Origin of the sequence: Bacteroides sp. AF39-11AC, from assembly GCF_003474285.1 — a bacterium.
Lineage (GTDB): Bacteria > Bacteroidota > Bacteroidia > Bacteroidales > Bacteroidaceae > Bacteroides.
Window position 1 is genome coordinate 62,486 of the sequence record NZ_QROH01000002.1, and the last position, 57,671, is coordinate 120,156.

General features: G+C 43.6%; 51 protein-coding genes and 1 tRNA gene (2 of these 52 running past the window's edge). 23 read left to right on the forward strand and 29 right to left on the reverse strand.

The window, feature by feature from the left end:
• From DW036_RS03070 to DW036_RS03080, 3 genes are all read left to right on the forward strand, one after another.
• Positions 1-963: the 3' portion of a fimbrillin family protein gene (locus DW036_RS03070; protein ID WP_118461204.1), read on the forward strand. 321 nt of this gene lie to the left of the window's left edge; the window shows 963 of its 1,284 coding nt (coding positions 322-1,284); the start codon falls outside the window, past its left edge; it ends in the stop codon at positions 961-963.
• A 114-nt stretch (positions 964-1,077) separates the two neighbouring features.
• Positions 1,078-2,145 carry a fimbrillin family protein gene (locus DW036_RS03075; RefSeq protein ID WP_118461206.1) on the forward strand — a complete coding sequence of 356 codons (1,068 nt, stop codon included), beginning with the start codon at positions 1,078-1,080 and terminating at the stop codon, positions 2,143-2,145.
• A gap of 76 nt (positions 2,146-2,221) precedes the next feature.
• Positions 2,222-3,946 (forward strand): fimbrillin family protein, encoded by a 1,725-nt coding sequence (locus DW036_RS03080; RefSeq protein ID WP_118461208.1) that lies wholly within the window; start codon positions 2,222-2,224, stop codon positions 3,944-3,946.
• A gap of 191 nt (positions 3,947-4,137) precedes the next feature.
• Here DW036_RS03080 and DW036_RS03085 read toward each other — a convergent pair whose 3' ends face one another.
• On the reverse strand, positions 4,138-4,311 hold the full coding sequence (locus tag DW036_RS03085) for a histone H1 (RefSeq protein WP_007213067.1): 174 nt from the start codon (positions 4,309-4,311) through the stop codon (positions 4,138-4,140).
• Between the two features lie 155 nt (positions 4,312-4,466).
• Between DW036_RS03085 and DW036_RS03090 the strand changes: the two genes are divergently transcribed.
• The 6 genes from DW036_RS03090 to DW036_RS03115 all read left to right on the forward strand — a co-directional run bounded on the left by DW036_RS03090 (position 4,467) and on the right by DW036_RS03115 (position 11,205).
• On the forward strand, positions 4,467-5,108 hold the full coding sequence (locus DW036_RS03090; protein WP_118461210.1) for a helix-turn-helix domain-containing protein: 642 nt from the start codon (positions 4,467-4,469) through the stop codon (positions 5,106-5,108).
• A gap of 310 nt (positions 5,109-5,418) precedes the next feature.
• Entirely contained in the window at positions 5,419-6,810 is a 1,392-nt protein-coding gene (locus DW036_RS03095; RefSeq protein ID WP_118461212.1) for a sodium:alanine symporter family protein, read from the forward strand.
• Between the two features lie 462 nt (positions 6,811-7,272).
• Positions 7,273-7,899, forward strand: coding sequence for a hypothetical protein (locus DW036_RS03100; RefSeq protein ID WP_118461214.1), 627 nt, complete (start codon positions 7,273-7,275; stop codon positions 7,897-7,899).
• Between the two features lie 380 nt (positions 7,900-8,279).
• Positions 8,280-10,373 carry a KamA family radical SAM protein gene (locus DW036_RS03105; RefSeq protein ID WP_118461216.1) on the forward strand — a complete coding sequence of 698 codons (2,094 nt, stop codon included), beginning with the start codon at positions 8,280-8,282 and terminating at the stop codon, positions 10,371-10,373.
• Between the two features lie 108 nt (positions 10,374-10,481).
• The gene (locus tag DW036_RS03110) at positions 10,482-11,057 is read left to right on the forward strand and encodes a uracil-DNA glycosylase family protein (protein WP_118461218.1); all 576 of its coding nucleotides are present in this window, start codon (positions 10,482-10,484) and stop codon (positions 11,055-11,057) included.
• Between the two features lie 75 nt (positions 11,058-11,132).
• Positions 11,133-11,205 (forward strand) — tRNA-Trp (locus DW036_RS03115).
• A gap of 79 nt (positions 11,206-11,284) precedes the next feature.
• Here the strand turns inward: DW036_RS03115 and DW036_RS03120 are convergent.
• From DW036_RS03120 to DW036_RS03135, 4 genes are all read right to left on the reverse strand, one after another.
• Entirely contained in the window at positions 11,285-12,733 is a 1,449-nt protein-coding gene (locus tag DW036_RS03120; protein ID WP_118461220.1) for a calcineurin-like phosphoesterase family protein, read from the reverse strand.
• A 102-nt stretch (positions 12,734-12,835) separates the two neighbouring features.
• Positions 12,836-13,381: a radical SAM protein gene (locus tag DW036_RS03125; protein WP_118461221.1), complete on the reverse strand. Its 546-nt coding sequence runs from the start codon at positions 13,379-13,381 to the stop codon at positions 12,836-12,838.
• Positions 13,382-13,411: 30 nt separating this feature from the next.
• Entirely contained in the window at positions 13,412-13,744 is a 333-nt protein-coding gene (gene queD / locus DW036_RS03130; protein WP_118461223.1) for a 6-carboxytetrahydropterin synthase QueD, read from the reverse strand.
• Positions 13,745-13,859: 115 nt separating this feature from the next.
• Entirely contained in the window at positions 13,860-14,717 is an 858-nt protein-coding gene (locus DW036_RS03135) for a phosphodiester glycosidase family protein (RefSeq protein WP_118461225.1), read from the reverse strand.
• Between the two features lie 109 nt (positions 14,718-14,826).
• On the opposite strand from DW036_RS03135, the gene DW036_RS03140 reads away from it, so the two are divergent.
• Entirely contained in the window at positions 14,827-15,186 is a 360-nt protein-coding gene (locus tag DW036_RS03140) for a YbaN family protein (RefSeq protein WP_118461227.1), read from the forward strand.
• A 4-nt stretch (positions 15,187-15,190) separates the two neighbouring features.
• Here the strand turns inward: DW036_RS03140 and DW036_RS03145 are convergent, their stop codons facing one another.
• The 11 genes from DW036_RS03145 to DW036_RS03195 all read right to left on the reverse strand — a co-directional run bounded on the left by DW036_RS03145 (position 15,191) and on the right by DW036_RS03195 (position 21,696).
• A complete protein-coding gene (locus tag DW036_RS03145; protein ID WP_118461228.1) occupies positions 15,191-15,775 on the reverse strand; it encodes a nucleosidase in 585 nt (194 codons plus the stop codon).
• 50 nt (positions 15,776-15,825) lie between these two features.
• The gene (locus DW036_RS03150) at positions 15,826-16,419 is read right to left on the reverse strand and encodes a hypothetical protein (protein WP_118461230.1); all 594 of its coding nucleotides are present in this window, start codon (positions 16,417-16,419) and stop codon (positions 15,826-15,828) included.
• The gene (locus tag DW036_RS03155; RefSeq protein ID WP_118461232.1) at positions 16,409-16,879 is read right to left on the reverse strand and encodes an RNA polymerase sigma factor; all 471 of its coding nucleotides are present in this window, start codon (positions 16,877-16,879) and stop codon (positions 16,409-16,411) included. The genes DW036_RS03150 and DW036_RS03155 overlap by 11 nt, the downstream gene beginning before the upstream one ends.
• On the reverse strand, positions 16,880-17,722 hold the full coding sequence (locus DW036_RS03160) for an alpha/beta fold hydrolase (RefSeq protein ID WP_118462001.1): 843 nt from the start codon (positions 17,720-17,722) through the stop codon (positions 16,880-16,882).
• Positions 17,723-17,818: 96 nt separating this feature from the next.
• On the reverse strand, positions 17,819-18,313 hold the full coding sequence (locus DW036_RS03165) for a GNAT family N-acetyltransferase (RefSeq protein ID WP_118461234.1): 495 nt from the start codon (positions 18,311-18,313) through the stop codon (positions 17,819-17,821).
• A complete protein-coding gene (locus DW036_RS03170; RefSeq protein WP_118461236.1) occupies positions 18,313-18,597 on the reverse strand; it encodes a transcriptional regulator in 285 nt (94 codons plus the stop codon). The genes DW036_RS03165 and DW036_RS03170 overlap by 1 nt, the downstream gene beginning before the upstream one ends.
• Before the next feature lie 35 nt (positions 18,598-18,632).
• On the reverse strand, positions 18,633-19,214 hold the full coding sequence (locus tag DW036_RS03175; RefSeq protein WP_118461237.1) for a hypothetical protein: 582 nt from the start codon (positions 19,212-19,214) through the stop codon (positions 18,633-18,635).
• A 21-nt stretch (positions 19,215-19,235) separates the two neighbouring features.
• Positions 19,236-20,021 carry a hypothetical protein gene (locus tag DW036_RS03180; RefSeq protein WP_118461239.1) on the reverse strand — a complete coding sequence of 262 codons (786 nt, stop codon included), beginning with the start codon at positions 20,019-20,021 and terminating at the stop codon, positions 19,236-19,238.
• A gap of 115 nt (positions 20,022-20,136) precedes the next feature.
• Entirely contained in the window at positions 20,137-20,694 is a 558-nt protein-coding gene (locus DW036_RS03185) for a hypothetical protein (RefSeq protein WP_118461240.1), read from the reverse strand.
• Positions 20,691-21,317 (reverse strand): hypothetical protein, encoded by a 627-nt coding sequence (locus tag DW036_RS03190; protein ID WP_007213046.1) that lies wholly within the window; start codon positions 21,315-21,317, stop codon positions 20,691-20,693. Before DW036_RS03190 ends, DW036_RS03185 begins: the two co-directional genes overlap by 4 nt.
• A gap of 4 nt (positions 21,318-21,321) precedes the next feature.
• The gene (locus DW036_RS03195; protein WP_118462003.1) at positions 21,322-21,696 is read right to left on the reverse strand and encodes a DUF2141 domain-containing protein; all 375 of its coding nucleotides are present in this window, start codon (positions 21,694-21,696) and stop codon (positions 21,322-21,324) included.
• A 504-nt stretch (positions 21,697-22,200) separates the two neighbouring features.
• Here DW036_RS03195 and DW036_RS03200 point away from each other — a divergent pair.
• The 5 genes from DW036_RS03200 (at position 22,201) to DW036_RS03220 (ending at position 26,354) form a co-directional block, all read left to right on the forward strand.
• Positions 22,201-22,494, forward strand: coding sequence for a hypothetical protein (locus DW036_RS03200; protein ID WP_007213044.1), 294 nt, complete (start codon positions 22,201-22,203; stop codon positions 22,492-22,494).
• 8 nt (positions 22,495-22,502) lie between these two features.
• Complete coding sequence (locus DW036_RS03205; protein WP_007213043.1) at positions 22,503-22,793, forward strand: cell division protein ZapA; 291 nt, start codon at positions 22,503-22,505, stop codon at positions 22,791-22,793.
• A gap of 144 nt (positions 22,794-22,937) precedes the next feature.
• Positions 22,938-24,473, forward strand: coding sequence for a ribonuclease Y (gene rny / locus DW036_RS03210; protein WP_007215675.1), 1,536 nt, complete (start codon positions 22,938-22,940; stop codon positions 24,471-24,473).
• 132 nt (positions 24,474-24,605) lie between these two features.
• The gene (locus DW036_RS03215; RefSeq protein ID WP_118461242.1) at positions 24,606-25,367 is read left to right on the forward strand and encodes a copper homeostasis protein CutC; all 762 of its coding nucleotides are present in this window, start codon (positions 24,606-24,608) and stop codon (positions 25,365-25,367) included.
• 15 nt (positions 25,368-25,382) lie between these two features.
• Positions 25,383-26,354 carry a hypothetical protein gene (locus DW036_RS03220; RefSeq protein WP_118461244.1) on the forward strand — a complete coding sequence of 324 codons (972 nt, stop codon included), beginning with the start codon at positions 25,383-25,385 and terminating at the stop codon, positions 26,352-26,354.
• A gap of 27 nt (positions 26,355-26,381) precedes the next feature.
• Here the strand turns inward: DW036_RS03220 and DW036_RS03225 are convergent, their stop codons facing one another.
• The 4 genes from DW036_RS03225 to DW036_RS03240 all read right to left on the reverse strand — a co-directional run bounded on the left by DW036_RS03225 (position 26,382) and on the right by DW036_RS03240 (position 32,684).
• The gene (locus DW036_RS03225; protein WP_118461245.1) at positions 26,382-29,045 is read right to left on the reverse strand and encodes a transglutaminase family protein; all 2,664 of its coding nucleotides are present in this window, start codon (positions 29,043-29,045) and stop codon (positions 26,382-26,384) included.
• A gap of 51 nt (positions 29,046-29,096) precedes the next feature.
• Positions 29,097-29,510, reverse strand: coding sequence for a DUF2141 domain-containing protein (locus DW036_RS03230; protein ID WP_118461247.1), 414 nt, complete (start codon positions 29,508-29,510; stop codon positions 29,097-29,099).
• A 139-nt stretch (positions 29,511-29,649) separates the two neighbouring features.
• Positions 29,650-31,590, reverse strand: a complete 1,941-nt coding sequence (locus DW036_RS03235) for a TonB-dependent siderophore receptor (RefSeq protein WP_118461249.1) — start codon at positions 31,588-31,590, stop codon at positions 29,650-29,652.
• Positions 31,591-31,739: 149 nt separating this feature from the next.
• Entirely contained in the window at positions 31,740-32,684 is a 945-nt protein-coding gene (locus DW036_RS03240; protein ID WP_118461251.1) for a LytTR family DNA-binding domain-containing protein, read from the reverse strand.
• A 286-nt stretch (positions 32,685-32,970) separates the two neighbouring features.
• On the opposite strand from DW036_RS03240, the gene DW036_RS26170 reads away from it, so the two are divergent.
• Positions 32,971-33,105, forward strand: a complete 135-nt coding sequence (locus DW036_RS26170; RefSeq protein WP_007215668.1) for a hypothetical protein — start codon at positions 32,971-32,973, stop codon at positions 33,103-33,105.
• A 64-nt stretch (positions 33,106-33,169) separates the two neighbouring features.
• Here DW036_RS26170 and DW036_RS03245 read toward each other — a convergent pair whose 3' ends face one another.
• The 4 genes from DW036_RS03245 to DW036_RS03260 all read right to left on the reverse strand — a co-directional run bounded on the left by DW036_RS03245 (position 33,170) and on the right by DW036_RS03260 (position 37,237).
• Complete coding sequence (locus DW036_RS03245; protein WP_118461253.1) at positions 33,170-33,544, reverse strand: YccF domain-containing protein; 375 nt, start codon at positions 33,542-33,544, stop codon at positions 33,170-33,172.
• A gap of 42 nt (positions 33,545-33,586) precedes the next feature.
• Entirely contained in the window at positions 33,587-35,464 is a 1,878-nt protein-coding gene (locus DW036_RS03250) for a heparinase II/III family protein (protein WP_118461255.1), read from the reverse strand.
• Positions 35,465-35,777: 313 nt separating this feature from the next.
• Positions 35,778-36,881, reverse strand: coding sequence for a DNA polymerase IV (dinB, locus tag DW036_RS03255; RefSeq protein ID WP_118461257.1), 1,104 nt, complete (start codon positions 36,879-36,881; stop codon positions 35,778-35,780).
• A 26-nt stretch (positions 36,882-36,907) separates the two neighbouring features.
• The gene (locus DW036_RS03260; protein WP_118461259.1) at positions 36,908-37,237 is read right to left on the reverse strand and encodes a PAS domain-containing protein; all 330 of its coding nucleotides are present in this window, start codon (positions 37,235-37,237) and stop codon (positions 36,908-36,910) included.
• Positions 37,238-37,464: 227 nt separating this feature from the next.
• Between DW036_RS03260 and DW036_RS03265 the strand changes: the two genes are divergently transcribed.
• The 7 genes from DW036_RS03265 (at position 37,465) to DW036_RS03295 (ending at position 49,256) form a co-directional block, all read left to right on the forward strand.
• A complete protein-coding gene (locus DW036_RS03265; RefSeq protein WP_233560269.1) occupies positions 37,465-39,060 on the forward strand; it encodes a DUF6377 domain-containing protein in 1,596 nt (531 codons plus the stop codon).
• Between the two features lie 203 nt (positions 39,061-39,263).
• Positions 39,264-42,278, forward strand: a complete 3,015-nt coding sequence (locus tag DW036_RS03270; protein WP_118461261.1) for a SusC/RagA family TonB-linked outer membrane protein — start codon at positions 39,264-39,266, stop codon at positions 42,276-42,278.
• Positions 42,279-42,305: 27 nt separating this feature from the next.
• Positions 42,306-44,036: a RagB/SusD family nutrient uptake outer membrane protein gene (locus tag DW036_RS03275; RefSeq protein ID WP_118461263.1), complete on the forward strand. Its 1,731-nt coding sequence runs from the start codon at positions 42,306-42,308 to the stop codon at positions 44,034-44,036.
• Positions 44,037-44,259: 223 nt separating this feature from the next.
• Positions 44,260-45,132, forward strand: a complete 873-nt coding sequence (locus DW036_RS03280; protein WP_118461265.1) for a SusF/SusE family outer membrane protein — start codon at positions 44,260-44,262, stop codon at positions 45,130-45,132.
• Positions 45,133-45,150: 18 nt separating this feature from the next.
• Positions 45,151-46,542 (forward strand): hypothetical protein, encoded by a 1,392-nt coding sequence (locus DW036_RS03285; protein WP_233560272.1) that lies wholly within the window; start codon positions 45,151-45,153, stop codon positions 46,540-46,542.
• Between the two features lie 267 nt (positions 46,543-46,809).
• Positions 46,810-47,232 carry a CBM35 domain-containing protein gene (locus tag DW036_RS03290; RefSeq protein ID WP_118461267.1) on the forward strand — a complete coding sequence of 141 codons (423 nt, stop codon included), beginning with the start codon at positions 46,810-46,812 and terminating at the stop codon, positions 47,230-47,232.
• Complete coding sequence (locus DW036_RS03295) at positions 47,229-49,256, forward strand: glycoside hydrolase family 97 protein (RefSeq protein WP_118461269.1); 2,028 nt, start codon at positions 47,229-47,231, stop codon at positions 49,254-49,256. Before DW036_RS03290 ends, DW036_RS03295 begins: the two co-directional genes overlap by 4 nt.
• Here the strand turns inward: DW036_RS03295 and DW036_RS03300 are convergent.
• The 5 genes from DW036_RS03300 to DW036_RS25900 all read right to left on the reverse strand — a co-directional run.
• Complete coding sequence (locus DW036_RS03300) at positions 49,210-50,559, reverse strand: MATE family efflux transporter (RefSeq protein ID WP_118461271.1); 1,350 nt, start codon at positions 50,557-50,559, stop codon at positions 49,210-49,212. The two genes, DW036_RS03295 and DW036_RS03300, sit on opposite strands and share 47 nt — an antisense overlap.
• 98 nt (positions 50,560-50,657) lie before the next feature.
• Complete coding sequence (locus tag DW036_RS03305; RefSeq protein WP_118461272.1) at positions 50,658-51,368, reverse strand: murein L,D-transpeptidase catalytic domain family protein; 711 nt, start codon at positions 51,366-51,368, stop codon at positions 50,658-50,660.
• Between the two features lie 87 nt (positions 51,369-51,455).
• A complete protein-coding gene (locus DW036_RS03310; RefSeq protein ID WP_118461274.1) occupies positions 51,456-52,484 on the reverse strand; it encodes a L,D-transpeptidase in 1,029 nt (342 codons plus the stop codon).
• A gap of 350 nt (positions 52,485-52,834) precedes the next feature.
• On the reverse strand, positions 52,835-53,818 hold the full coding sequence (locus DW036_RS03315; RefSeq protein WP_118461276.1) for a metallophosphoesterase: 984 nt from the start codon (positions 53,816-53,818) through the stop codon (positions 52,835-52,837).
• 31 nt (positions 53,819-53,849) lie between these two features.
• A protein-coding gene (locus DW036_RS25900) for an alpha-L-fucosidase (protein WP_233560274.1) crosses the window boundary here: on the reverse strand, positions 53,850-57,671 show its 3' portion. The gene runs 312 nt beyond the window's last position; 3,822 of the gene's 4,134 nt are visible here — the last part of the coding sequence; the start codon falls outside the window, past its right edge; the stop codon is at positions 53,850-53,852.

A 57,671-nucleotide genomic window follows, 5' to 3' on the forward strand; every position in this document is an offset into this window, starting at 1 on the left:
GGCGGATGGACCTACACTCCAATCAAGTATTGGCCAAACAACCCAAATGACAAAATTTCTTTCTTCGCCTACGCTCCGTATGAAAGTGATTGGGAAAAGGGAACAAAAACAGGTGTGACAGTCTGTGATGCCACAACGGTGGGGATTCCCTATATCAACTTTAAGCTCAAAGAAGAAAAGGATCTGCGCGAAATGGTTGATCTCGTAGTTGCCGATAAGACCGATCAGAAATATGATGCCAATACCGGTGGCAAAATAAGTTTCAACTTCAATCACACACTCTCCCGTGTCTCTTTTAAGGCAAAACTGGGAGACGGAGAATTCAGCGGTATGGACGGCGATGAAAATTTTGTCTATATCACAGAGATGTGGATTGTGGGAAGCAATCATGGTACATCGGCTAAAGACGGTAATATGTCTCTGATCAACTCTTCAGCCCCCAGTAATGAAAATTCCAAGTTCTATACCACCGCCACATGGAAAGACTTGCATTGGGATTACGCTGAAGCTGTTATTCCCGAGAAAGATTTCAGCTTGAAGTCCATACTGAATACAGACAGTGGTATTACGGAATCAAACCCGACAGCAGGGCACAGCAGCACCATATCAGGTGTAAAAATAACCAAAGACTCGCAAACCACCCCTGTTTCCCTGTTCCCTGACAAGCAATACCTTTACCTGATTCCCGTAGGCGATACAAATGTTGATGCAACCAAAGGAACCGGTTGTGGAAAGGAAGAAATCCAGATTGGTTTCCATTACGACATTGTGACCAAAGACGAGACGAATGATAAACAATACATTGCCAGCCATGCTGAATCCGTTATCAAGCTTCCCGCAGGGCACTTGAAACGGCAAAAAACATATCAATACACACTCACCATCAACCTGCATACCATTGTCATTGATGAGGTTACAGTAAACAACTGGGGTACTGAAACAACAGAATCTCCAGTGGAATAACCCCTCCGGCTTCTTAGGAAGATACGGATATAACCCAACAGACCGGACGGGGTTGAATGTCCCTTTCCGGCCACCCAGATAAAGAAGACGTACAACGAAATAGAAAAAAGAAGCATGAATGGAAAAACAGGAAGCATAAGTACAAAGCGGTTGTATGGCATCCTCCTTGCATTGCCCTTGTTGGTAGGAGCTTGCAATGGGGAAGAAAACACATACGAACTTCCACAAGGGAATACCCCTATAGGCTTTTCAGGAGATGTTCCGGAAACAAGGGCTACAAAGGAATATACTGCCACAGACAACCTTGAGAATATCGGTGTTTTTGCATATTTCACACATGGGAATTTCAATGAAAGCACCGCGACACCGAATTTCATGTATAACCAGCTTGTTGCAAAGCAACCGGACGGCAAATGGACTTATAGTCCGGTCAAATTCTGGCCGGACAATTCAACAACAGACAAAATCAGTTTCTTTGCTTACGCCCCCTATGTGAAGGAGGCAGAAAGCTGCAATCCCTCTTTTCAGGATAAAGAAACGACAAGCGGTTTTCCGGTGCTGAGTTATACTGTGCCCACAGCCGAAAACCAACAGATAGATTTTCTTGCCTCAACTCCGGTAATGAACCAAAACAATGGAAATGTAAGTTTCAAACTGCGCCATACACTGACCAAGGTCAATATCTACGTAAAAAGTAATGATAATACGGATGGAAAGTCTGTGACTTCTTTCTCTCTTACAGGAATAAAAAGCGGAATACTAACCTACCATGCTCCTGCAACCGATAGCGACAAAGGGTGGAAGTGGACATATCCATCTTCTGGCGAGAAGGAAGTCTTTACCGCAAGCAAAACAAATTTCTCTGTACCGAATACTATTGCGGAAGGAAAGAGATTGCTTGCCACTTTTTTTCTGCTTCCCGATGGAAAAGAGAGCAAGTTCAGCATTACTTATCAGTATACTACAAAAGACAGCAACAATGCTCTTATCACTCAATCCATTAGCATAAAAGACCAGTCTTTACCTTTGACCGATAATTGGACCTCTGGTGCTACTGTGGGTTATGCCATTGGCATTGCCAAAAAGGCAATTACCGTAATGCCGGATAATAGTCCTTCACCATGGGAAGGAGCCACCGAAGATGAAACGGTAAACGGAACGGAAGATACGACAGAGGGCTGACGGATCTGAGCGGTAAGCATAAACTTCACAAAGAAATATCAACTGATTTGAAACAATAATAATTATTAAAAGAGGTATGAAATCTTTCATCAGCATCATTTTTTTGAGCATACTTTTGATTTGTAGCGCATGCACTGACGAAAATAAAACAAACAATGGGGGAATAACGGGCTGCTATGATGGTGTACCCCTCACCGTCCGGGCTATAGCAACTGATTTTGAAAATCCTTCCGGCTCCGGGCAACCTTCTACACGTGTAGCCGTAAAAGACGGACATCTTAAAACGGAGTTCATCGACGGTGATTCAATCGGCATTTTCGCCGTGAAAGACGGCGAAATAATAGATAATGTAGATAATACCCCTTTGATTTTCGATACATCAAGCGGAAGTTGGAGCCCGGTTAAGGACGGTAAGACGCTTTATTGGTATGATGGCGTGAGCTACGTTGCATACTATCCATACAAAGAAAATATCACGATAAATACCAATGCCTTAAAAAACATAAATGAGGTTATTGCTTCGCTGACAGAGAATGAAAAACTGCAACCGGCAAAAGACCAGTCCACAGCAGAAAAACATACTGCCAGCGACCTGATGATTGCTATCGGCGTGCTTGATATCAGCAATTCTTCGAAGATAATCCTAAGTTTGCAGTTTCAACATCAGTTTACATTGCTGGTATTGCAGCCACAAGCATACGTAGGTTGTTTCCCACCCAAAGATGCGAGTTTTGTTTACCACAAAGAATCGAGAATTTTAGGTACCGACTCAGCGACTACAAATGTGGCTCTAAACGGTATTACTGCTTACCGGATAGACTCTATGAAATACTGTGCCATTGTTACGCCACAACAAGATGCAAAGATTACCGGAAACTATACGACCACTAATGGCAGAGATAATAAGGAAGCAAAGATAAACTATTCCGGCAGTACTACCACTTTTGCTTCCGGAAAGTGCTATACGCTGAAAGTAATCAGTCCTGTACCCGGCAAAGGCAGTACGGAAAGAGGGCTTTATCCCGGAGATTTTATCTTTCAGAATGATAATGAGAAACGGATAGAGGTACATCCCGGAGATGGGCTGTTGGAAGAAAATGGGAAAATCTTTGATTATGAAAATGCTATCGGAATGGTAATCACTTGCAATCCTGACAAGATGACGGACAAAGGGTGCAGTGATAATGGATGGACACATGCCTATGTAATGAAATTGGATAGTATCGGATTGGGAAGATGGGGACAACCAGGTATAGATGAGGAAATTAAGAATGTACCGAAAACCACCCAAATCAAAGAGTATATGGATGGTTATTCTGATACAAAAACAATAATTGAAGCGTATGGAAACGGTAGCAATTTCAAAAGTATATACACTGCTTTTTATATCATCCAGCAACTTCAGGAGAAAGAGCAGGATAAGATACCTCAAAAAGATGGTCTGCCAATTCGTAGTCCGTGGTTTCTTCCGAGTATTGGTCAGTTGATAGACTTGCTGGTAAATATATGCGACTATGACCCGACAGCGTATGGCTGGGATAATTATTATGACGGCTACGGGCAGATAACGCTGGATGCATATAATGCCCAGTTGGCTAAGGTGGATAAGAAGTCAAATCATCTACACGAATCTCGGCGAATTTTGACAAGTAGTACTGAATATAGTAATAATGCCAATTGGATTCTTATTTGGGGATTTTTAAAAGAAGAGGGGGAAGTGCCATGGGATAGAATTGGTATAAAATTCTTTAATAAAGATGCCTACGCCAACTATTTGATCTATCCCTTTTTCGCTTTTTAGCAACGCTTAAAAAAGAAGTTGGTACATAAATGATAATTTATAAGCTTACTCACCGCACTTACTTATGTACCAACTTATTTTTTAAGCGTTACTTAGGTAGAAAGTTTTGTTAGAAAATACAGTTTTGGACAAATACAAAAAAGACCGTTCTCATTGAGACGGTCTTTCAATTCTTTCAGTAAGCGTGCTTATTATTTAGCAGCTTCCAAAGATGCTTTACGGAATGCTTTCATTGATTTTTCGATTTCCAAAGAAGCCTTACGTGCACGAGTACCGGCAGCTTTGTTACCATTTTCAATCTGAGCTTTTGCATCTTTCTCGAATGCTGCATACAATTCAGCAACTTTTTCAACTAATTCTTTCATAATCCTTTTCTTATTAATATTACTTCGTTAATAATGTCTGGCAAAAATACACTCTTTCTTGAAATAAATGCAGAAAAACAATATTTTTTTTGAAATAATCCGCAAAAATTATACAAAAAGGCGTCCTCTGGCGTTTTTTACCTACTTTTGCAGGCATGAAACCCCTTACAGATACGGAATACATACACATGCTCATAGCTGAAGGTGAACACCAAAGGCAGGATTTTAAGTTTGAAATTTCCGATGCCCGTAAGATCGCAAAAACGCTCTCCGCCTTTGCCAATACGGACGGCGGGCGATTGCTGATCGGGGTAAAAGATAACGGAAAGATCGCCGGAGTTCGCTCTGACGAGGAACAATATATGATAGAGGCGGCAGCGCAAATGTACTGTCAGCCGGAAGTGGATTATAACATGCAGACCTTTCAGGCGGAAGGGCGCAGCGTGCTGGTAGTGCAGATTGAAGAAAGTCTGCAAAAACCTGTATATGCCAAGGATGAAACAGGAAAACCATTGGCATATCTGCGCATCAAAGATGAGAATATACTTGCCACACCGGTACATCTGCGTGTATGGCAGCAAAGTGGCAGTCCACGGGGAGAACTGATAACTTATACTGAGCGCGAACAGTTGTTGCTTGACTTGTTGGAAGAAAATGATAGTCTATCGCTGAACAGGTATTGTAGGCTGGCACACCTTTCCCGACGTGCAGCGGAACATTTACTTGCCAAGTTCATCCGGTTTGATATTGTAGAACCGGTATTTGAAGGTCATAAGTTTCACTTCAGGTTAAAGTAAATGGTCATTCTTCAATCCAGACTTTTACTTTTTGGGTATGAGGAAAAAGTTGTTTACAGAAAAACAAAAGCCAAAAACAGTTGTTATTTTAGGGTACCTCAGTATGATACTTAGGGTATCTCAGTATGATACTTAGGGTATCTCAGTATGATACTTAGGGTACCTCAGTTGCAGTCTTAGAACACCCCAACACAACACAATAATATTCAATCAGTTACAAAATATATCTTTTGCGACCTTTATAATCAATAAATTCAGACAGAAGAACCGACAGTTTATCATTAAACAAATAAATATTAAACAATATAGCATGAATATAATCAATTCAATCAACGATATTCTCTGGACCTATATCCTTATCGCTCTGCTTTTGGGGTGTGCCTTTTGGTTCACCCTGAAAACCCGCTTCGTACAGTTCCGCATGATAGGTGAAATGGTACGTTTACTGGGTGATTCGGCAATTACGAACGGAAAGCCGGGTGAAAAGCATATCTCTTCATTTCAGGCATTTGCCATCTCCATTGCCAGCCGCGTAGGTACGGGCAATCTGGCGGGTGTGGCCACCGCCATCGCTGTAGGCGGACCGGGAGCTGTGTTCTGGATGTGGGTCATCGCCCTGTTTGGTGCTGCCAGTTCATTCGTAGAGTCCACACTGGCACAATTATATAAGGTGAGAGGCAAAGACTCTTTCATTGGCGGTCCCGCCTATTATATGCGGAAAGGATTGAAAAAACCGTGGATGGGTACTGTGTTTGCCGTACTCATTACGATAACTTTCGGCTTCGCTTTCAACTCCGTGCAAAGCAATACACTGTGTGCAGCTTTTGAACATGCGTTCGGTTTCGATCACGCCATTGTAGGAGGGCTTATTACCATAGCTACGCTGCTTATTATCTTTGGTGGTGTACAGCGCATTGCTAAAGTGAGCAGTATCATTGTCCCCATCATGGCATTGGGATATATTGCTTTGGCACTGATTATTGTAGCTATTAATATCACTGAACTTCCTGCCGTTATCAAACTCATCGTCAGTCATGCCTTCGGCTGGCAACAGGCATTGGGTGGCGGCGTAGGCATTGCATTGATGCAGGGAATCAAGCGGGGGCTGTTCAGCAATGAAGCCGGTATGGGTTCCGCTCCCAATGTGGCAGCCACCGCACACGTCACACATCCCGTAAAGCAGGGGCTGATACAGACGTTGGGCGTCTTCACCGATACATTGATTATATGTACCTGCACCGCGTTCATTATACTTTTCAGCGGTGCGCCACTGGACGGCTCTACCAACGGGGTACAACTTACGCAACAAGCATTGACGAACGAGATTGGTTCAGCAGGAAGCATTTTTGTTGCTATTGCTTTGTTCTTCTTCGCCTTCAGCAGCATTCTGGGTAATTATTATTATGGAGAAGCCAATGTACGTTATCTTACCCGTAAGAAATGGATATTGAACATTTACCGTATCCTAGTAGGTGGTATGGTGCTGTTTGGTGCACTCGCTGCACTGGATGTGGCCTGGAGTCTGGCAGATGTCACCATGGGATTGATGGCGCTCTGCAACCTGATTGCCATCAGTCTGCTCGGTAAATACGCTTTCAAACTACTGGAAGACTACCGTGCACAGAAACAAGCGGGTATCAAAGACCCTGTTTTCACAAAAGACCACCTCAAAGAGATAGAAAATGATGTGGAGTGCTGGTAGGAAATTTATGATTTATACGAATCAGTAGTTGAAACAGATTCATAACGGCACAATAATGAGCTAAATGATAATTTATCGGGCTGAATTTTAAGCCTGAAAGGCTTGCATTATATAGCGTAGGGCATCGCCCTACGTAATATACATCCCCATTTTTGAGCCCTGAAAGGGCGAGATAAAGCGTGTATGCTTGATTGCGCCCTTTCAGGGCTTAAATAGAGATATACATAATCACGTAGGGCGTTGCCCTACGCTATGTAATCTCAGGCTTTCAGCCTTATAAAATCCGCGTTCGTCCGCCTTGTCCGCGTATCAATTTAGCTCATAACCATATAAGAAGGAGTTAATTTCAACTCCTGATTCACATGATTTATACAATTGTTGGTGTAAATCAACTTATTTCGTACTTTTGCAACCGCAATTGCCCCGGCAATTATAAATCATAAATCATAAAACATAAATCAGATGGGTATATTTGCCAAACTATTTAAAAAGAATTCCGAGGGTACTTCCTCCAAAAACGTGGAAGATTTCGTGTCACTGACACGCGTTTATTTCCAGTCCGTGATTGCCGCTAATCTGGGCATTACGAACATTCGTTTCGTACCGGATGTAGCCAACTTCAAACGCCTGTTCAAAATACCGACTCAAGGCGGACGATTGGGACAAGCCGAAAAGACAGCTTCACGCAAAATGCTGATGCAGGACTATGGGCTGAGTGAAAACTTCTTCAAGGAAATCGATACTTCCGTAAAGAAACATTGCCGCACGCAGAATGATGTGCAGGCATACTTGTTTATGTATCAAGGCTTCTCACAAGACCTGATGATGTTGATGGGCAACTTGATGCAATGGAAGTTCCGCGTGCCCTCTGTTTTTAAAGGTGCACTGCGCAGTATGACCGAAAAGACCGTGCATGACGTCTGCACCAAAACCGTATGGAAAAAGGACGATGTACATAAGACGGCTATGGCGGTCCGCCAATATAAAGAGCGTCTGGGATACTCCGAGCAGTGGATGACAGAATACGTGTACAACGTTGTGCTACTGGCTAAAAAAGAACCGAAAAGCAAAGCCACAGAAGAGAAATAAGCCTGAAATATCTATCAGGTAAAAACTGTTATCAAAAGAAAAAGTTTTCTAAAGAAATAATCAATAGAAAGGGCGAGAAATGATTTCCTCGCCTTTTTTTGTTATTTTTATGCAACTTTTTAGCAGGCTTTGCCCGCTAAGCTACAGGCTACAAGCTACCAGTGACAAGCTGCTGCGCTGTGTAAACTCTAAAACTCTGATCAACAGAACTTTTAAGCTATCGAACTTCCGTACTATCGGAGCAAGCCATCAGGCTCTTCAGTCTATCAGGGCATCCCCCAAAAAGGCACGCGTCCCCTGTAGCTTCTAATTCGTTACTTGTAACTTGCAGCTTGTAACTCGTAGCTATTTCAGTATTAATCATTAAAAAACAACTGCTTATGAAACAAAAGAAAATGCTTGCACTCACTTTATCCCAGTTGAAGCAACTTTATCGAAATGAACTTCCCGAAATTGTACGCATCGCCGAACAGAGCGACGGTACGGAAAGCTTCAAGCAAGGCATTTCGGAATTCATTACTAGTCAGGCCGATACGGAAAGTGAAGTCGTCAGGCAAATTCGACTTCTGATTGAATATGACGGACAGGAAGTCCATGAACTTTCTACCGATGAACAAATAACTGTTTCTACCCTGTCACTTCTATACTCGTTTCTTACCGGGAACCTGGAAGAAGATGTGGAAACAGATGTGTTCCTGGATATTTTCCAGCAATTCAAACGCTTACAGCATCTTGCCACCCCACTCCCGGCCCCCCAACGCGTCAAAGCGTGGACCGAGCGTTGGCCCAGCGGACTGGATGAAGACGTGCAGCTGATCCGCGCCAAAAACAAAGAGCGCATTCTGCATGCATTGATACAAAAGATAGAGCACCGTACCTCCGTTTCCCGCTTCCATTTTGAAGAGGGCATCAGCTACGAAGAGAAATACCGCCTCGTCAGCGAATGGTGGAACGACTTCCGTTTCCATCTGGCCATGGCAGCTAAGACTCCCACGGAACTAAACCGTTTCCTGGGCAATTCACTCTCTGCCGAAACCATGTATCTATTGTCTCGTGCCCGGAAGAAAGGAATGCCTTTCTTCGTTACACCTTACTACCTCCACTTGTTAAATCCCGGCAGCACAGGATACAACGATGAGTCTCTGCGCAGCTACATCCTCTACTCCCCGCAACTGGTGGAAACTTACGGGCAAATCCGCGCCTGGGAACGTGAAGACGTAGTAGAAGCCGGAAAACCCAATGCGGCCGGCTGGCTCCTGCCCGACGGACACAATATCCACCGTCGTTATCCGGAAGTAGCCATCCTCATTCCCGACACCATGGGACGCGCTTGTGGCGGACTTTGTGCTTCCTGCCAGCGCATGTATGACTTCCAGAGCAAACGACTCAATTTCGAGTTTGACTCCCTGCGTCCTAAAGAAACATGGGAAAAGAAATTACGCCGTCTGATGACTTACTTCGAGGAAGATACCCAATTGCGTGACATCCTCATCACAGGTGGAGATGCCCTCATGAGTCAGAACAAGACACTGAACACAATTCTGGAAGCCGTTTACCGCATGGCTACCCGCAAACGGAAAGCCAATCAGGAACGTCCGGAAGGAGAAAAGTATGCCGAATTACAGCGCATCCGTCTCGGATCACGTTTGCCTGCTTATCTGCCAATGCGTATCAACAATGAATTGGTAGAAATTCTGCGGACTTTCAAGGAGAAAGCATCCGTCATCGGTATCCGCCAGTTCATTATTCAAACGCACTTCCAAACACCACTGGAGGTTACTCCCGAGGCAAAGGAAGGTATTCGCAAATTATTATCGGCAGGCTGGCTGATTACCAACCAACTTGTGTATAACGTAGCTGCCTCACGTCGGGGACATACCACCCGCCTACGCCAGGTACTTAATGAACTGGGAGTTGTCTGTTACTATACATTCTCCGTAAAAGGTTTCGAAGAAAACAATGCTGTCTTTACGCCAAACAGCCGTTCCATGCAGGAACAGCAAGAAGAAAAGCGTTTCGGCAAACTGAATAAAGAAGATGCCTTCAACCTGTCCGCTTCACTCGAAACCGCACTTGATCCTGCGTCCTGCATCCGCCAATTCCTGAAAATACACCATCTTCCGTTCCTTGCTACGGACCGCAGCGTATTGAACCTGCCCGCCATCGGCAAGAGCATGACGTTCAATCTGGTGGGAATGACCGAAGACGGAAAGCGCATCCTTCGTTTCGACCACGACGGAACACGCCGCCACAGCCCGATTATCAATCAGCTAGGACAGGTCTATATTGTAGAGAATAAGTCCATAGCCGCCTACCTGCGACAACTGCGCGCCATGGGAGAAGATGTGGAAGACTATGCAAGTATCTGGAATTATACGGAAGGCAAAACCGAATCACGGTTCAGCCTGTACGAATATCCGGACTTCCCTTTCCGCATCACAGAAAAAATGAGTAATCTGGAAATAGCAGAGTAACTTCCGGAAATAATCTATACTTTTGCATAAGAAAATCACAGAGTCGTCTGAGAAGTCTGAATCATATTCCGGGCTTTTCAGACATTTTTTATCCTAAAAATAGTAAGTATGGAAATCGAACGGCACCCTTTAGAACCCTTTCTTCCCGCTAACGCCCGTTTGCTGATGCTGGGAAGCTTTCCACCTCAAAAGAAAAGGTGGTCGATGGAGTTTTATTATCCGAACTGGAACAATGATATGTGGCGGATTGTAGGACTCCTGTTCTTCAATGATAAGAACCATTTTCTGAACGAAGCGGCAAAAGCTTTCGACAAAGATCGCATTATCCCTTTCCTGCAAGAAAAAGGCATTGCCCTATTTGACACAGCTACCGCCATACGACGGTTGCAAGACAATGCATCCGACAAATTTCTGGAAGTTGTAGAACCTACGGATATCGAGGGGATGCTCCGCCGCTTACCGGAATGTAAAGCTATAGTTACTACAGGTGAGAAAGCAACAGAAACTTTATGCGAACAGTTCTCTCTTAAAAAGCCGAAAGTGGGAGATTTTACAGAGTTTATTTTCGATGGCAGACCTATGCGACTCTATCGGATGCCCTCTTCTTCGCGTGCTTATCCGCTTGCCTTGGAAAAAAAAGCAGCGGCCTACCGCATTATGTATCAGGACTTACAGATGTTATAAGACGAGAGAGCGTTAAAATAATCGCTCATCCCTCTTGCATATTTGAAAGTTTACATTACCTTTGCAGCCGCAAACACGGGAGTAGCTCAGTTGGTAGAGCACTGGTCTCCAAAACCAGGTGTCGGGAGTTCGAGCCTCTCCTCCCGTGCAAGATGAAAATAGCTGCAAGTAAAAACTTGCAGCTATTTTTGTTTACTCCCCCGTCATAAACGAGTATTCAAAGCCTGTCATTTCAAATCTACAGTCTGAGTAAAGCTCTGACCGAAACGATTCGTTGCTACAATCTTCACTGATTTAGCCTTATCCGTAGGACGTACCCGGAATAAGTGCGATGTATGATACCCTGTAGCCTTTCCTTCCTTCATTGTAATATAATCCTGATCCTCATCGTCAAAAGTCTCCATTACGCCCGGTTTCTCAACACCGTCTTCATAGTAGGATAACTTCCATGCCGGATCATAATCCCAGACATTAACCACCAGATACTTAGGCTGGCTCTGAAACTCACCCGGCTTATACACACGAAACTGATAATCGAATGGACGACCGGTAGCCTTATACTGCCAGGAAATGTCATCACCAGTCATATTTACCACCAGATAACCATTGGGAGCACCACAACGATTTACCTGTCCTGCCCACCAGGCACCACAAGCTGCACCAATATTATGCTCATAAATAACGGGAGTCACAATGCGGTTTTCATAGAAATGAGTATGACCGACAAAGATATGCGTATTATAATCTTTTAGTATCTCAAAAAGTTGTTCGGCATTACGAGCATTGGCTCCTCCTCTACCCGTACTGTTAGCCGTAGGAGCATGAAGATTCAATAGTACGGTAGTACTCGGCTTCACATAGCTCAGATCCTTTTTCAACCATTCCAATTGTTCAGGGGTAAACTGCTCCGTATATTTCTTCTTACCTTTATAGTCTATGTCCTTCATCGAAATGATATGTACTTTCCCTACATTAAAAGAATAATCCGTCGGTCCAAAATGGTCACCGAACACCAATTCTCCGTATTCCTCCTTATTCGTAGCAAGGTTCAATGCCGCATATTGCTGATCAAAGTCGTGATTACCAATCACATGATACATAGTTAAGTCCAAACCAGAGATAACCTTCTTATACGAATCATATAAAGGCATAACATCCCAGACGATATCTCCCAGAACCATTCCATAAACTTCCTGCGAAGACAAATGCTTCAATGTTTCCTTCAAATCAACCACAGTTTCCGAAGCAAAGCGATCCAACTGTTCCTCATTTCTTGCCTGCGGATCAGAGATAGCTATAAAGGTAAAATCCTGAACCGGCTGTTCCCTCTTCACCAAGCTGAAATCACAACGATTCTTTTTCTTTTTTGCATCAATCCGGGCATAATAGCCAACAGGTAATGCGTTCTCTACATTAGTTTTGTAGTCTGCCGGAACAGAAAGATAAACGAATTTAGACTGTGCGGGATCAGATACCAACTGATAACGCCCTTTATCATCAGTCTGCGTAAAATTAACGCCATCTGTCACAACAACACCTGCGACAGGTTGTTTCTGCGTATCTGTCACCACACCGCTTACGGCAATCTCTTTTTTAACGGGTTGATCTGCTGCATACCCTCCTGCTGCAAACAAATTCAGCAAAAGCAGCAAGGATAAAGAATGAATTGATTTCATGTTTCTTCTCTTTTTAGAATTTTAATTTCACGGCAAAGTAAGCCCTAAAAAGCAAAAGAAAGATGTCATTCACGTTACATTCCTATAACACTGCCCGATTCATTAACGAATGTCAATCAGTTTATGTGTTTGCAGGCTTAACCGCCATTTAGGATGTTGCATGACGCAAGCCACTGTTTCCGCAGTATTGCTACATGAACAGGGTTGCAGAAAGAAATATTCAGCAGGAAGTAACTCGTAAACACCAATGTCCTGACCTTCGTAAACGACCTTCACCTCATCCATACGGGTAATCCCCAACTTCACCCCTTGTTTGGGAGAACAAGTCACCCAATCAATATTTTGGGGCAATGGGTTCGTTCCATTCGTTTCGATACAGACATACTTTCCCGCCTGGTGCAAACGGTCGATAAAAGCCTCATCAATCCAGAGAGAAGGCTCACCACCCGTCAGGATAACCGTAACAGCCGGATATTTCCGTACTTCGGCAATAATCTCATCATCAGACATCAGCACACCTTCTTCATGCCGTGTATCGCAAAAAGAGCATTTCAGATTGCAACCGGAAAAGCGGATAAAGACAGCAGGCGTACCGGTGTGATAGCCTTCACCCTGCAAGCTATAAAAAATCTCATTAATCTTTCTCATACAAAATATTCGTACCGACTCTCAGTAGGGTCATTCTTCCTCATAAGTGGCTACATTGGATTCAGATTCCTGCACCTCGACTTTAAAGCAAGTAGGTATCTGCTCACAGATCCAGCGGGCTATATTCTCTGCGGTAGGATTGAATGGAAGAACTTCATTCAAATTACGGTGGTCGAGCTTTCCTTTCACCGTTTCTTTGATATGACTGAAATCGACTACCATTCCATCGGCATTGAGTTCCCGGGAACGGCAGTAGACTGTGATAATCCAATTGTGACCATGCAGATCCTCACATTTGCTGCGATAGGAAAGTTTCAGGCTATGAGCAGCTGATATTTCCATGCGTTTGATAACTGTATACATATTCTTGTTAATACGCTAATTAAGAAAATACTTTGTCTATTGTCGCACCTAATGTCACCTCGGCACGGCACAAAAGTACAAAAATTCTAAGGATTACAGTTTAAATCTTCTGCTTTTATTCGTAAACACAAAGTGAATTGGCAACCTTACGCTCCCCTTTATTATCATAAAGTTTATTGTCAGTAAGCTTGTTTACAATTCCATTATCCGGTGCAGAAGTGCTCCAAAGTGTAGCAGAGCCGCCACCATCCAGGTTCAAAGCTTTCTTTGCACCCAATACACGGAGAAGGTGTGTCAATTCAGGAATATTGATACCTTCCGCCTTACCTTCGAAACGGCCCGCAACCGCAATCAGAAACACCGTTCCGTCCTTCATCAGAGCCACGGCACTCCGTGGATGTTTAGTTTGAACGAATGACCGGTTACAAGCAGACAAATCACAAGCTTTTCCATCCAGCAGCATCAACGGACCGGAAACGAGAATACTTCCTTCTTTCTGTTCGCAAATTTTCTCATCCTGTTTCTTCCAGGATATGATGTCCAGTTTCCCTTTATCAATTTTCACGGCACCATTAGATACAGAACTGAGCATACCGGTTGCAGTAGTATCTACCACCACACCGTCTTTCCTCAAATAGCAGATAGAAGTTCCTTGCTTGATATTGAAATAAGAACCGTTAATAGCTGCCACTGCACCGGAACGACGGGCAGCACTACTGGTTTCTTCTTTAGGAGAATGAATTAAAATGTCAAACCGATGTTGTTCCGGTTTGATTTCAAGAATAGCAACATGCTGTGGAACACCATACAAAGAAACGAACTCCGCTTCGCGACAAAGTACACCTTTTCCCATAGAAATTACATTCCAGTGAGCAGTAACAAGTTCTAAAGAGTCTGCGGTAGTCTGTGCCAACACCGCAAATACATTACACAGTATCAGCAATAGCGTGAAGATGGGCTTTCTCAAATCCATGTTTTGACTTTATAAAAAATTCTTCGCAAACATAAGCATTTAAAGCGAATGTCAGATAACAAAGCAAACAGAACTTTCTCCGTAAACAAAAAAAGAGTACTTTTGCAACATGAAAACCCTTTATATAGCACTTGGTACGCTCTCTTTAGCACTTGGCATCTTCGGCATTTTTCTGCCGTTGCTACCCACTACTCCATTTCTGCTACTCACGGCTGCACTCTACTGCAAAAGCTCACCTCGCCTATATAACTGGCTATTGAATCATAAGCATCTCGGCCCTTATATCCGTAACTTTCGTGAAAACAAAGCTATACCCTTGCGCGCAAAGATAGCTTCCATCTCGCTGATGTGGATCACCATGCTGTACTGCGTGTTTTTTATCGTTCCATATATATGGGTAAAAGTAGTACTCCTGATTATTGCAGCAGGAGTAACCTATCATATTCTTTCATTTAAGACGCTGAAGTAGATGCTTATTTAACCGCTCCACCTATCTGCTCAAAAAAGTCCCCCAACCCCTTACGTGCATCAGCCAGTTTATCCTCCCAATGCTTCACGGAGTTTTGTCCTATGATATCCGTCACATACTTCACAGCTATAAAAGGCACGTTCTTGGCACGGCAAACGAATGCTTGCGCAAAAGCTTCCATATCGACCACATCTCCTTTCACATCCGAAAGTTCCGTCAGAAATGTATCGCCCGTATTACAAATGCCTTCTCCTGCCCAATGCATGCAGTATCCCTTCTCTGCCAGCAATGCAGAAGAATCAATCTCATATTCCAAACCCATATCGGCTAACTTCTGCATATCACGGTCTATAAAATGACGGCACACCAGAATATCTCCTACCTGGCAATCAATGCTTCCCGCCGTACCTACGTTGATCACCAAATCCGGCTTTGCCTGATTGAGCACTTCGGAGACATAATAGGCTGACTTCACCTTGCCTACCCCCGTACGAATATAGCCGATATGAACTTCTTCCTCTCCTATCAATCCGGGAAACTTTAACTCCGTAAACTCGCCCTGTACGGCGTAAGTAACTAAAATTTTCATACTGCATCTTTTTATTTTGAGCGAGTAAATGTACAACTTTTTTTTAGAAACTAAAATTCATCCACTGGCGACTTTATCTTTTCGATCTGTCTGATCAAGCAATCCATCTTCCGCCTATTCTTTCTAATCATTATAGGACGTAGAACAAACCAATTAAGGGCAATCCATAAAAACAAAACAGAATACGCTATCAGTCTAAACGTAAAAGATGAATTTAGAGTATATTCATACATATAAAGAAGGATACCGGAGGATAGCAAAATGAAATATAAACTCATTACCTTAGTCTGCATGAAAGTTTCTTTCCCTTTCAGCATAAGCAAATTATTCAGATAATCGATATTCGACTGTTTCTCGTCCAATGACCTATACAAAGAAATTATCTTCCGATTGACCGCCACCACAATACACATCGGCAGGATTCCCACAATGATTCCAATCTTAGTACTCAAGAATTGCGGTTTGAAATAGATCCAGATAAATATCATAAAAAGGATAGTCAACACTAAGACAACATTAAGAAATATCCCCTTTTTAAGACCGTTTTTTCTGAAACGGCTGATCTTATTCAATATTTCAGATTGATCGGCAGCCGGAACAGCCTGCCTGTTCCACAACTCTTTTATATCAATATTACTCTCCATATTCTTTGAATTTTCTTGTTAACTGGGCTTTTATACGATGGATCCTTACGCGGACATTACTCTCCGACAATCCAATGATTTGCGCTATATCCGCTTGCCTGACATCTTCCAGTTCCAGCGAAATGATAATGCGGTCTATCTCCGAAAGTTCTGCAATAAACTTATATAGCAACTGAATCTGCGGCTCAATATCCGTCTTTTCATCTTCAAATATATCGGTAGGAAACTGAGTAGACAAGATTTGCTTCTTCCGTTCCAGCTGACGCAGGCAGTTATTGGTTGCAATACGAAATATCCAGGTATCAATATTGGCTTCATTCCTGAAGGTGGGCAGATATTGCCAAACTTTAATAAAAGTTTCCTGAGCCATGTCCTGAGCTAAGCTGTAGTCATTTACATACCCCATGCATAAGCGGAATATTTTATTCCAGTACCCCCTATATATATCTTCAAATTCCACTTAACGTTCTTTTATAAATTCACAAATTTGATGGATGAACCATTCCTTATCATCAAACATCACAAAATGCAAGCCTTTATCTGCATATCTTATTTGTGCTACTGCCAGATTCTTATATTGATTCTTAATGACCGTATCTATATGTTTGAAATAAGGCTCCAAAAGTATGAGAGAAGGAACAACTATATTCTTTATACATTCCCTTAAATCTGTATTCGAGAAATCACAGAATAGTTTAGCATACGTCTTTCTGTCAGATGCCAATCCCCAGTTTACAATTTCGGCAAATCTCAATGAATCAGTAGTAAGCGTTGCCGCACTCATTCTTTGCATCTGCGCAAATTGTTCCTCATCCATAGCTGTAATCCTGTCAATTAAATCAGTGCAGTCATTATCAGGAGCAGATTTAAAATCAGAAACTGTCAAAGCCATCAGACAAGGCAAGGTATCTACAATCACAATCTTTCCTGTAAGCTCCGGAAATTCGGCCGCAATTGCAAGCACCAGTCCACCTCCCATACTATGCCCCACAAGAATAGGTTTCTCTATCCGCTCCTCTTTGATAAACTTTGCAATCTGCATTTTCCACCTTTTGAATGATGGGCACTCTTCAGGCGCAACACCCGAGAAGCCCGCCATCGTCAGTACATAGCAGGTATAGCTGTCTTCCAGTACGCTGACTGTTTCCGCCCAGACATCACCCGAACATGCAAAACCGGGTATAAATACAACCGCTTGTTTCCCTGTTCCAGATTTTACTACCGAAAAAGGATAATCCTGTGCAAAAATCAAAAGAGATGCTCCCAATAACATTAGGGTCAAAAGTAATCTTTTCATCGCCATATATTCTAAAGTTTTTCCTTTAGATACGGGCCACTCCGGAATGTTACAAGAAAAAGAGAATAGCATCGGAAAACTTCAATCTGATTTCTGTCTATTCTATAAGCTTTTCGGATATATCACCTGTTTGACCATCCAGAAATTAGTAAGAGAAAGCTGATTAGCCTTACGCTTTTGCTCTTCCTCCACTATATAACCTTTCTTTTCAAAGAAAAGGCGGGCTGTTAAACTCACTTCGGATGTAATCCGCATAATCCCATTTGCAATTGCATACTGTTCCATTTCATTCAAAAGCATTGTAGCAATGCCTTCACCCTGAAAATCCTTGTGAACAAACATTGAGTGTAAATAACCCTGGGGAGTGATAGATGAAAAACCTACGATTTCCGACTGTTGATTAACAGCTACAATAAAGTAATGGGTCTTTATCATATCTTCTATATCAGAAAGATTATCCCCACATGATGCCCAGTCTTCAACTTCCGCCTGTGAGTAATCGCGCCTATTTATCGCGAGAACGGTATTCTGAAATAAATTTTTCAGTTCAACAGCATCCGACTGCAAAGCTGCTCTGATTATAAAGTCTGCTTTCATTATTTCATAATATACGTTTTCAGTGCTTCCACATATTCCTCAAAAGCATCTACTCCCTGTGGCGTAATCTTACAGATAGTGCAAGGCATCTTTCCCTTGAACGTCTTCGTCACCTCCACATACCCTGCTTTATTGAGTTTATCAATCTGCACGCTGAGGTTGCCCGCCGTTGCTCCCGTCTGTTGCCGGATAAAGACAAAGTCTGCCTCTTCGACACCAATAAGCAACGACATCACCGCCAGGCGCAGTTCGGAATGCAGTAAGGGGTTCAGTTCTTTAAACATGCTTTCTTTCTATTTTATAGTGCAAAGATAATACATTAAACTCTTCGTTTTGACATTATGTTCAAATAGTGTCCCGGGATGACCATCATGAAGACAAAGGCTAAAGCAAAAAGCAATATCTGGTCAAACTTGTCTATATACAGACAACCCAATGATGCAAATATCCCCAGCACACCACTTACCGTAACCAGTTTCATGTTTATAATCAGTCCGGTTAAAGTAGTTCCCATCCCCATCATTAACAGGATCACAAAAAGTATAGGCAGACTCCAATAAATCATAGATACACATGAAATCAGCAATCCGCATAGCCCGAAAACGCCCCATACATATCCTACTATCCGGTCGATATACGTTTTTGCCATCCTTTGCTTTTTCCTCTGACTATAGATAGTGACCGGGTAAGAAACAGCCGGCATCAGAAGCCATAAAAACTGCCAGTAATAATTGCCGGTTTCCTTCAGGAGATACCAAACCAGCAAAGAAGTCACCACAGTCATGTAGCCCCATACTAAAAAAGGAGTTCCGGCGTTTTTCACCATCTTGAACTTTGTATTCTGTATCATTTGAGTGATGAGTTCTAAACTCTCCTGCTCATTCAATTTCTTATTGTCCATATTCAATACAAATTATTTTAATCATACACATTCCGGATTCTGTCTCTTCTGTCTGCTGCTCAACAAAGCATAAATGGACATGCCCAGCAGAGGCAAGTGATACAATCCAACATAAAACCCGGTATCAGAAGCAAAATTACCCATATTATAACATCCGATAATAACTCCTACCATTGCCGTCACCCGCAACACTACCCTGTTCACTCCCCGTCTGCTTAGTACAAGCAAAGTTAGAAACACAGGAGTCATCGGGCAGAAAGCCAATGCCGAACCGCCATCATACAAATAATGCAACTGAAAATCCGGCAATGCCGTTTTCAGACTCATCGGCCACCACAAACAAAAAAGAGCAACAGGTATCATCCAACCGGTTTTCCAGGTAACATTATCAAAAGAAAACTCATTGTTGCCCTTCCATGCAGCCCACAGCCAGACTAATGCAACGAAACCAATCATTATAACATTCACTGTTACCATGCTGAAACCATGCTGTCCTGTTACAGCCATATTCTGTATCACAGCATAAAGCAGGTAAAAACAACCTGTAATAGCAGTAAAAACTCTGCTAAACTTTCCCTTCCAGACTACAACAGCTATCAAAGCCAGGATCATCACCACCTGAAAATAAAAGCTGTATGAATACATATCCATAATAAAGGCATGCTGCAACGTATAGAATACGATATCTCCCGCTGCCTCAAACCTGAAATCTTTCGTCGCTACAGGCATCAAAATGAATTGTAATACCACCAGCAATGAAAGGAATTTCCAGGAAGTTAAAAAACTCTCCCAACGATTCGCTTTCATGATTGATTCCCTTTCTTTAATATATCACTTTTCCCAATCATATACATTTAGTATTAAATAGAGCATCAAAGCCCAATTACCCGCAAGCATATATATCACCCAAGTTCCCATTTTTTCATTCCGCTAATAGGTAAGACAAAGACAGCAATAACACTAATAGGAAAACGCCCAATACAAAAAACAGTCTTTTCGTTACGGGATACTGTTTAGCCATCAATTTTTTCTTTAATAAGAATGCTTCACCCAAAGCCAATACAGCTAACCAGGCATAACCATAGAATGTGGTAATGTGCCATACGTCCTTCGACTTCATGTATACTGCAAAAAACAGATAGTCGGATAGCAAAGATATTCCTACCGCAATCAAGGCTAACAGAAGAGCTTTCTTCATCAGATTTCCTACTCCACTTTCGCAAACCAGACAAACATATATGCCTACTCCCCAAAAGACGGGATTTACAGTCAGCATCAGAATGATACCCAATTGCGGACTATGACTCCAAGGCACCCATAACACTACATTAGAAAGCCAATACAGGCAAAATACCATTAGTGAGGTAACTGCCAGCCAAAGCAGATTTTTCTTGCGATTTTGCATCATTCGGGTAATAGCCTCTATATTGCCTTCTTCAAACATATCAGCTTTTTCTGCTGTTAACGATTCGGCATTCATCGTTTATTATCCTTTCTTGCACAATAATTCAGGATATGCCCGGGAATAATCAATGCAAAAACAATCACCAATACAAATTCTAACAATGACAAATAGGAAGAAGTCTTATCCAGAATACTGAATAACATATTCAGTCCCAATGCAATTCCAAAAGCAGGGAAACCGGAAAAGAGTGTATAGCGAATTATGCTCCCGGTTATAATGCTACTTAGAGAAATAAGGATTGCGCATATCGGCAGAATTATCTCATAATGATTGGTAAACGTTGCTCCAAGTACAATCGCAATACAAAGTAGCCCCATGATTTGCCACATTTCATTCAAGACCTTATCGCCATACGACTTTGCGAGCTTACGTTGCTTACGTACCAGTATGAAGCTAAAGAGATAACCTAAAACCGGAACTCCCCAAAAGCCCCACATCCAAACTGGATTTCGCGTCCAATAGATTCCTGCAAAAACTACCAACGTAACTATTGCAGAAACATATCCCCATAACAAAAACATATTTCCACTACCCGTATCTAAATTACGTCGGGTATTCTGTATCATTTGAGTGATGAGCTTCAAACTCTCTTGCTCGTTCAATTCTTTGTCTTCCATAATAATGTCTTTCTCTTCCATAAAATTATTTTTTAGCTTTATTCCGCAGATCAGTCAACTCGACATCAATTGTTTTTGCTTCAGCTGTCATGTCTAAATCCACAATCGCACAATTCTCCGTCGGTACACCGTCTACCCTGTCCAATTGATAATTACCGTTTTCATCGTGGTACACATACAATTTGCATTTCCCTTCGGGTACTTCTTTCAATACAAGCGTCACTGTATCACCAGTAGCGTCCGCCATCGCATACTGCCCTTTATCAGCAGCAATCATCACCTCCCCTTTCGCCGAACGGATATTCTTTACCTTCACCGTCAAGTCACTCTGAGCAGAAACAGATACTGCACAAGAAGCTAACATGAACAATGCAACCCATTTAATACCAGTCATTTTCATAATCATAAACAATTTAGATTTTCACAATAAAACATATTTTGGGTTCGAACTCCACTGCAAATATAAGTAGTTTATTTTATAAACCAAATTATTATATAAATTATTTTATGATGAGCAATATATAACTAAAAACTAAATGTCATGTCGCAAGAAACTAATCCCTGCACTGCGATAAACTAATCATCAGGATTAATAATATTATTCTTACCACAGTTATATTAGTTTCTTACTACAACTATGTTATATTCTTACCACATCTATTGTAAGAAAGAAACATAATTGTAGTAAGATTAATATTATGCAAGAAAAATATTAGTGTATCGCAGTATCAAGATTAGTAAAATGTACAAATTGATATAGTTTTTAGCCACCGCCGAAGATTCCATTTTCAAACGTCACAAATTCCTTTTTCCGGTTATTTCACCTCTCCTACAACATTTTTCCCTGAAAAGTTTTTGTAATCTCCAAGTTAATTGTATTTTTGTGTACAATTTTGGTATAGTAATGACTGACGAAGAAAAGAAGCGATTAAGTACCTTTGAAGCGAGACTGCGCCATTTGATCTTTTTGCATGATGAATTGAGGCGCGAAAATGCTGAATTAAAGCAACTTCTAAAAACTAAACAAGAAGAATGCGAGCAGGTACATGCCGAATATGAAGCTTTGGAAGACGACTATACGAACCTAAAAACAGCAATGACAATCAGCCTTAACGGCAGCGACGTAAAAGAGACGAAACTGCGATTGTCCAAATTAGTGCGTGAAGTCGATAAATGCATCGCTTTGTTGAATGAATAACGAGATGTATGAACGATAAAATAAAGATAAACCTGCAAATGGCAGGCTCAACCTACCCCCTCACCATACTGCGCGAGGAGGAAGAAATGGTAAGAGAAGCCGCCAAACAGGTGGATATACGGCTCAATGCGTATCGAGAACATTACCAGAATGTGACTCCCGAAAAGATTATAGCCATGGTGGCCTATCAATTTGCTTTGGAGAACCTGAAAATGAAAAACCGAAACGATACTCGTCCGTATGCCGACAAGATAGAAGAACTGACAGAGGTGTTGGAAACATACTTCAAAGGACTGTAAACGTCCGGAAGCTTTTCCTCAGAACACCAAAGCCAGCAAAAGAATTAGAAAATCCACGCACTGTGTGAAAGTGTCCCTCTTAAAAAGAATGAGGGTGGCTTTCCTGCAGTGCGTTTTTTATTTATATACTTAAAACAAATTGAAATGACAGTAACAATACTAGTATCCATTGCCTGTTTCATTATCGGTGGATTTCTGTCGTACATGTTCTTCAAGCATGGTTTGAAGTCCAAATATGACAACATTCTGAAAGAAGCCGAGGCTGAAGCGGAAGTGATTAAAAAGAATAAGTTGCTCGAAGTAAAGGAGAAGTTCCTGAACAAAAAAGCAGACTTGGAGAAAGAAGTAGCGATCCGCAACCAAAAAATTCAGCAAGCGGAGAACAAGTTGAAACAACGTGAGTTGGTGCTGAACCAACGCCAGGAAGAGATACAGCGTAAGAAATCAGAAGCCGAAGCGGTGAAAGAAAACCTGGAAGCCCAGCTGGTTATTATCGACAAGAAGAAAGACGAACTGGATAAACTGCAACAGCAGGAAATCGAAAAACTGGAAACTATTTCCGGACTCTCGGCCGATGAAGCCAAAGAACGTATGATCGAGTCTTTGAAAGAGGAGGCCAAGACGCAGGCACAATCCTTCATCAACGACATCATGGACGATGCCAAACTGACTGCCAGCAAAGAAGCAAAACGTATCGTAATACAATCCATACAACGTGTAGCTACGGAAACTGCCATCGAAAATTCAGTGACCGTATTCCACATTGAATCAGACGAAATCAAGGGACGCATTATCGGTCGCGAAGGTCGCAATATCCGTGCACTTGAAGCCGCAACGGGTGTGGAAATTGTGGTAGATGATACGCCCGAAGCTATCGTATTGTCAGCTTTCGACCCTGTACGTCGTGAAATTGCCCGCTTGGCACTGCATCAGTTGGTGACTGACGGACGTATCCACCCGGCACGTATCGAAGAAGTTGTATCTAAGGTACGTAAGCAAGTGGAAGAAGAAATCATCGAAACCGGTAAACGTACTACGATTGACCTCGGTATCCATGGTTTGCATCCTGAACTGATCCGTATTATCGGTAAGATGAAATATCGTTCTTCTTATGGTCAGAACCTGTTGCAGCATGCCCGCGAAACAGCCAACCTTTGTGCTGTGATGGCATCGGAACTGGGTCTGAACCCCAAGAAAGCAAAACGTGCCGGATTGCTGCATGATATCGGCAAAGTGCCCGATGAAGAGCCGGAATTGCCGCATGCACTCTATGGTATGAAGCTGGCTGAGAAGTTCAAGGAAAAACCGGATATCTGCAACGCTATCGGTGCCCACCACGATGAAGTGGAGATGACGAGCCTTCTGGCACCCATCGTACAGGTCTGTGATGCTATCTCAGGTGCCCGTCCGGGAGCACGCCGCGAAATTGTTGAGGCTTACATCAAGCGTCTGAACGATCTGGAACAGTTGGCAATGGCCTATCCGGGTGTGACGAAGACGTATGCCATCCAGGCAGGTCGCGAGTTGCGTGTAATCGTTGGTGCTGATAAGATTGACGATAAGCAGACTGAAAACCTTTCCGGTGAAATTGCGAAGAAGATACAGGATGAGATGACTTATCCGGGACAGGTGAAGATCACGGTAATCCGTGAGACACGCGCAGTAAGTTATGCGAAATAAATTGTAAAGATTGAAATTAATGATACAGAGGCGGGGAAATAAAAAATTCCTGCCTCTTTTTGTTTTCTTTGCCATTCACGAAACAGTTTCTTATTTTTGCATCCACAAACCAAATAATCCTGATTATCAATTATGGAGCAATATCAATTTGAAGTTTGCGCTAACTCCGTGGAGAGTTGCCTTGCCGCACAGGCAGGAGGAGCAAATCGGGTGGAATTATGCGCCGGAATACCGGAAGGGGGTACTACCCCATCCTACGGAGATATCGTCATTGCCCGGGAAGCCTTAACAAAGACTCTTCTGCACGTCATCATCCGTCCCCGTGGCGGAGATTTTCTGTACTCCCCCGTCGAGCAGCGCATTATGCTGAAGGATATAGACAACGCCCGTAGATTGGGAGCAGACGGGGTTGTATTCGGTTGCCTTACTGCTAAAGGGGATATAGACCTGTCCTTGATGAGGCAACTGATAGAAGCATCACGAGGCATGTCCGTTACGTTCCATCGTGCTTTCGACGTATGCCGCAATCCACAGGAAGCGTTGGAACAAATCATAGAGTTAGGTTGTAACCGTATTCTAACTTCAGGTGCACAGGCTACGGCAGCACAGGGCATCCCTTTACTAAAAAAATTGCAGCAGCAGGCAGATGGGCGCATTATCCTGTTGGCTGGTTGCGGAGTAAATGAAAATAATATCGCTCACATCGCCACGGAAACCGATATCCGGGAGTTCCACTTCTCAGCAAGAGAGACCATCGAAAGCAAAATGCTGCACAGGAACGGAACAGTTTCGATGGGAGGTACTGTGAACATAGAAGAGTATCGTCGCCCCATCACTACCGCAGAACGCGTAAAAAGAACAATAAAGTCGTTGACCGGTCCCATTAAGAATTAATTTAAAACAATCAATATGAAGGCATTAAGTGTAATCACTTTATTAACTCTCCTCAGCATTTCATGTGCGCATGAAGCTAAAAATCAAAGTTCCTCAAACTCCACTTCCGACAGCATTGTCCCTACTTTCCTGAAACAGGAAGAAGCCGCACTCCTCCTTCAGAAAGAGGACGAGCATGTCCGCAGATGGAGCTCATTTGACTTGGCTTCACACACCGTTGGCATCGAAGGCGGAAAACAGGGATATTTGCAGTTTGCCGGCGCACAGACCCGTAATTGGAATGACGAGGAAACGGCTCTACTTCAGAAATCATCTCAATCCATCAATCAGATTATCCGTAAAAAAGAGCTGAAACTTCCTTTCCCGGAAGAAGTCAGACTGATAAAGTCAACGATAAAAGAAGAAGGTGGTGCGGGAGGATATACCCGAGATACTTACATCGTACTTATCGACAAGTTGCTCGAACATCCTGAATATGTAACCAAATTGTTGGCACATGAAGCATTTCACGTCCTTACCCGGAACAATCCGGATTTCCGCAAGAAGATGTACAGCATCATCGGTTTTAATATTCTTCCGAAGGAAATAGAATTTCCCGAAGAGTTGAAAGAACGGTTTATCTCCAATCCGGATGTTATCCGCCACGACAGTTATGCTACTTTTACCATCAACGGTGAAAAGAAAGATTGCTGCATGGTTATTTATTCAACCAAGCCTTATGAGGGAGGCAGCTTCTTCCAATACCTCAATATTGGCCTCGTTCCCATCGACAAGAATACCTGCAAAGCGATTGAGAAAGAAGGTAAGGCAGTGGTTTACTCTATTAACGAAGCCTCTGATTTTTATGACAGAATGGGACGTAATACTCAGTACATCATTGACCCGGAAGAAGTGTTAGCCGATAACTTCAGTTTATTGCTGACAGGAATGACAGAGGGGTTGCCCTCACCGGAAGTGATACAAAAAATGGAAGAGGCTTGCAAATAAGCCTCTCCCACTCTATTGTTGCTTTTCTTATAGTCCTTTCACCGTTTTCATCAACTGCTCACCCAAGCCGATGGTATAACCCTGTGAAACAAATACCACGCGATTGAAGGTATCGGCAATGATAAATATGGGCAATGTATCTTTGCGTTTCAGCTTCATATTCTTCACAATCTGCTGAGCTATGTCTTCTGTGTCGATTCCATAAATCACAGTATTGGGTAAACCGGGGAAATCAGCAGCACGATATTTGCCGGCCTGTTCCTGATTCGGGAAGAGTAATACAAGCTTTCTACCCCATTTCTCCAGGTCGGCTTTCAAAGCAGAGATATCCCGCAAGGCATGATTTGTAGGTTCCTGGTTCACCCCAAGAATACCGACAACGAAGTAACCACGACCACAGGCTTGAAGCAGACTTTGCTTGTTGCCGCCTTCCAATGTTGTGAACAAGCTCTCCGAATTGAAGTTTCCGATAACCTGTACCTCATCTTTATTTTCACGCATCACCAGTCTCGTTTCTGTACGTCCGCCTGCTTTCACATTCAATGATGTCATTTGCGCCAATACACCGCCACTTGCCAGGCGGGTACCGGTTACCAGAATATAATCTCCGGCATCCAGAGACGTTCCCTCCTTCAGCAAACTGCTCCATGTAACGCCGCCCCCCATGTCTGTGTCACCCTCATCGTAAGACAACAACTGCAAATTACCTTGCGGAGTTACTTTGGAAATAGTGAAATGAGAATAATATTTCGGATTGTCCAGTGACTGAATCGGTGTATATTTAGCTGAAAGCCTGCCTCTCTGTGCAGGTGCCTGCCCGGCTGCTTCGAAGTTCACATCTATGGCTCCGTCATCAGTTATCAGCTGCACTTTACCCGTCACCTCATCAATGCGTGCAGGAACTCCCATGCTGCGTGCCATGGACACGAAGAAGATATCACGACTGTGGGCATCGGCCAAACGTGCTTTCCACACACCTTCGGGAGATACAGGAGGTGCCCCCAGATTACATTCCTTGTTCACCTGAATGTTTTTCGCTACCCATGCAACCATCTTCATAGGCTCCGCTACATAAGCCTCAATATCTTCTTTCGAAATCACCTTGCCAAAGAAAGTCTTATACGGAGTCAACATTTCATTGCTTACACGCGGATTGCGCACGTATTTGCGGAAATATCCGACGTTCGTCGTGCGTACACGAGACTGCATGTGATCTATCAAGACATCCAGACGAACATCACGAAGGTCTTTTGCCGAAATCTGCTGCAAAAGGTCTATCCCTCCTTTCCTGGAGTTATCAGAACGCAAACGAGTCATGAACTCACGAATCACTCTGTAATTTCCACGGGCGGCAATCAGAATCTTGGCTACTGCATCCCGATCTAACTTATAATCTCTCGCAAAATTGCGTGCCGCCTCTTCCGAGATAAACTTGCCGACATAAGCGTTACGGATAGAGTCTTCTATTGCCAGTCTGCGGTCATTTTCCGCCCGCTGTTCCGGCGTCACTTCGGGTAAGTTGGCACTTTCTGCGGGAGGCACAATATCAACATCTACCGTGAAGCTGTCACCCGCTTGCTTATCAAGGGTTACGGTCAGTTCCGCTTGCTTGCCAAAGGAAAGTTGGGAGAAACCGAAACGGCCATCTTTGGAGGCCCAGACAAGCATATCCCCTTTTCCGGCAGTCAGTCCGCACACACCACTGTCGTCGGTATGTTTCGTTGCTACGGTATAGAATTCCGCATAATTGTAGAGTTTGAACTCCACGCAGGCGTCAGGAACCGGATTTCCCGCCTCATCTTTCACCATAACCTTAGCTTGTGCTGTAGGCGCATAATTATCAATCACATTGATTTCCGTATACGTGGGGTTAACGGACATTACTTCTTCTTTTCCTTCATACCGTCCGAAAACCTTTGTGTGCATCAACATTCCGCGACTGGCAGGTGCATTGAACCAACCAAGATCCAGTACCGGTTCCGGTTCGCAGGCACCCAGAAAATGCCATTTACCATCTGCCCAGGCTTCCACCCATGCATGGTTATCGTCCGTATGTGCCCATCGTGGTGTATAAACCTGCCGTGCCGGAATACCTACCGAGCGAAGTGCCGCCACCAGCAAGGTAGATTCTTCGCCACAACGCCCGTAAGCAGTACTCACTGTTGCCAATGGTGAACTGGTACGGGCATCGGAAGGCATATAGACAGCTTTCTCATGACACCAATGGTTCACTTCCAGGATGGCATCGTATAAAGAAAGGGACTTCACACGGTCTTTCAACTCCTTATAGAACACTACCCGCGCACTATCCAGTTGTTCGTTGTTCACCCGCACCGGAAGTACAAAATGGCGGAACAAATCTTCGGGAATGGTCTTTCCCCAAGGCATTTCCTCTGCGGCACGCTGGGATGCGCGGATATTCATTAAGTGAAATTCACCGGGATAATCAGTAATATCCGCCAACGGCATATAGGCATAAAGGAATTCCAGGGCTTCCTGCTCATAAGTGCTCAGCGAAGCATCATCCAGTATCGCAAATAGTTCTCCCTGCGGCATCAAAGCCTTCTTTTGCTGCAAGTCCTGCTCCACGCGCGAACGATACGAGGCATCGGTCATGAAATGGGATTCTCCACAGGCAGCAAGCAGACAAAGTAGCCAGCATATTCCGAAAAGTTGTGTAGCTCGTCTCATAATACTTATATATTAAGGTGTGAGCTACAAAGTTAAAGAATAATCTGAAGTTTATTTCAGATGTACCACTAAAGTTGTATCTTCAGAGAAGGTAAAACTGCATTTTTCGTAGGAAGGGGGGCCCATAACGCCTTCGGCATCATTACTGAAACCAAACTTCTCCACAGGAATACCGAAAGCGCCGGTATCCAATTTGCCATTTCCATTCTCATCCTGATACATGGAGAAAGCATAAGTTCCTGCCGGAAGCCCTTTACAGGGGATAGACACAACTTTGTCCTTCACCTCTATTGCAAAACCGGCAAGCGGCTTCTTCATGAATGTTTCCTGAGAGTTGTAGATGGCGACATAGAGTTTACCAACTACATTTTCGATACCACGTACTTCCAAAGTAAGATTTTGTGCAGACAGACTTTGAGTTGCAAAAGTCAAAACACATACGAAACTAATAATCATTGCTTTCATTTGAATTGTTTTTAAAGAGTTTATAAATAGATACGCGGACGACACGGATTAGGCGGACGGACGCGGACCTTTCTTTTTTAATTAATATAGTTTTTAATCCGCGTTCGTCCGTCTTATCTGCGTCGTCCGCGTATCAATATTAGAAATTAGAAACATCATAAGCCGCCTTCTTCCCAAGTGTGATAAACACCCCGATATAGAAGAAATGATCGTTTGAAGCCAGAATAGCTTTATTATTCACCCGCCCAAACTCATTTTTCCGACAAAGGATATTGGTAGCAGAGGCATGGATAATCACTTTCTTACTGGGCAGGAATGTCAGTCCGAGATCAAGGCTGTTATAAGGTTTCACATGATCATTCATCAAGCCCGGCAAATCCGGATTATGATAGGGGCGCCCACTGCTGAAACGGTTCGTCAGACCGACTATCGTGCCGATTCGCGGAATGAAATATTTCAGCACTACAGATGCATTGTGCCGAGTGGCATATTGCGGAGTAGTCAGTTCCGTATATTCCTGAAACTTCCGCTTGGCAATATTATATGTATAGGAAAGCTGGTATTCCAGATTCTTCAGCAGGACACGGTCATTAAAGAATAAGTCGAAACCTTTACTGTAACCATAACCACCGGAAGTCAGTACTTCCGCTGCATCTATCGTACCCTTTTCCACCAATGCCAGACGGTCATATTTCTTATAATAAAGTTCAGCCTTGTAGAAACGTCCATCACCCTCATACTGTGCACCCACATTATACTGAATGCATGATTCCGATTTCAACTTGTTTTCCTGAGCCAGCAATCTGCTAACCGGCAACTGTGTATATCGTCCTGCCATAGCAGAGAGCACTACATCTCCCAAATAGTAATTAACAGCCAGACGGGGTGAGAAATTCACTTTCTCATTTAATGAAGTGTATTCCGTACGGACAGAAAGTTCCGCCTTCAGTTGCTCCACCGGATAGTAAGTTGCCGAAAGAAAGCCTGCACTGATCGTCGGATTGATTTCATGATGGCTATCTATTCCCTCCGCCTCTTTCATCTGATATTGATAACGATTCTCATACCGGCGGATAAAACTCTCCACTCCCATATCCAGACGAAAAGCCGGAGAAATACGCTTGAACACTTTTGCCTTTGCATGAAGTTCCTGTTGTTGTTCCATCCAATGATCTGCCAAAAGTGATACATTACCTATCTTCTGTTCAAAGAAAGAGAATGCTGCACCTGCAAACCAGTTCCATCCACCGGAAGTACGCTTACGGAAAGTTGTATTAAGATAGAAATTATTCTCATTCAAATCAAACAGTCTACGTTCAGCACCTTCATAATTGGAAAAGTCAGTATGATCATAGCCGCCATAAATCTTGAAAAGCGTAGCATCATCGGGATGATAGCGGAATTGTGCCGATCCGGTCATCATCCGGTAGGGATCTTCAAAATCCGTACGTCCTGAATAGATATGATCATAGACACACAAGTCCTGATAATCCAGGTTCACCGAAAGCGAACCTTTATCGAAAGCCCGTGTACCTCCTCCACCGAAGCCTACCGTAGAGGCATTGATGCCTAACTTATTGATAGGGCTCTTATCCTTTGTTTCCAACGGTAACACAGCCGAGAGTGCATCCCCATATTCCAACGGAGCCCCGCCCGATTCCAGATTGACACCACTGAACATAAAAGTGGAATAACGTCCGCGTGCAGGTGAGTTTATGCCTGTAGCCGTATAAGGATTCAAGACGTGCATTCCGTCAATGTATGTCTGTGTTTCATCACTACTTCCGCCGCGCACCAGCAGACGGCCACTTTCTCCTTGTACCTGCGTGCCCGGCAGTGTCTGCAATGCCTGATACAAATCACCGTTTGCACCTCCCACGGTCACCAGTTCCACCGGACTCATATCACTCCAACGACTGTTGGCAACAGGTGTTCTTTTACCTTTCACAACTACTTCCTTTAAATCTACACTATCATTGTATAGTTGCAAGAAAACGGTATCCGTCACAGCTGTCTGCGCTTCCAAGTGCTGCACTATCAGCAATACACTTACACTAAAAAGTAGAATCAATCTTTTCATTTAATCTATGTTCTTTACGATTTCCGTCAGCAAACATAGACTAAGAATTTCAGGCAAAAAAATATCCGGGACAGACTGCCCGGATATGTGACAAACAGCACTCCTCCTGTGACGAATGGCTGTATTTTTCTTTATTCTGTGACGAATGACTACCCTTCCGTACCCCCTTCTATCAGCGTTTTTATCTCTTTTGCATAGCCTCTGGAGACCGGAACTTCTTCCGTACATCCTTCCAGTTTCAAACGGTATCCTTGTGAGTTTCCATCTACTTTTACCACAGTGCGTATGTTCACCAGAAAGGCCCGGTGACAACGGACAATGAACGAACAGGCAGCAACTGCTTCTTCTGCCTGCTTCATAGTAGCCCGCACTAACTTTTGCTGCATCTTATCCGCACTACTGTAAGCTACTCTTATATAATTCCCTTCTGCTTCTACATAAAATAAGGTATGGGCATCCACTTCCAGCATTTCTTTCGTTCCGCCGGAGAAAACCAATTGCATAGGAGTTTCTTCTTCTGCTACTTCTTCTGCTGCCCTACCCTCTTCTATCTGTTCCTCATTCCTTGTCCGAATCTTCTCCTTCTGGGTATTCTCTCTTTTCGCAAGAGCGTAGTTGATCTCCGTTGCCTCCTTCAGATTACGTACCAGCTGCAAATTACGATTCCACATCAAAAAGAAGACAATAGGGAAAGGAGCAAGAACCGCCACCCAAGCCAAACTTATCAGAAATCCTTTCCAGCTCAGTATGAATGAACCAAATACCCAAGCCGTATAGAAACAGTTACCTATCGCAATCAGCAAACAAGCTCCTAAAGTTCCTAACAATTCGCGCCCTAATGTCCAGTTCTTCTCACTATGATAACGGGGAAACAAAGCAGGAAACAAATACGTGGAGATACTCAGTGCCAATGAAGAAACCACTCCATAACCTAACACTACCCAGAATTTATAGCCTCCCATCATAGAAATGCCAAAAGGCTGCAACACAAAAAGGATCAAAAACACTATAAGTGAAGGTATTATCACGCTTTTCCATCTCTTCACCAATGATGGATAAGGGCTTCGTAAAAGTGTCAACAGTTTATTTATCATTATGACTTCCTGTTTGTAAGGGTTGATTATGTGTAAGATGCTACAAAGGTATATAAATTATTAATAGATCGTACATAGGTCATTTATTCCATTTTTAGTCACACTTTTGCAATATGCATATAGCAAAAACGGGCGTTTCTAAAGAAAAACGAGGAGAAAGTGCATTATTTTATGTTTTAAAACATATTTATCGTGAACAATTCGTATCTTTGCAGCGTTAATAAGATAAAAGAAAAGATGTAAAACCCGCTTTCCGAAACGCGGAAAGCACAAAAAGATGACAATTATGAAAAAGAATGCAAATGAAATTTTTATGTTACAGTACCGTATTAAACGCTATCAAGCAATGGGAAACGGAACTATGTGCCAGGCTTTGAATGGCAAACTTCAAAAACTGCTCGCAAAGCAGGCTACCATGTAAATAACTCCTTTAAATAAAATGAATGAGGGCGGAAAACCGAAAGGTTTTTCGCCCTCTTCTTTTATCAGTCGCTTACAATGTCCTTTCCAAAAGGTGTCAAAGCCAATCCTGCCAGTTTGAAATGCTGTAGCCCGAAGGGAATACCAATAATGGTGATGCACAGCACAGCACCGAATGCCAGATGAGAAAGGCAAATCCAGATACCGCCCAGAAGTATCCACAACACATTCATCAGTATATACAGGCAACCACCCGAACGTTCACCACTCCGCACCGTTTTACCGAAAGGCCACAATGCTAGTGAAGCCATTTTCAGAGTTTGCATACCGAACGGAATACCGATAATGGTAATCATCATCAATAAACTGGCAACAAGGTATTCCATAGCGGTAAAAATACCTCCGAACACCAGCCATAATAAATTCATAAAACATCCCATAATTTTGCGTTTCTTGTATTCTAATACGCAAATATAGTTTTTTTATTTAATAACAAACTTATACTTACCGGTTAATCGCACATCTTTATCTTTCAGGGCAACACGGTAAATCTCCGGCCCCCAAACATTAGAAAGGCGTGTATCAGGCAAATTGATTGTTTCAACGGTTGCTGTGAATTCACCGGGGTACTCCAAAGTTACTTTCTGTCCCTGCACTTCTATCGTCACCTTCCCGGGTACGGAGATATCTACTTTCCCCCAAGTAAGGAAATTCACCTGATTAGGTTCTTTCGCTGATTTCAGGGAGAAGTTATCGGTAATTGTCAGTTGCTTATCAGCTAATGAATAGGCACGTGTCCAGTTATTTACTTCAGCTTCTTTCGGATAAGCAGTGGCGATGTTCGCTGAGAAGAAACGTTTCTTCGGTTGGCAGACAACATCCGTAGCCTTATAATTCTGACCGAAACTCTGGGGTACTCCGTTAATCATCGGCAGGTTATGGTAATTACTTTGCATGGTCCAGATGGTATAACGTTCACTACTGAATGTCTGACGTGTATAAGTTCCTACCCCCGCATCAATCAGCACAGGTATCGTATTGACGTATAATGAAAATGTACCTACATCATTATGATTATGACTTTCATTGTTGAATCCACCTTTCGTAGCCAGGAACCAACCGGACTTATTGGTCAGATAGCAGAATTCCGTTTCGGAATACCAGGTACAAGCAGGGATGGTATGGGCAGCGGCCGTCTTTTCCAGTTCTCCATTCCATAAAATGGACTGCAAGGAACGGAAAGTATCATTGCCCAAAGGCACAGAAGGACGCTTGCCATCCAGCAGATAGGCTGCAAACTGCATCATTTCCTCGCTGCCGACCGCACGGCCATAACGGTAAATCAACGGTGCATCGCCTCCACCCTTAGCAGAAGCATCCGCAAAGTTCACTACCCAACCGTTTCCTACATACGTACGACTGATATATTCTCCCATCCGGCGAATCATCGGTTCCTTGAAAAGAGATACCTTTCCATCTGTTCCATCCGAAAGTATCTGAAGATAATCATACATTTTCCCGGCTGCATGTCCCCAATAAGAAGGACCTTCTTCACAAGCACCGTCAGCCTTTACAAAATTGATGAACTTATCCACCGACTGCATGCTGCGCCAAACAGCCTTTGCCAGACGATCACGGTCATTCTCTAACAAAAGATAGCATTGCAATACATTGGAGTTGCACCATGGATTCCAGTTATTGATAATCATTCCCGGTTTCCATTGGAAAGCCATCCACCATTCCCGGTCATTGTTCATATAAGGATCGAGAATGCGCTCTTGCAAAGTGTGACGCAAGCGCTGAGAGATTACAGGATCTATTTTATCGAAAGAATCATGGAAAAAATAATATACCCACGACAGCATGGAACCGAAATTTCCCGAACCCAGATCAATCACCTGTTCGCGATAATCGGGCAGAGAGCGTTTGGTGGTCTGTCGTACCAGATGGGCAGAAAGTACCCAGGAAGTCATCTCGCAACTGTAAAATGCTCCATTTATCAACTGGTCGATAAACCGTCCTTTTCCTTCGGCAAGTTCGGCAAGCATCAGGGCATTGATTGCTTTCCGGTTGGCTTCATAGGGGGTTTGCATAATGTTACGTTCACCGCTGCGTTCATATTCCAGATAATCGGTAGCACGGATTACTTTCCATTCGTAATTAAGCATTTTCTCTCCGGCACGGATCAGATTTTCTTTATTGGTACCCAGCAATTCGTCCCAGCCGGCACGGTCGTTATAAGCAGGATAAGGTACCCACTTCTGATTCATCACCAATGCTTCTTTCAGTTGTTCTTCACTACCGGCAGCTTTTTGCAAAAGATTTCGTTCTGTATATGCATGTGCGGAGATACCTGCCATGAAAAGCAGGCAGAAGGAAATAAAAATACGGTAAAACGTGTTTCTCTTCATGATATTAAAAAGTTAGATTTTCTTTTTTGTGATGAGGCAAAGATACACAAGTTACAGTAAAACGGTGGTATGCGATTATCCGTAGTTGGGTACAAAATCATCCATTTGTATCTTGTTTTATTCATGAAAGAAAATACTTTTGCATTAACACAACAGTTGTTACAGTAACAACCGTTGCGTTGCATCATATAAATTCCACTAAATATCAGCGAACTACGAGATACTATAATGTAAACTGAGAATTAAATTAATTAACGCCCGTCTACTTCCAATCACTAAATTCAAAGCTCAACTGTTCCCAAACGCCTTTTTCCCCGGTATCTTCCCGTGGATTGGAAACGGAAAGCCCTATCAACCGGATGGGATGATGTTCATAATCCACCTCTTTCAGCAGTTGTTTTGCCAGAGGCAGGATCACATCAAGAGTTATTAGTTCTTTGGATTGGGTAATACTCCGGGTTATCTGACTAAAATCATGGAATTTGATTTTCAACGTCAGTGTATTTCCTTTGAAATCTTTATGTTCCAGACGCCCTACCAGTTCCACCGCCACATGATACAATTCGATAATAACCGATGAGCGTTGCGAAATATCCTTCTCCAAGGTATGTTCGCACCCAATGGACTTGCGGATACGCACCGCCTCCACCGGACGAAGATCGATTCCCCGGGCACAATCATAATACAGCGCTCCTACCTTTCCGAACTCACGCAGCAGCATAGCCTGCGAGCATGCACGCAACTGCTCGCCGTTATGAATACCCAATGAGTGCATCTTTTTTGCCGTCACCGGGCCTACGCCCCAGAAACTCTCGATAGGCAGACGCGCAATAAAATCCATTGCCTGATCGGGATGGATGGTACACAGCCCGTCCGGCTTACGATAATCGGAAGCTATCTTTGCTAAAAACTTATTGTAAGATATACCGGCAGACGCCACCAGATTCAGTTCATTCCGTATCTTCTGCTTGATTTCCTTGGCAATATCTACAGCCAACAAAATACCGGGCTTATTCTCTGTAACATCCAGAAAAGCCTCATCCAGTGACAACGGCTCAATGATATCTGTATATTCGTGAAAAATTTCATGGATTTGTCGGGAGACTTCTTTATACACCCCCATCCGTCCGGGAACAAAGATAAGTTGTGGGCACATCCGCTTTGCCTTCGTCGACGCCATAGCCGAACGCACTCCGTAGCGACGTGCCTCATAGCTGGCAGCCGCCACTACACCACGTTCTTCCGCATACCCCACTGCAATAGGTTTTCCGCGCAACTCGGGATTGTCACGCTGTTCTACGGATGCGTAAAACGCATCCATATCTATATGTATGATTTTTCGTTCAGTGCCTTCGCAACACATCATGCATGATCACCTTTCCATTTTACAATTCATTTCCTCACATGGTGGGGCATCTCTCCGGGTATCTCCATAGAAATCTCTACCAGGCCTCTCACCACACCATCTTGTTTCCATGCCGTCTGATAAATCATCTTCCTGACCCCATTCTTCTCAATGGTATAAGCATTGACACCTCCCGTTTCAAGCAGTTCGCGTATCTTGTCCTGCGATTGCAGATTATGACAATCAAATAGATTCTTGCCTATCAGACTGCCATGTTTGGCAAACGTGCGACATGCTTTCTCATTCATATAAAGGATGACTCCTTCTGTGTCACATACGGTCACGGCACAGTTCATTTCATTAGCCCATTCGTACATAGTTATTGCTCTTAAGTTACGGCTCATACCTTTTACTTTTATGACCCAAAGATAACGTTTTTCCCAATGACACTCTTATTGCCCCATCAACAAAATTACATATTCACATATGCTCTTACTTTATATCAGTTCCTACAAACAAGTTAACGACTATTTTTTCTTACTCACAAGCAATATTTAAAATAAATTTCTAAATTTGCAGTACTTTCTTAACCCACGTACATATTATGAAATATCTATTCATCCTCTTGTTCCTATATCAGGTTATTGGATTATCCGCCAAAGAACGTACAGATTCTATACTCTCTGTCCTCGATAGCGAGATAGAACACCGTGAAATCTACTACCAGCAGAAAGAAAAGAAGCTGGAAGACATCAAACAGCAATTCCGATACGTCAAGAGCCAACAGGAAAAGTATAATCTCTGCAACCGTCTGTTCAATGAATACATCACTTATCAATACGATTCAGCTTACTCCTACGCCATACAAACAGAGGAAATATCACACCGCCTGACCGACACGAACCTATCTATTCAGGCAGATTGCAACCTGTTCTACTGCTATCTTTCCACCGGTTTATTCAAAGAAGCATATGATATGATGCGATCCATTCATGTCACAAATGCCCCGGACTCCATTAAGTCAGAATACTACCAGCTCTGTATGAGACTGTATTCTGATATGAGCAGTTACAATGAAGGCACACCTTTCAATGCTGATTACAACAAAAAGATAACCCTCTACTGTGACTCTGCCCTACTGTATACCCCCGACCATACTTTCTACCACCAGAAAATAGAAGCTTTCAAATTCAGTGTAGGCGACAATGAGAAGAAGATACAGATGTACAAGCAAATGCTGAATGATTACGATGTTTGTCCGCATGAAAAAGCAATCATCTACTCCATGCTGGGACGCATGTACATAGGAATGGGAGATTTTGAACACGCCATTTACTACATGGCACTATCAGCTATACAGGATATACGCTCTGCCACCCGGGAAACGACTGCTAAAAAAGAACTTTCAAGTTATCTGTACGGAAAGGGAGACGTATTACGTGCCAGCAGATATATTCAGATTGCCCTGGAGGAAACAAACTTCTACAATGCCCGACACCGTAAGATGGAAATAAACACTATACTCCCCATCATTGAGAAGCAACGCCTCACCATGATAGAGGAGAGGAAAAAGGAAGTTACAATATCATTGGCAGTAATGAGCCTGCTGGTCATCTCACTTTTAGTCACCCTGTCCATCATTTATAAACAGATGAAAAAGTTGCGGACAGCCAAGCAGTCCATCCAGCAGCAATTCAATGAGATATCAGAAGTAAATGGAAAGTTGCAGGAGACTAATGAAATCAAAGACCAGTATATCTTCCAGTCTCTTTATGGCAAGTCCGATTACCTGGACAAAGTCGAGAATCTGCTGAAAAAGCAGGATCGTAAATTGAAAGCACGCCAATTCAATGATTTACAAATCACGCATAAGGAGTTCGATATAAAGTCCGAACGGGAAAATATGTTCTCATCCTTCGACCAGACTTTCCTGAAACTCTTCCCGAATTTCCTGACGGAATACAATAAGTTCTTCCGCCCGGACGACCAGGTGATTCTGGATGAGGCAGGCAACCTGCCACCAGAGTTGCGCATCTTTGCCCTGATTCGTTTGGGAGTAACCGAGAACGAGCGGATTGCCAAGTTCCTCAACTTATCTATTAATACCATATATGTATATAAGGCACGGGTAAAAGGAAAGACAATTGTGCCGAAAGAAGAGTTCGAAGAATACATTATGCAAATAAAGAAAGGAATTTAGCCCCGAATATATCTGAAAAGGCTCTAAAACAGACCTTAATTTTCTGTTGAAAGGAGGAATGCATTGATTTGAATATCAGCGTATTCTTCCTTTTATCATTCTATATCCCGTCTTCATTGCTTTTTTCTCCCTCCCATCCGAAATACCTTTGTCCCAAGGAAAAAAATTCTTTGAACCTATTAACTCATTTAAATCATTGTACCATGAAAAAGAAAACTAAGATTTATCCTTGGAAAATGTACTTTCATGTACTCCTTGGAATGTTCTTCCTGCTCCCTGCATTACTGAATGCCCAAAATGCAACAGTCAAAGTATCAGGAATAGTGACGGACACCAACAATGAACCTCTGATCGGTGTATCCGTTGCAGAAAAAGGAACCACTAACGGAGCCATAACTGATGTCGACGGTAAATATTCGCTGACCGTCCGTCCCACAAGTACCCTACGCTTCTCCTTCATCAGTTACAAAACGCAGGAAGTGAAAGTAGACGGGCGTAAGACTATCAATATTCGTATGGAAGACGATGTGCAGGCTCTGAACGAAGTAGTCGTTATCGGGTACGGAACGCTGGATAAGAAAGAACTTACTTCTGCCGTATCACATATCTCCAGTAAGGATTTTCTCCATATCAGCAGTCTGGACCCTTCCATGATGATACAGGGAAAAGTGGCCGGAGTATCCGTAACCAACACAGCTGCCGCCGACCCTAACAACCAGGCAAGTATCCAGATTCGCGGCATTTCCTCACGCGCTGCCGGATTGGGCCCGCTGATCGTAATCGACGGCATTCCCGGTGGTAACCTGACGAATATCAATCCCAACGATATCGCCTCCATGGATATTCTGAAAGACGGTGCAGCCTCCGCCATCTACGGCACACGGGGTAGCAACGGTGTAATCGTCATCACAACCAAGAAGGGATCACGCGACGGTAAATTCCATGCTACCTATAATGGTATGCTGACCGCCAGTATTCCTCTGCATGAACTCGACCCACTGACTGCCGAAGAGTTCCGCGAATACCGTGTTCCCAACAATCCGACCAGTGACCTGGGTGGAGCTACCAATTGGATTGACGAGATTACCCGTACCGGTTTCACCCACCAGCATACCGTCACATTATCCGGCGGCACCAGCCAGAGTAATTACCGCGTCAGCGTGGATTACCGCAATGCAACCGGTATCGATATACGTTCCAGTCGCGAAGAGTATGGTGCACGCGCCTCTATCAACCATACCACTAAAAACGGACTGTTAGATTTCTCCGTAAATATCGCACCGCGTATCGCTTACCGTGAAAATTCCTCCTGGGATGCATTCAAGATAGCCATGGATGCCAACCCCACTACCCCACTGTTTGATCCGGAAAATCCGAATCTTTATTCTGACTTCACCGGCCAGGAAGCCTTATGGAATCCTGTAGAGGAACTGAAGCTGGAACAAAACGGTGGTGAAACCAAACTATTGGACTGGGATGCCACTGTGAAGCTAAACTTACTTCCCCTACTCGCCAAAGATGGTCATTCCATTCATTCCCTCAGTACGCAACTGACTTTTGCCGACCAGCAATCAGATAATTTCGATTACTGGTTCCGTCCTTCCACAAGCCGCCTGGCTATGAAGAACGACTATAAAGGAGAAGCCAGCCGCACTTACAGCAAGTACCGCCAGCATAGTCTTGAATGGTTGGGCAACTACGCTATGGAACTGAAGGGACACCGTGCCCGCGCCATGGTAGGCTACTCGTACCAATACTTCCAGAATTCAGGTCTGAATGCCGCCAATAAGGATTTCTCTTCCGACGGACTTCTGTACAACAACCTCGGTTCCGGTGAATGGGCCAAGGAAGAAGGACGCAACGAAATGGGTACCAACAAAAGCGATTCTAAACTGATTGCTTTCTTCGGCCGCCTGAGCTATGACTACAAAAACCGCTACCTGATGACCGCTTCTTTGAGATACGAAGGTTCTTCCCGCTTCGGAGATGACAATAAATGGGGTTATTTCCCCGCTGTATCTGCCGGTTGGCGTATCAGCGAAGAAGCTTTCATGAAAGACATCACATGGATTGATGACCTGAAAATACGTGGTGACTACGGTGTAACCGGTAATCAGGATTTCAGCAATTACCTGTCTTTGTCTACTATGAGCAGTTTCGGCAGTTACTACTACAACGGTCAGTACTTCACCGTATGGGGTGCAGGTAAGAATCCTAATCCGGGGCTGAAATGGGAAAAAGGTAAAAACTGGAACATCGGCATGGACTTCAGCATGTTCAAAGGAATATTGAGCGGTTCGGTCAATTACTACAACCGTAAGCAACAGGATTTGCTGGGCGACTACAATGTGCCCGTTCCTCCATACTTGTTCTCTACCACTTTTGTCAACGTAGGCACCATGCGCAACACCGGTATTGAAGTCGATCTGAATATCCAGGCGGTGAAGATGAAAGATTTCAGCTATACCATCAATCTGGTAGGCGCCACCAATGAGAACAAGTTCCTCAAATTCTCCAACAACGAGTTCACCGGACAGAACTATTACGATTTGGCGAATATGGAAAGTCCGAATCAACCGGGCAAGTTGCAACGCATAGAAGAAGGACAACGCCTGGGTAACTATTACACCTGGAAGTATGCCGGTATTGATGCCGATGGAGACTGGGTAGTATGGAACAAAGACAATACGGAGATGATTAAAATATCTGATGCCAAAGAAGAAGACAAACGGGTAACCGGTAACGGACTTCCCAAATTCACAGCTTCCATGACCAATACCTTGACGTATAAGAACTGGGGACTGACCATCTTCCTGCGTGGTGCTTTCGGCTTCGACCTCTTCAATGTACACGACTTCTACTGGGGCATTCCCAGTATGCAAAGCAATGTGCTGAAAAAGGCATATACCAAGAACGCAGCCATTAAGAAAGGTAAGAATGTGCTGACCGACTATTTCATTGAACGCGGTGACTATGTGAAGCTCGATATGGTAACCCTGAGCTACACTTTCCAGATCAATAACAAATGGCTGGACAGTGCCCGCCTCTACATCACCGGAAAGAATCTTGCCACCATTACAGGTTTCAATGGTGTGGATCCTTCGACTTACCAGACCAACGGATTGACTCCGGGTGTGAACCTGAACGGTACGGAAGGTACCCGCCGATACTATCCCTCCACTACACAGGTCATGTTCGGTGTTCAATTAGACTTCTAAATGTATAACCTTAAAAACAATAGAAATATGAAACTCAAGAATATATTAACCGGTTCGCTGGCAGGAGTATTGCTTCTCGGCTCCCTCAGCGCATGCACCGACCTTACGGAAACGGTATACGACCAAATCATGTCTACCAACTATTACAATACAAAGGATGATATTATCAAAGCCACATTCCGCCCCTTCGAACATGGATTCTACAGTATCGGGCCGCGCCAAGTTTTGCAAGAGTGTTGTGCCGATCAATTGGGTACCTGGGCACGCGATGGCTGGTGGTATGACAATGCCAAATGGCAATATCTGCACTACCATACCTGGGCTGCCGACAATGAATCCATCAAAAGTGAATGGGAAAACTGTTTCACCGGAATTATGCAGGCCAATTCCGTCATAGATGACCTGCAAAAGCTGGACCCTGCCAAATTCAACATGTCACAGCCGGAAATGGATAACTTCATCGCGCAGAACAAGGCATTACGTGCATGGTTCTACATTCGCCTGCTGGATGCTTTCCGCAATGTACCGTTAGCTGTCAGCCTGGATCAGAGCAAGAACTCCGTCGGACAAGTGACGCCGCAGGAACTGTTCAGCTTTATCGAAACGGAACTGAAAACATCTATCGAAGCATTGCCTGCCAAGAATGGTAATGCCGGAAACGGGATAGCACAAGGTCAATGGACCAAAGCCGGCGCAGCCGCATTGTTAGTACGCCTCTATCTGAACGCAGAAAAATGGACCGGTACTTCTAAATATACGGAATGCGCCACCTATGCCCAAAATATTCTGGACGGTGACTATGGCTTCTACGAACTGGGAAAGACTTGGGACGAAGTGTTCGACTGGACAAACGATAAATGCAACGAAACCATCTTTGCTTTCCCGTCGTCCTACGGGCGTAGCTACTGGCACTATTCGGGTGATACATACTGGTGGGCCGTCCCTGTCAATGCACGTTTCTACTTCGGCGCTTTCAAACAAGGAGACTTCAATACCAAATATGCCTTGCAGCCCAGTCTCGACCTGAACAATAATGAATACAGCTTCAAACTCGGCAAGTTTGTCAGCAAATTCAAGAAATATCCGAAAGATTACCGCCTGACCATGTACCGGAATCTGGGCAACAGTACCCGTGAAGGTATGTTCCTTTACGGCTACCTGCCTTATATCGCCGATGACGGCACCGAAAAGAAAGTAACTTCCCCCGTAGGAGGATATGAAATCTACATCCGCGACCAGGTAGGAGTATTTCACGAACTCGCTCCGGACGAACTTCCCGCTGACCGCACTTCAAACATGAATACCGGCGACCATAACTCCGGATGGCATTTCGTGAAGTATCCCATCTACAGGGATGATGACGAAGGTAAACGTGAAGCCGATTACAATGAAATTCGTCTGGCGGAAATCTATTACTCACTGGCTGAATGCAAGTTCAAAGCAAACGATGTGGACGGAGCGGCAAAACTGCTGAATGCGGTACGCAAACGTAACTATCCGCAAGATACATGGGCAGAATGCCTGTACAAGCCCGAAGGTACAGTAACCCTGACGCAAGATGAGCTTTACGATGAATGGGGACGTGAGTTCCTTGCCGAAGGACGCCGCCGGACCGACCTTATCCGCTGGGGATTGTACTGTACGGAAGAATGGTGGGACAAGAAACCCGATGCAGACTCACACTGGGATATCTTCCCTATCCCACGGGATATGATGGGAGCGGATCATACACTGAAACAGAACCCGGGATATAATTAATACGAACCGGTAAAAAGCATCTCTTTAGGTGAACGATAGTTTCATCGTTTGAAACTACCAGTTTCACACCGAGAAACAAACTGTTTCATTGCTTGAAACTACCAGTTTCATGCCTTGAAACAAAGAGTTTCACGCCGGGAAACAAACTGTTCCCTCAAAGGAAACTCAAACGCCGATGAAAGGCTCTCGGATATAACAACTTACAATTTAAAATCAGATAACCATGAAGAAAATAATCAATAAGCTTATATTCATCTTTGCCTTCCTCCCTCTACTGGCAGGATGCGAGAAAGATAAAGAAATTGTTGTAGTGGAACCCGTTGAAAACTACACGCAACTGTACGGACTCGGCACTATATTCAGTTGGGATTCCAATGTCCCCACAGAACTGAAGTTGATTGAGCAGAATACGTTCACCATAGATAAAGTCATCAAATACTCCGAAGAGAACAAGCAATTCAAATTTATCCTCGAAAAGGGAGACTGGGACAAAGTGCGTTATCTGGTACCTACTTCAACCGATGATGGTACCGCCGTGAAAGTCATCACTCCCGGAGAATACGATATGCTGATGTGCTCCGAAATGACAGGCGACCTGCGCGACCACTTCTGGGGAATACCCGAAGGAAGCGATGGCACCTATCGGATTACAGTAAACGTAAAGAAGCTGAAACTAACCCTCGAAAAAATCAGCGATGAAACAGAAGAACCGGAACCGGAGATTAAGACAATTTATGGTTTAGGAAGTGCATTCGGATGGGACTCCGGCAATCCGACCGGATTAACACCCGATCCGGATGAAGAAGGAATCTATACGGCAGAGGTAAACCTCATCTACAGTGACGAAAACAAGCAATTCAAATTCTGCCTTGAAAAGGGAGATTGGGATAAAGTTAATTATCTGGTGCCTGAAAGTGTAGATCATAACGGAAACGTCAAGATTGTGACACCCGGTGAATATCCCATGTTTAAATGTTCAGAAATGGAAGGTAACCTGCGCGACCACTTCTGGGGTATTCCCGAAGGAACGGACGGCAAATACAAGTTAACCGTAAATACCCAAACTCTGAAACTGAAAGTAGAAAAAGTTAATTAACCCCCAAACTTTACCATTATGAACCATTTGAAGTTACTATTAGGTTTTGCAACCTTATTCTTATTATCCTTTCCCCAGTCTTCCATAGCTCGTGACAGTCCCTTCACCCGTCACGGTACGGGACCCAGATACTGGATTGCCTACGAAGAGTGTTTTGTAACCAACGTTCCTCTCAGTGAGGAGCGCTGGAAAGCAAACATCGACTGGATGGAGAAGACTTTCAAACCCTACGGTTACGACATGATCTGCAACGACGGATGGATAGAAGCTGCACAAACCGTCAATGAGAACGGCTATATCACCAAGTACAACAGCAACTGGAAAAACGGTTTCAGCTACTGGACTAAATACCTGCAAGAACGGGACATGAAGATGGGAGTCTATTACAACCCCATGTGGCTGACCCGTGCCGCCTATGAACAGAACCTGCCTGTAAAAGGAACTTCTTACCGTACCCGAGACATTGTGGGCTACAAATCATTCAACGATCCTCTGTATTGGGTGGATGTGGATAAGCCGGGAGCCAAAGAATGGATTCAGAATTATGTCCACTATTTCAAGGAGATGGGTGTCACCTATCTCCGCATAGATTTTCTGGAAAACTATGAAACCAACTATGGAACCCGCCGCTACGAACAAGCATTGGCATGGATTGCCGAAGCTGCCGGAGATGATCTTTTCCTCAGTCTTGTGATGCCTCACTGTTATAATCATGCCAAGACGGAATTGAAATACGGGGATATGATACGCATTGACGATGACTGCTTCGACGGTGACTGGGACTTTGTCAGCAACCGCCGCCGCGGGCAGCAGAAAGACCATTGGCCGCAATTCGGTAATGCTTTCGACGGATTCATTGGTTTTGCCGATGTCGGTGCACGAGGGCAAATGATACTGGACGGTGACTTTATGCGTATGAATAAACTGGCAAATGACAACGAACGCCGCTTCCTTTTCTCGCTGATGATTATGGGAGGTTCTGCACTTGCCATTGCCGACCAGTATGATACGATTGGAGATCACGCCTGGGTTTACCAGAATCCGGAAATGAACGAGTTGAACAGTCTCGGTTTTGCCGCCAAACCATTGAGTTACGACTTTCGGGATGCTGCGAACAGTTCCCGATGGATCGGACAGTTGCCTAACGGGGACTGGGTGGTAGGATTATTCAACCGTGAAAGTACTCCACAAACACGCAGCATTGACTTCCATCGTGAACTGGGCATTGAAGACGGGCAAGCCGTCAATGTACGGGATTTATGGGAACGCAAAGACTTAGGAGGTATGTCGGGAACATACACCGTAGAATTGCGACCCCATGAATGTAAAGTAATCCGTATTCAACACAACACCCTGAAAATGGAAGCAGAAACAGCTTCCGTAAGGGGTGGAGCAAAATCAATCAAGTAAATGATAATTTAGCGGGCTGAATTTTAAGCCTGAAAGGCTTGCATTATATAGCGTAGGGCATCGCCCTACGTAATGTGCATCCCCATTTCTAAGCCCTGAAAGGGCGATATAAAGGTTGATGCTTAATTGCGCCCTTTCAGGGCTTAAATTAAAGATATACATAATCACGTAGGGCGTTGCCCTACGCTATGTAATATCAGGCTTTCAGCCTGTCTTGATTTCAGGTATTCAGTTCCCTAAATTATCATTTACAGAATTCAATCAACAATGAAGTACTACAATCTATTACTAATGGCTTGTCTCCTGTTATCCTGCAAGGAATCCGATTCCGGACATGATAACGATGGCAAACAAGAGAATACTTACAGTGGTGCCGGCTACGTCACAGGACTTGAAAACTCCGGCGCCAATGTACTCTTTGCAATGGAAGTTCCCCAAGCGGGGGGCTATCCGCTGGAAATCAGATATCGAAATACAGGAACAGCAGAAGCAGTGGCTTTGATTATCGTCAATGATGTGGCGATAGAGAAATTGTTGCAACTTCCTGTACAGGCTGACAAAACAGCCTGGCAAACTGCGGAGACAGAAATATCCCTGCAAAACGGTATTAATTATATAACCATTCAGAACTGTACGTCCAAAGGCGGATGCTTTGAACTGGACTATATAAAAACAAGAAAGAAATCATGAAAAGACTTCCTAATTATTCCCTGTTATGGGTAATCTTTATCATTTTCCTCTGCACAAGTTGCAATCTGGCATCGCAACTCTCTGTAAATTCTCCCGATGGTAATCTCAGCCTGCATGTAGAAACAGAAAACGGAAAACTCTATTATAAACTCTCACGGAATGGAAAGCCCATACTCGATAAGTCACGCCTCGGGTTTATCCTGAAAGAAGATACACTTGCTGACCATCTGGAAATAATTGAAGTTCTTCATCATTCATTCAGCGGGACATGGGAACAAATCTGGGGAGAAGACCGGATTGTGGAAAACAACTATCATGAGATGACCATTCGTGTACAGGAAAGATCCGCACACAAACGAAAGTTCAATGTCGTCTTCCGGCTGTTCAATGACGGGTTTGGCTTCCGCTACGAATTTCCGGAACAGGAAGCATTAAAAGACTTTGTGATCATGGATGAACTTACAGAGTTTGCATTGACCGGTGATCATAAAGCCTGGTCCATACCTTACGAAGCACATTTTTATGAAGCACTCTACGAGGCATCTCCTGTCAGTAAACTCGGTTGGATAAGCACACCGCTCACTATGGAAACCAATGACGGACTTTTCCTGAGCATCCATGAAGCCAATCTGACAGATTATGCAGCCATGAATCTTATCCCTAAAGAAGGTAGAATGACCCTGAAAGCCAATCTCACTCCATGGGCTACGGGAGAAAAAGTATTTATGAAAGCCCCCGGTGTCACTCCCTGGCGCACGATGATTGTTGCTGAAAGCGCAGGTGATTTACTCCTGTCACGCCTTATGCTGAATCTGAACGAGCCTTGCCGAATTCAGGATACATCCTGGATACAACCCGGAAGATACATCGGCATCTGGTGGACTTACCACATGCATAAACACACCTGGCACACGGGTCCACGCCACGGCGCTACCACCTCCAATGCATTGCGGCATATAGACTTTGCCGCCCAACAGGGTTTTCAGGGGGTACTTATTGAAGGTTGGAACAAAGGTTGGGACACTTATCATTTCAACTTTACCGAACCTTATCCTGACTTTGACCTGAAACAGATCACCGACTATGCCGCTTCCAAAGGCGTGACGCTTATCGGCCATCATGAAACGGACGGCTGGGTATCTGATTATGAAAACCAAATAGAAGCAGCCTTCAATTTATATAAAGATCACGACGTGCAAATAGTCAAAACAGGCTATGTAGGCAAACTGCTGGATGGCAAAGAGCGACACAGCAGCCAGTTTGGTGTGCGCCACTACCGGAAAGTTATTGAACTTGCAGCCGACAAGCATATTATGATTGACAATCACGAACCCGTGATGCCCACCGGACTGCAACGCACCTTCCCCAACCTGATGACGCAAGAAGGCGTACGAGGGCAGGAATGGGATGCCTGGGACAAAGATGGCGGCAATCCTCCCATACACACTACCATTATCCCCTTCACCCGTGGACTGGCAGGTCCCATGGATTTCACCCCCGGCACTTTCCGCTTCGAAAATCCGGTGTTGCCTCAGACGCGTGTACAAACAACACTTGCCAAACAATTGGCTTTATCCGTTGTGTTATACAGTCCCCTGCAAATGGCCTCCGATGAAATAGAAAACTACGAACGGAACCCTGAACCGTTTTCATTTATCACCACCTGCCCTACTACTTGGGAACAAACCATAGTACCCGAAGCAAAAATAGGCAAATATGTGACAATTGCCCGTAAAGAACGCGGAAGCAGCGGACGTTGGTTTATAGGAAGCATCACTAATGAACAACCTCGGGAGATGCAACTTCCCCTCTCCTTTCTGGATAAAGGAAAACGATATAAGGCTGTTATCTATAGAGATGGAGATAAGGCTGATTATCGTACCAACCCATATCCGGTGATAATAGAAGAACAGGAAGTAACCGGTGAATCGGCCCTGCAAATAGCACAGGCACCGGGAGGAGGTACGGGAATTATACTCACTGTTCTCTCCTCATCCGAAGCAACCTCCGATATACAAAAATAAATGCCGGCACCAGGAACAGGACAGCCGCAATCCATGCCGTCGGATCACCGAAGCAGACCGCGAGATAGCCGAAAGCGGGCACTGCATAAATACTGACCAGCACACGTGCTATCATTTCGGAAACTCCGGAAAGCATAGCAAGATTGGTATATCCCGCTCCTTGGATGGTATATCGCAAAATACAAAGCAATCCCAAAACCGGGAAAAAGGACACGGAAATATGCAGGAACAACTCCGTGTCCTTCAATATTTCCAGTTCAGACGCTTCCACAAAAAGCAAGGCAAACGTACGTGCCCCAAGCATCAATATGCAGAACGTAAATGCCCAGTAAATAATCATCATTAACGCACTTACCTTTACTCCCATCCAAATGCGTTCGGGCTTGCCTGCACCATAATTCTGTCCGGTATAAGTAGCCATAGCAATGCCCAGACTCTCAAGCGGGCACATAAAGAACATCTTGATGCGCATGGCAGCCGTAAAAGCTGCTACACAAGCAGTTCCCAATGCATTGTTGGCGCTTTGCAACATGATGCTTCCGATAGCGGTAATCGAAAATTGTAATCCCATAGGTACACCGATATACATCAATCTCCGTGCCAGAGCACCGTTGAACTTCCGTTCATCCGGTGTTCCCCGCAATATATCAAAACGGCGCATCATATATCCATAACACAACACAGCCGACACGCCTTGTGAAAAGACCGTAGCGATGGCAGCTCCCGCCACTCCCCAATCCAACACCAGGATACAGAACAAATCAAGCAAAATATTAAGTGCAGCAGAGAACAGCAGAAACCAGAAAGGCGTCTTACTATCGCCCAAAGCACGAATGATACTGGACAACAAATTATAAAAGAAAGTACAGGGAACTCCGATAAACGTTATCAATAAATAATAGTAAGCATTCTGGAATATGATATCCGGTGTACGCATCATCAGCAGGATATCCCCACACAGAATACTCGTAACCACTGCAATCACTACCGACATCACCCCCGCCAGTTGCAAACTGACCGATATATAACGACGCATCGTGCTATAATCCCGCGCTCCGAACTTCTGTGCCACAGGAATACCGAAACCTCCACAACATCCATTGCAGAAACCAAGAATAAGGAAAACTACCGAGGTACTTGCTCCAACCGAGGCCAATGCATTAATGCCCAAGAATTTACCTACGATTGCCGCGTCGACCAGAGAGTATGTCTGTTGTAGCAGGTTTCCCATCAACAGAGGCATAGTGAAATTGAATATCAACGGCAATGCGCGTCCTGCCGTCATTTCTCTTGATGTTGCCATAAATTAATCCTCTGAAAATTGCACGCAAAGGTAGAAAAAGATAAGATTAAAGGAATTGACAAACATCAAAAATATGCTTCGCCATGAAAAGAATTAAACTACAGTCCGTCCGCACCTTTCAAGACTGAACTGTGTGCCAGGTATTCGGGAGTTTCAGCATAGATATACATCACACTTCCTCCTTTGATGGCATCAATGATAGGACGGGAAAGTTTTGGCGGAACAGCCGGACAGCCAAAGCTTCTTCCCAAACGCCCCCCTCTGCTGACTACCGAAGGATCGGCATAAGCCGCCCCATGCATCACAATGGCACGCTCACGAGCCCGGTCGTTGATTCCTTTTTCCAAACCATTCAAAATAAGCGAATACCCATTCTTTCCCTGATAAGTAGATTCTGTAAGATAGAACCCCAGTGAACTTTTGTAGGAACCATATTCGTTGGAGAAGGAAGTGGCATAATTATCACCGCTATTCTTTCCGTGGGAAACAACCGATGAAAAAAGTACTTTACGCTCCCTCATATCAAATACAAAAAGACGTTTGGCGGTAGAAGGACGGGAAAAGTCTATCAACGTCAACACCTCCCGTTTGCGATTGTCTATTTTATAATAACCTGCTACAGCCTGCCGGAAAGCTTTCCAGTTAACGACTCCTTCCAACTGCATGGAACGGTATAAGCTCGCATAAGCCTCAACATCAGATGCAGCAGCCCTTTCAGCAGAGTCAGGAGTGCTATCTGACGACTTGCCGCCCAGAAACAAGGTACAAGGAAGAAATAAGAATAAAATGAATACAATAAATCGCAACATAAAACTTTAGCCAGAGAAATAACGGCGGCTAAATTACTGTTTTTTCTCCAGACACCTATCACACAGATAGTTAAAAATGAGGATTTACTATTCAATCACCACAACCAAAGAGCGTTCGGTAGGTGCCCAATCAAAAACGAACTTGGAATGTGAAGTGGCATTGCGCACACACATGTGCGAACGTGGAGTGGTTCCCAACGACCAGCTATACTCAATCATACTTGTACGCGGTGCATTCACCGGCACTCCGTGAATATAAGCTCCGTTCGTAAAACGACTGGCATAGGGGGCATAGCCTCCTGTCTCCGCCGAACCGTCTTTCAGGAACACCATACGCGTTTTCTTCTGTTGAAGCAGATACATCCCCAGTGGGGTTTCCTGAGCATAAGGTGGAGCATGCATTCCGGTAGTGGCAGGATTCATGCTGCGTATCTTCCACTCACCTTCCGAGACATGTTCCAAGGTAGTAATATTCTGATCCAGGCGGTCGACAAAAATCACATGATTAAAGACGGTGCTATCCGGCAATTGTTTCAGATAACTGCGTGGCGCCAGCCATTCTTCTTCAAAAGTGGCGGGTAATATCCGGTAAAAACTTCCTTCCTCACCTTTCAGATAAGCGATAGTACCGTCTCTACCATAACGTTCGGGCGCCAAAGTATCAGCGGGCAGATACAGCGGCACCGATTGATAGCGCTCCACGCCCAATGTATCAGATACACGGCGGTACACATTCCGCACGAACTTACGTACCAGGGGAGCTTCTTTATTCAGATTCTTATAATTCTGCAACACCACCCACCTTGCAGTAGTATCGCGCTGCATATTCTCAATATAAGCCAGACAATTCCGGATGACATCCCATTTGAAAGAGCGTACCGTATCCTTATACAGATAGGTATCTTCGAGGGTATGCTGGTCATAGAGCAATTCTTTGGTAAGAGAAATATCGGCAGCGGTCAACTGTTTCTCTATAGGATGCGGAAATTCCAGTACAGCCGTATCTTTAGGTTCAGCCTCCTGCACAACTACCGGCACAAGTGGTTCCTGCCGGTTACGACATCCGGCAAAAATCAAACCAACAGCCACGCAGGCAAAAAGAACGAAATGTTTCATAAAATGAAATTTAACTATAACCTAATAACGACTACCCACCTGTTATTGTTGACTCTTTATACTACTTTCCATAAATAGAATCAAATATCCCCAACAAAAATTCACTGAAAGGAATAGTACTTCCATTGACACTCACAGCTATCGATATATCTTCCTGTTCATTATATACACCGATGGAATGAAATCTGTCCCTGGTTCATGCCAAGATACCTTGACGGTTAATCTCTTTCATTATAGCAAAGGAAACTATACATTGACCGTTCTGCTCTATCATAAAGAGGCAATCGGACAACCGAAGATAATGATTTTCACAAAGATAATGCTTACCAATCTAAATCAATCTACATATATCAATCTAAATCAATCTGTGCATCTGCTATAGTGGAAACAAGCGGATAAATATCTATTGAATCCTTGAGTCCCAGGTCCCGGGGAGTAGGAGGCATAAAATCTGCTTGCGTACCTTTAATATCAATTCTATCTTTTGCCAATGTTACAATGGCATACAAAGGTTTATCATAAGTAATCGAATAACGCAATAAGCGGTATTTTTCATTAATAGCTTTGGGATAGCGCTTTTCAGTCATTGTCGGCTTGCCAACCCATACATAAGATGCACTGTTAATCTGCATATAGGTAATCCCATTTATTTCTTTCGTATAGTTACTATGATTATGTCCGCTAAAAGCCAATACCACCTTTTTAAAACCTGCATGTTTGTTTGCATTTTCCAATACTGCACGCACTTCATCACCATTATTCATAAAACTGTCTATACTTTGATGAGAAAACAGAATGCACTTTTTATCAGTTGCAGCCAAATCATTTATCAACCATTCCAATTGTTCCGGATCAACAAAGGCACGCATATCGGACTTAGCCTTTAAATAGTTAGATTTAGCATAATGGCGATATTCTTTGCCATCGTAAAGGTTATTACCATCCAACACGATAAAATGAAAATCACCTTTATCAAATGAGTAATAACGGTTAGGGATTCCAAATCCTTTCAAGAATTCTTCTTTTGTATAAGCATCCAGATCATGATTGCCCAGTACGTGATACTTTTCTCCCTCGTACTCATTCCAAATAGAATCTAAAGACCTGCTTATACTATCAAGACGTATAAAATCCCCTAATTGAATCAGGAAATCCACATTTTCTTTATTTGCAGCATCCACAACTGCCTGCACACGCTCCTTTCCATCAGGCATAGCCGAAGCATGCAAATCTGATACGATTGCAAACTTCAGCGGTTTATCAGAAGAATTGCAAGATTCTAAACTTAATAATATACATAGAAGTACTATGCAAGAATATATAACTGACTTCATTGTTTCACTTATTTATATCTATAGGACTCTTTTAATTTACAGAAGAAAAACCATTCGAGGTCTTCCTTTTCAACTTTAAATAAAATGGTTCTCCTTCAGAAAGTGTTACTTTTATTGTAGTACCAACAGGTTTCGATTCGATTAAAAGAACTTTCTCCGGGGATTCTCCGTCAGCCAATACCCACTCTCCATCCAACACAAGCGACGCATAAGTAGGGGTAGCTATCCATCCATACACTTTGGATGGTTGAGGCCGAAGATTGGGATTACATAATGCGATGTCAAGCGTATCTTTTTTCTTATCCATCTTTTCCATAAGCAATAGTTCTGTATCAGAAGAACGCAAACACCCATATGACAAATGTGGAGCCGGAGCAAATAAGGAATATGCTATGGTACCGGAAGAGTGATGCTTAAGTATATGAGCCGAATCCCCCGCTGACAAGACTTCAAACAATCCTTCTTTCTTTTGTAACTGCTTCGCTAACATTGCCATCTTCCGTGCAGTAGTATTAGGAACAGCTACAAAACAATACCTCTTATTTTCAGGTTTAACTCCATGATTAATATAAGCCTTGGCTGTTCTAATTCTCTTCAAACCATTCTGAAAACCCGATGAAGCCGGAACCTCCTGCTCCACATTCTGCACTATTAATGAATCATTACCAGCAGGGAGATAATAACCTGTAGTATTAGGAGCAATCAGCCACGCATCTTCTTCCTTCAAATTCAAAACCCTCATCCCATTTCGTTTAATCTCTTTTCCATTAACTACTAAAACACTACTTCCAGCTTGACCTACCGTCTGAAAAAGATTAGTTGCTGTTAAATAATTATCGTCATAATTGCCTACAGCAGAAATGTCACTGCCCAAACTAATCAACATACCATCAAAAGCAAAAACAGATTTGCAAAATTTCAAATTGGTCGGTTCAAAGCGTTGTTTTCCCCAACTGTCTCCCTGATCGAATGCAGCAGCAAACAAGCCACAGTCTTTCCATGATAGGGCTCCGGAAAAATTTGTAGTCAAGGACTTCTGGTCAAAACGATCCGTTTCATTGCCCCCTGGCATCATTTCTTTCCAAGAGGTATAATGCACAGTTGTACTACCCGGTATCACGTTCCAGTCCCATCCTTTATGCCCTTCATTGCCCGGATATCCAGAACGTTCCAGCGGTCCGTCATACAGAATCTCCAGCGTTCCGTGACTTTGATATCTTCCGAAACGGTTTGTTCCTGCATATATCTCAGCACCCCAGAAATTCGTCGTCGGACAGCGCATGGTAGCTACCCAATTATCAAACCGATAAATTCCCAACGGACTATAATTGAACTGGTAAAAGCCTTCTAAATTCAGTTCAGGAGCATTCTTATACTTCTTTGTCATAAAAAAGTAATTATAAAAGGAAGCCAGTTCCAAGTCGGCAACCTCCCCATTTATGTCTCCTCCTACTTCTATCAACTGTTCAAAAAGCTGTTGCGTAAAACTAAGACCAATACCCGTAAACGGATGACGCCCTGCCAGGCTATTGGCATAATAATGATTATCGTCTGATGCAGAACGGGTAGCCATTAAATATAAAGAGATTATCGCTTTACGGATACGTTGATAAGCACCGCTATCTATCCGAAAAGAAGTACCTTTCAACCGAGCCGCGTACTCAACCAAAGTCTTATAAGAATACATATACCCATTATAATGTGTCCGATGATGAAAACCTGTTCCATCAGGTTTCAGCCAGTCATTCCCTCCTGGAACATACTGAGTACAGGCAGAAAGGAAATGGGAGAAAGACTCCAAATCAATTAAGGCCTGCTGGTCGTCCGGATTATGCAATATGCAAATAAGCAAGTGAGGAGGCACATTATAAATATAATCCGAGTTTATTCTGGGAGCTAACTGGGAGGAGGATAGATACAGTTGCTCAAACTCTAACAAGCTTTTCACTTCCCCAATCAATTGCAATTTTCGGGTATCGTCACAAACCGATAAAGCACTCAGGAAGTCGGCAGGTATTTTGCGGACAGCCTGATAATTGCTATAGCGAAAGACAATACGTTCAATAGCTTTTTGCGCAATCAAATAATCTATAAATAGAGTAAAATCGTCTTCTGCATTAGGATATTTTTCTAATACAGCATAAGCTAAAGCACGAGTTGCCGTGCTTAATTCCTGAGCCTGTACCAAAGCAAGCTTTTCTTCATTGGACAATGGCAGTCCCGTTACCCGCCCATTCTGCATACGTTTCAATTGATATCGTTTTATCAGCTTCAGAGCTTCCGCCAACTCTTCTGAAGTAGCCTGAGGTAATGGTAATGGATTTGATTTACGTAAATCTTCCAAATCACTCAACTTACGTTCTATATCTTCCCGGTTTCTTTTTATCAGTTCTATCCGCATGACACGAACATTGTTCTCGCTTTCATTCTGAATATCCTCGCCAAAAAATCCAAGACGGCTATATGTACCAATCGTATCTATTGAAAGCTCCAATGTCCTGTTTCCCACTCCCTCAAAGGTTACTGTACCTATATAACTCCATGTCTCAGGATAAGAATTCTGCCTGACGTTTACCAATTCCTCATCTTTTCTCAGCAAACAAGCTTTGAGTTGTTTTTCATCTCCTATCTTCAAAGAAACTTTAGTGCCTTCCGTAAATGATCGCCTCCAATGTCTGCTCGTATATAGCCTCACGTCATATTCTCCGGGTTCGTCAATCACACATTCCAGCAATAGTTTTCCCGTTTCAGAATTGAAATTTTCCGTATTCCCCCCTTCGGCTATTCTAAAACATCCTTTCTTCCCAGGTATCCTCCTCCCGGATGCGGCCGGCATACTTACAATCCCTTCATTAGGGAAATTCACTGTGCTTATATTCAAAGGAGTTTGGCAAGTAAGTTTAAGAACCGGTACGCACTCATAATCCAATCCTTCAGGGATAGAAACCATATTATGGTTCACTGTCAGTTTCTGACCGGATGACAATACTCCTGCCGATAAAATAACGGACTGTAGTCCTTTCAGTACAATCTGATTATTATGTGGTTGACGAACTAAATGCAAATACAGATTATTCTCCTTTCGAGTAACATACCCCCACGGAAAGTTATCATTAAACGGATTTCCGGCAGCACCATAAATAGCTTCCGAATTTGCATTCAACCAGTTTCCTACAAAACTCAACACATCAACACTTGGCTGAGGGACCACCCCATCTGCACGCGGACCTATATTAATCACGTAATTAACATTCCTACTCACAGCCTCTATCAATGAGCAAAGAATCGCTTTCTTTCCTTTCCAAGCATGATCATTCTTTTTGTATCCCCAAGTATGATTCAAGGTAGCCACCATCTCCAAATCCGTTGAAGCATAAGCACAAGGCATTTCATTATCACCCAATGCCCCGTAATCACCAAGATTATACCCCACACGACCATTGATTAAACAATCCGGTTGCAACTCTCTAACCACATTGACAAAAAGCTGGCTCTGCTCTTTTGACAAATCAAAAGGAGTATCATACCATAGTAAATCAATTTTTCCATAATTAGTGAGCAACTCACGCACCTGCGGCAACGCTTTGTTTTGAATATATCGGTCCAAATCGGGCTTTACCTCCGATTTATCTTTCCCATAATGCCCGTCATATTCATTTTTCATTACGGCAGCATCTTCTTCCCGCCAATCTTGGCGGTGCGAATAATAAATTCCTACTTTTAGGCCATACTTGTGACAGGCCTCTATCAGTTCTCTCAGCGGATCACCTTTGTAAGGTGTGCTCTCAATATCAAAATCAGTGACATCACTCGGATAAAGGCAAAAGCCTTCATGATGCTTAGCCGTGAAAAC

Coding starts and splice junctions, on each gene's coding strand:
- DW036_RS03075 (WP_118461206.1), top strand. CDS start 1,078: ATGAATGGAAAAACAGGAAGCATAAGTACAAAGCGGTTGTATGGCATC.
- DW036_RS03080 (WP_118461208.1), top strand. CDS start 2,222: ATGAAATCTTTCATCAGCATCATTTTTTTGAGCATACTTTTGATTTGT.
- DW036_RS03085 (WP_007213067.1), bottom strand. CDS start 4,311: ATGAAAGAATTAGTTGAAAAAGTTGCTGAATTGTATGCAGCATTCGAG.
- DW036_RS03090 (WP_118461210.1), top strand. CDS start 4,467: ATGAAACCCCTTACAGATACGGAATACATACACATGCTCATAGCTGAA.
- DW036_RS03095 (WP_118461212.1), top strand. CDS start 5,419: ATGAATATAATCAATTCAATCAACGATATTCTCTGGACCTATATCCTT.
- DW036_RS03100 (WP_118461214.1), top strand. CDS start 7,273: ATGGGTATATTTGCCAAACTATTTAAAAAGAATTCCGAGGGTACTTCC.
- DW036_RS03105 (WP_118461216.1), top strand. CDS start 8,280: ATGAAACAAAAGAAAATGCTTGCACTCACTTTATCCCAGTTGAAGCAA.
- DW036_RS03110 (WP_118461218.1), top strand. CDS start 10,482: ATGGAAATCGAACGGCACCCTTTAGAACCCTTTCTTCCCGCTAACGCC.
- DW036_RS03120 (WP_118461220.1), bottom strand. CDS start 12,733: ATGAAATCAATTCATTCTTTATCCTTGCTGCTTTTGCTGAATTTGTTT.
- DW036_RS03125 (WP_118461221.1), bottom strand. CDS start 13,381: ATGAGAAAGATTAATGAGATTTTTTATAGCTTGCAGGGTGAAGGCTAT.
- queD (WP_118461223.1), bottom strand. CDS start 13,744: ATGTATACAGTTATCAAACGCATGGAAATATCAGCTGCTCATAGCCTG.
- DW036_RS03135 (WP_118461225.1), bottom strand. CDS start 14,717: ATGGATTTGAGAAAGCCCATCTTCACGCTATTGCTGATACTGTGTAAT.
- DW036_RS03140 (WP_118461227.1), top strand. CDS start 14,827: ATGAAAACCCTTTATATAGCACTTGGTACGCTCTCTTTAGCACTTGGC.
- DW036_RS03145 (WP_118461228.1), bottom strand. CDS start 15,775: ATGAAAATTTTAGTTACTTACGCCGTACAGGGCGAGTTTACGGAGTTA.
- DW036_RS03150 (WP_118461230.1), bottom strand. CDS start 16,419: ATGGAGAGTAATATTGATATAAAAGAGTTGTGGAACAGGCAGGCTGTT.
- DW036_RS03160 (WP_118462001.1), bottom strand. CDS start 17,722: ATGGCGATGAAAAGATTACTTTTGACCCTAATGTTATTGGGAGCATCT.
- DW036_RS03165 (WP_118461234.1), bottom strand. CDS start 18,313: ATGAAAGCAGACTTTATAATCAGAGCAGCTTTGCAGTCGGATGCTGTT.
- DW036_RS03170 (WP_118461236.1), bottom strand. CDS start 18,597: ATGTTTAAAGAACTGAACCCCTTACTGCATTCCGAACTGCGCCTGGCG.
- DW036_RS03175 (WP_118461237.1), bottom strand. CDS start 19,214: ATGGACAATAAGAAATTGAATGAGCAGGAGAGTTTAGAACTCATCACT.
- DW036_RS03180 (WP_118461239.1), bottom strand. CDS start 20,021: ATGAAAGCGAATCGTTGGGAGAGTTTTTTAACTTCCTGGAAATTCCTT.
- DW036_RS03185 (WP_118461240.1), bottom strand. CDS start 20,694: ATGAATGCCGAATCGTTAACAGCAGAAAAAGCTGATATGTTTGAAGAA.
- DW036_RS03190 (WP_007213046.1), bottom strand. CDS start 21,317: ATGGAAGAGAAAGACATTATTATGGAAGACAAAGAATTGAACGAGCAA.
- DW036_RS03195 (WP_118462003.1), bottom strand. CDS start 21,696: ATGAAAATGACTGGTATTAAATGGGTTGCATTGTTCATGTTAGCTTCT.
- DW036_RS03200 (WP_007213044.1), top strand. CDS start 22,201: ATGACTGACGAAGAAAAGAAGCGATTAAGTACCTTTGAAGCGAGACTG.
- DW036_RS03205 (WP_007213043.1), top strand. CDS start 22,503: ATGAACGATAAAATAAAGATAAACCTGCAAATGGCAGGCTCAACCTAC.
- rny (WP_007215675.1), top strand. CDS start 22,938: ATGACAGTAACAATACTAGTATCCATTGCCTGTTTCATTATCGGTGGA.
- DW036_RS03215 (WP_118461242.1), top strand. CDS start 24,606: ATGGAGCAATATCAATTTGAAGTTTGCGCTAACTCCGTGGAGAGTTGC.
- DW036_RS03220 (WP_118461244.1), top strand. CDS start 25,383: ATGAAGGCATTAAGTGTAATCACTTTATTAACTCTCCTCAGCATTTCA.
- DW036_RS03225 (WP_118461245.1), bottom strand. CDS start 29,045: ATGAGACGAGCTACACAACTTTTCGGAATATGCTGGCTACTTTGTCTG.
- DW036_RS03230 (WP_118461247.1), bottom strand. CDS start 29,510: ATGAAAGCAATGATTATTAGTTTCGTATGTGTTTTGACTTTTGCAACT.
- DW036_RS03235 (WP_118461249.1), bottom strand. CDS start 31,590: ATGAAAAGATTGATTCTACTTTTTAGTGTAAGTGTATTGCTGATAGTG.
- DW036_RS03240 (WP_118461251.1), bottom strand. CDS start 32,684: ATGATAAATAAACTGTTGACACTTTTACGAAGCCCTTATCCATCATTG.
- DW036_RS26170 (WP_007215668.1), top strand. CDS start 32,971: ATGAAAAAGAATGCAAATGAAATTTTTATGTTACAGTACCGTATTAAA.
- DW036_RS03245 (WP_118461253.1), bottom strand. CDS start 33,544: ATGGGATGTTTTATGAATTTATTATGGCTGGTGTTCGGAGGTATTTTT.
- DW036_RS03250 (WP_118461255.1), bottom strand. CDS start 35,464: ATGGCAGGTATCTCCGCACATGCATATACAGAACGAAATCTTTTGCAA.
- dinB (WP_118461257.1), bottom strand. CDS start 36,881: ATGATGTGTTGCGAAGGCACTGAACGAAAAATCATACATATAGATATG.
- DW036_RS03260 (WP_118461259.1), bottom strand. CDS start 37,237: ATGTACGAATGGGCTAATGAAATGAACTGTGCCGTGACCGTATGTGAC.
- DW036_RS03265 (WP_233560269.1), top strand. CDS start 37,465: ATGAAATATCTATTCATCCTCTTGTTCCTATATCAGGTTATTGGATTA.
- DW036_RS03270 (WP_118461261.1), top strand. CDS start 39,264: ATGAAAAAGAAAACTAAGATTTATCCTTGGAAAATGTACTTTCATGTA.
- DW036_RS03275 (WP_118461263.1), top strand. CDS start 42,306: ATGAAACTCAAGAATATATTAACCGGTTCGCTGGCAGGAGTATTGCTT.
- DW036_RS03280 (WP_118461265.1), top strand. CDS start 44,260: ATGAAGAAAATAATCAATAAGCTTATATTCATCTTTGCCTTCCTCCCT.
- DW036_RS03285 (WP_233560272.1), top strand. CDS start 45,151: ATGAACCATTTGAAGTTACTATTAGGTTTTGCAACCTTATTCTTATTA.
- DW036_RS03290 (WP_118461267.1), top strand. CDS start 46,810: ATGAAGTACTACAATCTATTACTAATGGCTTGTCTCCTGTTATCCTGC.
- DW036_RS03295 (WP_118461269.1), top strand. CDS start 47,229: ATGAAAAGACTTCCTAATTATTCCCTGTTATGGGTAATCTTTATCATT.
- DW036_RS03300 (WP_118461271.1), bottom strand. CDS start 50,559: ATGGCAACATCAAGAGAAATGACGGCAGGACGCGCATTGCCGTTGATA.
- DW036_RS03305 (WP_118461272.1), bottom strand. CDS start 51,368: ATGTTGCGATTTATTGTATTCATTTTATTCTTATTTCTTCCTTGTACC.
- DW036_RS03310 (WP_118461274.1), bottom strand. CDS start 52,484: ATGAAACATTTCGTTCTTTTTGCCTGCGTGGCTGTTGGTTTGATTTTT.
- DW036_RS03315 (WP_118461276.1), bottom strand. CDS start 53,818: ATGAAGTCAGTTATATATTCTTGCATAGTACTTCTATGTATATTATTA.